51 protein-coding genes and 1 pseudogene (1 of these 52 running past the window's edge) are annotated in these 57,122 nt (G+C 70.7%); 31 read left to right on the top strand and 21 right to left on the bottom strand.

Annotation, left to right across the window (positions count from 1 at the left end; translation table 11 throughout):
• Positions 1-1,134 (bottom strand): septation protein SepH (gene sepH / locus HZZ10_RS10735; protein WP_056132209.1); only part of this gene is annotated, 1,134 nt, incomplete at its 3' end.
• Between the two features lie 112 nt (positions 1,135-1,246).
• On the opposite strand from sepH, the gene HZZ10_RS10740 reads away from it, so the two are divergent.
• Positions 1,247-2,104: an inositol monophosphatase family protein gene (locus HZZ10_RS10740; RefSeq protein ID WP_056132212.1), complete on the top strand. Its 858-nt coding sequence runs from the start codon at positions 1,247-1,249 to the stop codon at positions 2,102-2,104.
• Between the two features lie 288 nt (positions 2,105-2,392).
• Entirely contained in the window at positions 2,393-2,692 is a 300-nt protein-coding gene (locus tag HZZ10_RS10745) for a DUF4193 domain-containing protein (RefSeq protein WP_056132214.1), read from the top strand.
• 51 nt (positions 2,693-2,743) lie between these two features.
• On the opposite strand, the gene HZZ10_RS10750 is transcribed toward HZZ10_RS10745, so the two are convergent.
• The gene (locus HZZ10_RS10750; protein WP_179913503.1) at positions 2,744-3,334 is read right to left on the bottom strand and encodes a DUF3093 domain-containing protein; all 591 of its coding nucleotides are present in this window, start codon (positions 3,332-3,334) and stop codon (positions 2,744-2,746) included.
• Between the two features lie 88 nt (positions 3,335-3,422).
• Between HZZ10_RS10750 and dut the strand changes: the two genes are divergently transcribed.
• The 4 genes and pseudogenes from dut to HZZ10_RS10770 form a co-directional block, all read left to right on the top strand.
• Entirely contained in the window at positions 3,423-3,896 is a 474-nt protein-coding gene (gene dut / locus HZZ10_RS10755) for a dUTP diphosphatase (protein WP_179913504.1), read from the top strand.
• Between the two features lie 131 nt (positions 3,897-4,027).
• Positions 4,028-4,777, top strand: coding sequence for a DUF3710 domain-containing protein (locus HZZ10_RS10760; RefSeq protein ID WP_056132220.1), 750 nt, complete (start codon positions 4,028-4,030; stop codon positions 4,775-4,777).
• Positions 4,777-5,145, top strand: a complete 369-nt coding sequence (locus tag HZZ10_RS10765; RefSeq protein WP_056132224.1) for an OB-fold nucleic acid binding domain-containing protein — start codon at positions 4,777-4,779, stop codon at positions 5,143-5,145. The genes HZZ10_RS10760 and HZZ10_RS10765 overlap by 1 nt, the downstream gene beginning before the upstream one ends.
• A gap of 181 nt (positions 5,146-5,326) precedes the next feature.
• A pseudogene (locus HZZ10_RS10770) lies at positions 5,327-5,896 on the top strand (DUF3159 domain-containing protein); the annotation flags it as partial.
• On the opposite strand, the gene HZZ10_RS10775 reads toward HZZ10_RS10770, so the two are convergent.
• Positions 5,853-6,602: a potassium channel family protein gene (locus tag HZZ10_RS10775; RefSeq protein WP_056132228.1), complete on the bottom strand. Its 750-nt coding sequence runs from the start codon at positions 6,600-6,602 to the stop codon at positions 5,853-5,855. The pseudogene HZZ10_RS10770 and the gene HZZ10_RS10775 sit on opposite strands and share 44 nt — an antisense overlap.
• Complete coding sequence (locus HZZ10_RS10780) at positions 6,602-7,252, bottom strand: potassium channel family protein (protein ID WP_056134036.1); 651 nt, start codon at positions 7,250-7,252, stop codon at positions 6,602-6,604. The genes HZZ10_RS10775 and HZZ10_RS10780 overlap by 1 nt, the downstream gene beginning before the upstream one ends.
• A 206-nt stretch (positions 7,253-7,458) precedes the next feature.
• Here HZZ10_RS10780 and HZZ10_RS10785 point away from each other — a divergent pair, with 206 nt between their 5' ends.
• Entirely contained in the window at positions 7,459-9,468 is a 2,010-nt protein-coding gene (locus tag HZZ10_RS10785; protein ID WP_179913505.1) for an APC family permease, read from the top strand.
• 47 nt (positions 9,469-9,515) lie between these two features.
• Positions 9,516-10,829: a class I SAM-dependent RNA methyltransferase gene (locus tag HZZ10_RS10790; protein ID WP_082543959.1), complete on the top strand. Its 1,314-nt coding sequence runs from the start codon at positions 9,516-9,518 to the stop codon at positions 10,827-10,829.
• 228 nt (positions 10,830-11,057) lie between these two features.
• On the opposite strand, the gene HZZ10_RS10795 is transcribed toward HZZ10_RS10790, so the two are convergent.
• Complete coding sequence (locus HZZ10_RS10795; RefSeq protein WP_179913506.1) at positions 11,058-11,324, bottom strand: helix-turn-helix domain-containing protein; 267 nt, start codon at positions 11,322-11,324, stop codon at positions 11,058-11,060.
• 279 nt (positions 11,325-11,603) lie between these two features.
• Here HZZ10_RS10795 and HZZ10_RS10800 point away from each other — a divergent pair, with 279 nt between their 5' ends.
• From HZZ10_RS10800 to HZZ10_RS10820, 5 genes are all read left to right on the top strand, one after another.
• Positions 11,604-12,158 (top strand): helix-turn-helix domain-containing protein, encoded by a 555-nt coding sequence (locus HZZ10_RS10800; RefSeq protein ID WP_179913507.1) that lies wholly within the window; start codon positions 11,604-11,606, stop codon positions 12,156-12,158.
• A gap of 84 nt (positions 12,159-12,242) precedes the next feature.
• Positions 12,243-12,650 (top strand): ImmA/IrrE family metallo-endopeptidase, encoded by a 408-nt coding sequence (locus HZZ10_RS10805; protein ID WP_179913508.1) that lies wholly within the window; start codon positions 12,243-12,245, stop codon positions 12,648-12,650.
• An 87-nt stretch (positions 12,651-12,737) separates the two neighbouring features.
• Entirely contained in the window at positions 12,738-15,152 is a 2,415-nt protein-coding gene (locus HZZ10_RS10810) for an HAD-IC family P-type ATPase (RefSeq protein WP_179913509.1), read from the top strand.
• 267 nt (positions 15,153-15,419) lie between these two features.
• Positions 15,420-18,242 (top strand): aconitate hydratase, encoded by a 2,823-nt coding sequence (locus HZZ10_RS10815; protein WP_308507554.1) that lies wholly within the window; start codon positions 15,420-15,422, stop codon positions 18,240-18,242.
• 196 nt (positions 18,243-18,438) lie between these two features.
• Positions 18,439-18,858, top strand: coding sequence for a DUF1801 domain-containing protein (locus HZZ10_RS10820; RefSeq protein ID WP_179913511.1), 420 nt, complete (start codon positions 18,439-18,441; stop codon positions 18,856-18,858).
• Between the two features lie 102 nt (positions 18,859-18,960).
• Here HZZ10_RS10820 and HZZ10_RS10825 read toward each other — a convergent pair whose 3' ends face one another.
• Together HZZ10_RS10825 and HZZ10_RS10830 are read right to left on the bottom strand one after the other, a co-directional pair.
• Positions 18,961-19,935, bottom strand: a complete 975-nt coding sequence (locus tag HZZ10_RS10825; protein WP_179913512.1) for an aminoglycoside phosphotransferase family protein — start codon at positions 19,933-19,935, stop codon at positions 18,961-18,963.
• Positions 19,928-20,701, bottom strand: coding sequence for a type 1 glutamine amidotransferase (locus HZZ10_RS10830; protein WP_179913513.1), 774 nt, complete (start codon positions 20,699-20,701; stop codon positions 19,928-19,930). Before HZZ10_RS10830 ends, HZZ10_RS10825 begins: the two co-directional genes overlap by 8 nt.
• 147 nt (positions 20,702-20,848) lie before the next feature.
• On the opposite strand from HZZ10_RS10830, the gene HZZ10_RS10835 reads away from it, so the two are divergent.
• The 4 genes from HZZ10_RS10835 to gad all read left to right on the top strand — a co-directional run bounded on the left by HZZ10_RS10835 (position 20,849) and on the right by gad (position 26,312).
• The gene (locus tag HZZ10_RS10835; RefSeq protein ID WP_179913514.1) at positions 20,849-22,078 is read left to right on the top strand and encodes an alpha/beta hydrolase; all 1,230 of its coding nucleotides are present in this window, start codon (positions 20,849-20,851) and stop codon (positions 22,076-22,078) included.
• Between the two features lie 123 nt (positions 22,079-22,201).
• On the top strand, positions 22,202-23,890 hold the full coding sequence (locus tag HZZ10_RS10840; RefSeq protein WP_179913515.1) for a bifunctional lysylphosphatidylglycerol flippase/synthetase MprF: 1,689 nt from the start codon (positions 22,202-22,204) through the stop codon (positions 23,888-23,890).
• Entirely contained in the window at positions 23,887-24,729 is an 843-nt protein-coding gene (locus HZZ10_RS10845) for a hypothetical protein (RefSeq protein WP_179913516.1), read from the top strand. Before HZZ10_RS10840 ends, HZZ10_RS10845 begins: the two co-directional genes overlap by 4 nt.
• A 179-nt stretch (positions 24,730-24,908) precedes the next feature.
• Entirely contained in the window at positions 24,909-26,312 is a 1,404-nt protein-coding gene (gad, locus tag HZZ10_RS10850) for a glutamate decarboxylase (RefSeq protein WP_179913517.1), read from the top strand.
• A gap of 103 nt (positions 26,313-26,415) precedes the next feature.
• Here the strand turns inward: gad and HZZ10_RS10855 are convergent, their stop codons facing one another.
• Together HZZ10_RS10855 and guaB1 are read right to left on the bottom strand one after the other, a co-directional pair.
• Positions 26,416-27,126: an NUDIX hydrolase gene (locus HZZ10_RS10855; RefSeq protein ID WP_179913518.1), complete on the bottom strand. Its 711-nt coding sequence runs from the start codon at positions 27,124-27,126 to the stop codon at positions 26,416-26,418.
• Positions 27,123-28,577: a GMP reductase gene (guaB1, locus tag HZZ10_RS10860; protein ID WP_179913519.1), complete on the bottom strand. Its 1,455-nt coding sequence runs from the start codon at positions 28,575-28,577 to the stop codon at positions 27,123-27,125. The genes HZZ10_RS10855 and guaB1 overlap by 4 nt, the downstream gene beginning before the upstream one ends.
• 196 nt (positions 28,578-28,773) lie before the next feature.
• On the opposite strand from guaB1, the gene dxs reads away from it, so the two are divergent.
• The 8 genes from dxs to HZZ10_RS10900 all read left to right on the top strand — a co-directional run bounded on the left by dxs (position 28,774) and on the right by HZZ10_RS10900 (position 38,097).
• Positions 28,774-30,666 carry a 1-deoxy-D-xylulose-5-phosphate synthase gene (gene dxs, locus HZZ10_RS10865; RefSeq protein ID WP_179913520.1) on the top strand — a complete coding sequence of 631 codons (1,893 nt, stop codon included), beginning with the start codon at positions 28,774-28,776 and terminating at the stop codon, positions 30,664-30,666.
• 243 nt (positions 30,667-30,909) lie between these two features.
• A complete protein-coding gene (locus HZZ10_RS10870; RefSeq protein ID WP_056132270.1) occupies positions 30,910-31,761 on the top strand; it encodes a DUF4397 domain-containing protein in 852 nt (283 codons plus the stop codon).
• A 14-nt stretch (positions 31,762-31,775) separates the two neighbouring features.
• Positions 31,776-32,516, top strand: a complete 741-nt coding sequence (locus HZZ10_RS10875; RefSeq protein ID WP_179913521.1) for a class F sortase — start codon at positions 31,776-31,778, stop codon at positions 32,514-32,516.
• 107 nt (positions 32,517-32,623) lie between these two features.
• Positions 32,624-33,193 (top strand): RNA polymerase sigma factor, encoded by a 570-nt coding sequence (locus HZZ10_RS10880; protein ID WP_179913522.1) that lies wholly within the window; start codon positions 32,624-32,626, stop codon positions 33,191-33,193.
• The gene (locus tag HZZ10_RS10885) at positions 33,174-33,962 is read left to right on the top strand and encodes an anti-sigma factor (protein WP_056132278.1); all 789 of its coding nucleotides are present in this window, start codon (positions 33,174-33,176) and stop codon (positions 33,960-33,962) included. The genes HZZ10_RS10880 and HZZ10_RS10885 overlap by 20 nt, the downstream gene beginning before the upstream one ends.
• A gap of 202 nt (positions 33,963-34,164) precedes the next feature.
• Positions 34,165-36,444 carry a formate C-acetyltransferase gene (gene pflB, locus HZZ10_RS10890; protein ID WP_179913523.1) on the top strand — a complete coding sequence of 760 codons (2,280 nt, stop codon included), beginning with the start codon at positions 34,165-34,167 and terminating at the stop codon, positions 36,442-36,444.
• A 188-nt stretch (positions 36,445-36,632) separates the two neighbouring features.
• Positions 36,633-37,508: a pyruvate formate-lyase-activating protein gene (gene pflA, locus HZZ10_RS10895; protein ID WP_218928675.1), complete on the top strand. Its 876-nt coding sequence runs from the start codon at positions 36,633-36,635 to the stop codon at positions 37,506-37,508.
• Between the two features lie 205 nt (positions 37,509-37,713).
• Positions 37,714-38,097, top strand: a complete 384-nt coding sequence (locus HZZ10_RS10900) for a VOC family protein (protein WP_056132283.1) — start codon at positions 37,714-37,716, stop codon at positions 38,095-38,097.
• Positions 38,098-38,266: 169 nt separating this feature from the next.
• On the opposite strand, the gene HZZ10_RS10905 is transcribed toward HZZ10_RS10900, so the two are convergent.
• The 6 genes from HZZ10_RS10905 to HZZ10_RS10930 all read right to left on the bottom strand — a co-directional run bounded on the left by HZZ10_RS10905 (position 38,267) and on the right by HZZ10_RS10930 (position 45,697).
• A complete protein-coding gene (locus HZZ10_RS10905; RefSeq protein WP_179913525.1) occupies positions 38,267-40,456 on the bottom strand; it encodes a 3-hydroxyacyl-CoA dehydrogenase NAD-binding domain-containing protein in 2,190 nt (729 codons plus the stop codon).
• A gap of 9 nt (positions 40,457-40,465) precedes the next feature.
• Positions 40,466-41,710 carry a thiolase family protein gene (locus tag HZZ10_RS10910; protein WP_179913526.1) on the bottom strand — a complete coding sequence of 415 codons (1,245 nt, stop codon included), beginning with the start codon at positions 41,708-41,710 and terminating at the stop codon, positions 40,466-40,468.
• 107 nt (positions 41,711-41,817) lie between these two features.
• Positions 41,818-42,621 carry a carbon-nitrogen hydrolase family protein gene (locus tag HZZ10_RS10915; protein ID WP_179913527.1) on the bottom strand — a complete coding sequence of 268 codons (804 nt, stop codon included), beginning with the start codon at positions 42,619-42,621 and terminating at the stop codon, positions 41,818-41,820.
• 38 nt (positions 42,622-42,659) lie between these two features.
• On the bottom strand, positions 42,660-43,676 hold the full coding sequence (locus HZZ10_RS10920; protein WP_179913528.1) for a lipid II:glycine glycyltransferase FemX: 1,017 nt from the start codon (positions 43,674-43,676) through the stop codon (positions 42,660-42,662).
• 16 nt (positions 43,677-43,692) lie between these two features.
• Positions 43,693-45,018 (bottom strand): HRDC domain-containing protein, encoded by a 1,326-nt coding sequence (locus HZZ10_RS10925; RefSeq protein WP_179913529.1) that lies wholly within the window; start codon positions 45,016-45,018, stop codon positions 43,693-43,695.
• Positions 45,019-45,118: 100 nt separating this feature from the next.
• Positions 45,119-45,697: a DUF3000 domain-containing protein gene (locus tag HZZ10_RS10930; protein WP_179913530.1), complete on the bottom strand. Its 579-nt coding sequence runs from the start codon at positions 45,695-45,697 to the stop codon at positions 45,119-45,121.
• Between the two features lie 255 nt (positions 45,698-45,952).
• Here HZZ10_RS10930 and gnd point away from each other — a divergent pair, with 255 nt between their 5' ends.
• The 4 genes from gnd to HZZ10_RS10950 all read left to right on the top strand — a co-directional run bounded on the left by gnd (position 45,953) and on the right by HZZ10_RS10950 (position 49,515).
• Positions 45,953-47,392 (top strand): NADP-dependent phosphogluconate dehydrogenase, encoded by a 1,440-nt coding sequence (gene gnd, locus HZZ10_RS10935; protein ID WP_179913531.1) that lies wholly within the window; start codon positions 45,953-45,955, stop codon positions 47,390-47,392.
• Positions 47,393-47,396: 4 nt separating this feature from the next.
• Positions 47,397-48,644: a carboxylate--amine ligase gene (locus HZZ10_RS10940; protein ID WP_179913532.1), complete on the top strand. Its 1,248-nt coding sequence runs from the start codon at positions 47,397-47,399 to the stop codon at positions 48,642-48,644.
• Positions 48,645-48,746: 102 nt separating this feature from the next.
• Entirely contained in the window at positions 48,747-49,148 is a 402-nt protein-coding gene (locus HZZ10_RS10945; protein WP_179913533.1) for a hypothetical protein, read from the top strand.
• Between the two features lie 175 nt (positions 49,149-49,323).
• On the top strand, positions 49,324-49,515 hold the full coding sequence (locus tag HZZ10_RS10950) for a hypothetical protein (protein ID WP_179913534.1): 192 nt from the start codon (positions 49,324-49,326) through the stop codon (positions 49,513-49,515).
• 49 nt (positions 49,516-49,564) lie between these two features.
• Here the strand turns inward: HZZ10_RS10950 and HZZ10_RS10955 are convergent, their stop codons facing one another.
• Genes HZZ10_RS10955 through HZZ10_RS10970 form a run of 4 tightly spaced genes read right to left on the bottom strand, consistent with a single transcriptional unit; the run spans position 49,565 to position 54,730 of the window.
• Positions 49,565-51,244, bottom strand: a complete 1,680-nt coding sequence (locus HZZ10_RS10955; protein ID WP_179913535.1) for an ABC transporter ATP-binding protein — start codon at positions 51,242-51,244, stop codon at positions 49,565-49,567.
• A complete protein-coding gene (locus tag HZZ10_RS10960) occupies positions 51,241-52,221 on the bottom strand; it encodes an ABC transporter permease (RefSeq protein WP_218928668.1) in 981 nt (326 codons plus the stop codon). The genes HZZ10_RS10955 and HZZ10_RS10960 overlap by 4 nt, the downstream gene beginning before the upstream one ends.
• Positions 52,218-53,183 carry an ABC transporter permease gene (locus tag HZZ10_RS10965; RefSeq protein ID WP_179913536.1) on the bottom strand — a complete coding sequence of 322 codons (966 nt, stop codon included), beginning with the start codon at positions 53,181-53,183 and terminating at the stop codon, positions 52,218-52,220. Before HZZ10_RS10965 ends, HZZ10_RS10960 begins: the two co-directional genes overlap by 4 nt.
• Positions 53,184-53,197: 14 nt before the next feature.
• A complete protein-coding gene (locus HZZ10_RS10970) occupies positions 53,198-54,730 on the bottom strand; it encodes an ABC transporter substrate-binding protein (RefSeq protein ID WP_179913537.1) in 1,533 nt (510 codons plus the stop codon).
• Between the two features lie 131 nt (positions 54,731-54,861).
• On the opposite strand from HZZ10_RS10970, the gene HZZ10_RS10975 reads away from it, so the two are divergent.
• Positions 54,862-55,515, top strand: coding sequence for a DUF1028 domain-containing protein (locus HZZ10_RS10975; protein ID WP_179913538.1), 654 nt, complete (start codon positions 54,862-54,864; stop codon positions 55,513-55,515).
• 120 nt (positions 55,516-55,635) lie between these two features.
• On the opposite strand, the gene HZZ10_RS10980 is transcribed toward HZZ10_RS10975, so the two are convergent.
• Complete coding sequence (locus HZZ10_RS10980) at positions 55,636-56,250, bottom strand: helix-turn-helix domain-containing protein (RefSeq protein WP_056132320.1); 615 nt, start codon at positions 56,248-56,250, stop codon at positions 55,636-55,638.
• A gap of 49 nt (positions 56,251-56,299) precedes the next feature.
• On the opposite strand from HZZ10_RS10980, the gene HZZ10_RS10985 reads away from it, so the two are divergent.
• Positions 56,300-56,551 (top strand): hypothetical protein, encoded by a 252-nt coding sequence (locus tag HZZ10_RS10985; RefSeq protein WP_056132323.1) that lies wholly within the window; start codon positions 56,300-56,302, stop codon positions 56,549-56,551.
• Between the two features lie 87 nt (positions 56,552-56,638).
• Here the strand turns inward: HZZ10_RS10985 and HZZ10_RS10990 are convergent, their stop codons facing one another.
• Positions 56,639-57,122, bottom strand: partial view of a hypothetical protein gene (locus HZZ10_RS10990; RefSeq protein ID WP_056132326.1) — the 3' portion only. It continues 383 nt past the right edge of the window; the window shows 484 of its 867 coding nt (coding positions 384-867); its start codon lies beyond the right edge, outside the window — the gene reads right to left on this strand; its stop codon occupies positions 56,639-56,641.

Raw genomic sequence — 57,122 nt, forward strand, 5'->3', positions numbered from 1 at the left:
GTCCTGCTTGCCGCCGAACACGATCTCGTCCCAGCTGGGCACCTTCGAGCGACCACGGCGGGTCGGGCGGGCCGGGGTCTTCTCGGCGGCAGGCTCGGCCTCGGGTGCCTCGGCGGGTGTCTCGGTCTCGGCTGCCTCGTCGGCGGTGCTCTCAGCGTCGTCGACAGGCATCGACAGCGGGGGGAGCGCGTAGACGCGGGCCTCCAGCAGGCCTGTCCCCGGCTCGGCGGGGTGCGCTCCGGGCACGTCGCCGACCGGCAGGTCGTCGTCGTGGTCGGCGAAGGCCGTCGCCGGGCCGAAGCCCTCGAACAGCGCCTCGTCCTCACCGAGCTCGAGCTGCTGACGGACACCACGGCGGCCCTGGAGGTCGTCGAGGATCGCGGCGGTCTGGTCCAGCTCGCTCGGCGTCTCCGGAGCCTGGGGCTCGGAGGGGCGCAGCAGCCTCGGGTCCAGGTCGACGGCGTCGAGGACCGGACGGACCGAGCCGTCGGACTCGAGGTCGTACACGGACGAGCGCACCGACGCGAGGTGGCGGCGCGGGATCGGCTCGTCGGCGATCTCGGTCTCCGAGAGCCAGCGGGCCTCGTCCTCGAGGGCGTGCAAGGAGCGTGCGGGCGGGTCGAAGGTCCAGCGGGCGAGGCGATCCTGACCGCCGACGCTGAAGGCGACCGACACGATCCAGCCGTGGCCGTCGGGACGCGAGGCGTCCCACTCGAGCTCCGAGGTCTCGACGCCGCGGGCCGCGAGCCTGTCGGTCACGAGGTCGCCGAGGCTCGGCGAGCTGTTGTCACGGCCCACCCGGGTCGCAGCGGCCTGCTGCGCGATGAACTGGCGCTCGGCGAGCACGGGGCCCTCGTAGCGGCGCACCTGCGCGACGGTGATCCCCGACTCGGCCGCGATCTCCTCGGCGGTCAGCCCAGAACGGACCCGAGCCTGGATCTCGCGCGGGGCGAGGAATCCCTGCTCCTGCGTCTTGAGGTGCTCCAGACGCGAGCGGTCGCGTCGCACCGCCGCGCGCAAGCCGTCGGTGATCGCCAGACGGAACGTCTCGCCCCCGGGGCGCGACAGCACGAGGTGCTCCCCGTCGTCGTGCAGCCCGACGAGTCGCAGCTCACCTGCATCCTGCTCAGCCATTGGTCCTCCTGTGGCACCTGAAGGTGCCAGCGTGCCACCTCTTCACCCCGCACCCGCGCACCCGGGTCGGTGTGCCGCGGCACCAGATTGTCACGTCGGGCAGGATGAGGTCATGACCTCTCCTGCCGCTCCTGCCTCTGCTCCAGTCCCCGACGCCGCGCTCGTCAGCGAGCTGCGCCGTCTCGCCGAGCGGGTCGCTGCCGAGGCGGCCGACCTCGTCCGGACCACCAGCCCGGCCCGCGTCGAGGTCGCCGCGACCAAGTCCTCGCCCGTCGACGTCGTCACGGCGATGGACGCCGCCTCCGAGGCGCTGCTGCGCCGGCTGATCCTCGAGGCCCGCCCCGACGACGCGATCTTGGGAGAGGAAGACGGTCACGTCGCCGGGACGAGCGGGTTGACGTGGGTCGTCGACCCGATCGACGGCACCGTCAATTACCTCTACGGCATCCCGGCCTACGCGGTGTCGGTCGCGGTGGTCGCCGGGTCGGGCGACCCCGAGGAGTGGGAGGCCCTCGCCGGGTGCGTCGTGCGCGTCCCGGACGGTCGCTCGTGGTCCGCGGGGAGGGGCGAGGGCGCGACGGTCGACGGCGAGCCGATCCACGTCAACGAGCCGACAGACCTCTCGCTGAGCCTGGTCGGCACGGGCTTCGGGTACGCCTCAGAACGCCGGGCCGCCCAGGCGCAGGTGCTCACGCAGGTCCTGCCCAGGGTGCGCGACATCCGGCGGATCGGGTCTGCCGCCCTCGATCTCTGCATGGTCGCGGAGGGGCAGCTCGACCTCGTGTACGAGCGCGGGCTGAACCCGTGGGACATGGCCGCCGGTGCACTGCTGGTGACCGAGGCGGGCGGGACCGTGTCGGGTCTGCGGGGACGTGGCGCGAGCCCGGACATGACAGTCGCCGGGCCTGGCCCGTCGGTCGACGCGCTGGTCACGCTGCTCACCGGGCTGGACGCCGACAGCGGCGCCTGAGGGTGGACCGAGGGGGGTCTCCGGTGCACTAGGGTGGGCGGCTCCACCCCGCTCCGAGCGTCCGCGCCCGGGTCCGTCGCGTGCCGACGCGGGTGGAGATCTCGACGTGAGGTGCGCTGCGCCCGGAAATGATGGACAATCCCATCGCCACCCGGGAACAACCGGGCGGGCGCGAGCATTACAGCACTAGCAATCCCGGAGCACCAGCACTGAGTTGCGACACACCGAGTGACGTGCGAGTCACCTCGGCGACCACCGATACATCTGCACTGGAGTGTGAGCCCACACATGGCAACTGACTACGACGCCCCCCGCAAGACAGAGGAAGACCTCAGCGAGGACTCGCTCGAAGAGCTCAAGGCGCGTCGTTCCGACAAGAGCTCAGGCGTTGTCGACGAGGACGAGACGGAAGCGGCCGAAGGCTTCGAGCTTCCCGGTGCCGACCTCTCGGGCGAAGAGCTCTCCGTCCGGGTGCTCCCGCGCCAGGCTGACGAGTTCACCTGCGCGAGCTGCTTCCTCGTCCACCACCGCAGCCAGCTGGCCAGCGAGAAGAACGGCCAGCAGATCTGCTCGGAGTGCGCTGCCTGACACCGTCGGACTCGCACTCATGCTCGACAGGGCGGCTGCGTCTGGTCCAGGTCACCCCTGGGCCGTGACGGCAGCCGCCAGGTCGTCTGGCCTCCGGGTCGAGACGACCCAGAACGGCGTCGGGTCGGCAGGGTCGACCACGTCCGCCCGGATCGCACCACCGGTCCACGTCCGCAGGCACGCGAAGGCGCGTGCGTCCCACCCGGTCCCCATCTGCTCCCGGACCCCCTCGCGGTCGAGCGTCACGACGTCGGCCAGCAGGCTCGTCGGGATCTCGGTACCGCCAGCGCGCAGGACCCCGTCGCGGACCTCGACGACAGGGGCTGTCCACCACGCGACCGTGCAGCCGACGACCAGAGTCACGACAGCTGTGACCACGGCGGCGACAGGCCCGGCGACGGTCAGCGCGACACCGAGGACCAGCGCGAAGGACACGATGCCGAACCACCCGGCGAGGCTGGGCAGGAGACGCTCGGAGTGCAGCACGCCCGAGGCCGGCCTGGAGCCCCCCGTCGGGCCCGACGAGGCTGCGTGCGCAGGCGCTGCGGCAGGTGCCGGCAGGCCACCTGCGGGGCTCGCGGGGGAGCGCGGGCTGCTCTCGGGGCGGTCGGCGTGGGGCTCGTGCGACGGTGCTGAGGTCATGCCTCCATCATCGCAGGCGTGCTGTGCCCGCAGTCCTCGTCCACAGGGTCGTCGTGCGCGCCTCCGCGAGCCGTTAGAGTCACCTACCGTGACTACGCAGAAACCCGAGGTCCTCATCACCCTGCTCGACGACGGGATCCCGATGCCGTCCTACGCGCACCCCGGCGACGCCGGCGCCGACCTGGTGACCCGGGTCGACGTGACGCTGGCTCCCTTCGAGAGGTCGACGGTGCCCACGGGAGTCTCGATCGCGCTGCCCGACGGCTACGCGGCCTTCGTGCACCCGAGGTCGGGGCTCGCCGCGCGGCACGGCCTGACGATCGTCAACGCGCCCGGCACCGTCGACGCGGGCTACCGCGGCGAGATCGCGGTGACGCTCTACAACTCCGACCCGACCGAGACGCTCACGCTGTCCAGGGGCGACAGGATCGCCCAGCTCGTGGTCCAGCAGGTCGCGCGCGCCAGGTTCGTCCAGGCGGAGCGGCTGCCCGGCTCTGCGCGCGGTGCGGGCGGGTTCGGGTCGAGCGGCGGATGGTCAGGTTCACCCTCAGCACAGAAGTAGTTCACGCGCCGCGCTGCGGCATAGTCTTGTCACAAGCAGGTCACGGCGGACCAGGATCGCGCCGACCGAGAGGTCGACGTCCCGCCGTGCCACGTGCGACGCACGTGCACCCATCCGAAGGAGACGAACCAGTGGCTCTGTTCCGACGCGGCACCAAGGGGGCTGACGCGACAGCGCAGGCTCCCGGTGCCGAGACCGAATCCGCTCCGGCACAGGACGGCGCTGCGCCGACCGCCGGCGCCGACTCGACCGGACCAGAGGGGGACGGCACCGCCGACGCCGTCGGCCCCTTCGACGTCTCCGAGGTCCCCGAGCTCGGGGCCCGTGTCGACCTCGGGGCACTCCGCGTGCCTGGTGTGGCCGGCATGGAGCTGCGCATGGAGGTCGACCAGAAGACCAACCGGGTGACCGGTGCAGGTCTCGCCCTCGAGGGGTCGGCGCTCCAGGTGCAGGCCTTCGCAGCCCCGCGCACCGACGGCATCTGGGACGAGATCCGTGCAGAGATCGCCGACTCGATCGTCAAGCAGGGCGGGTCTGTCGACGACGTCCCCGGCCCCTTCGGCCGAGAGCTCCTCGCACGCCTGCCCGCCCGCACCCCCGACGGACGGACCGGGCACCGTCCCGCACGCTTCATCGGGCACGACGGCCCGCGCTGGTTCCTCCGTGGTGTCATCAGCGGCAAGGCTGCGGTCGACGTCGAGGAGGCCAAGACGCTCGAGGGGCTGTTCCGGCAGATCGTCGTGGTCCGTGGGGACGACGCACGCCCGCCGCGCGACCTCCTCTCGCTCACGCTGCCCGGCAAGCGCCAGCCCGAGACGCCCGTCGCCCCGCCGACCTTCGACCCGTTGAACCGCGGTCCCGAGATCACCGAGATCCGCTGATGAGCCTGCGCACGGCGCTGCACTCTGTGCTCGCCTCCCAGGAAGAGATCGCGGCTGTCGAAGAGCGGACCGACTCGTCCGCGCAGGTCGGCTGCATCGCCGCCGCGACGGCGGGCAACCGCGTCCAGGTCGAGCTCTCCGGAGTCATCCGCTCGGTCGTCCTGCGCCCGCGCGACGGTGTCCCTGCGCTCGAGGCCGAGCTGTACGACGGGTCGGCCTCGATCGACCTCGTGTGGCTGGGACGCCGCCGCATCGCGGGGATCGAACCCGGTCGGCGTGCGCGCGTGTCTGGGCTGGTCTGCCAGATGGGTGACCGGGCGACCATCTACAACCCGCGCTACGAGCTCCGGGCCCGACCCGGTGAGTGACGGCGCGGGCCGCGCAGGAGACCCGGGCCAGGTCCCGCCGCCGGTCACCTCCCAGGCTGGGGCCGGGGACAGCTCTGGAGCCCCTGGCGCGGCGACCGCAGGAGCCGGTGTCCGCGCCCTCGCCTCAGACGACTTCTCGATGGTCGACTCGGTCGGCGGCATCCGCGGGGTCGTCGAGGCGATGGCCCCAGGGCTCGTCTTCGTGGTGCTCTACGTCGCGACCCGCGAGCTCATGCCGCCGCTCGTCGCGTCGCTGGCCGTCGCCGTGGCGGCCGTCGTCGCGCGGCTGGTCCAGCGCACGCCGGTGACCCAGGCCTTCGGAGGTCTCTTCGGTGTCGCGATCGGCGTGTTCTGGGCCTGGAGGTCCGGCGACGCCACCCAGTACTTCGCCTACGGCCTGTGGACCAACGGCGCGTACCTGGCCGTCATGCTGGTCTCGGTCGCCGTGTCGTGGCCGATCGTCGGTGTGGTCGTCGAGGCGCTCCGTGGTGGGTTCGGTGCGACGTCTCAACCGTCTCGTCAGCCTGGCCCGGTGACGGAGCAGGCTGATCAGACGCACGACGAGCCTGTCGAGGCCACCGCCCCCGCACCCGTCTTCTCGACGGCGTGGCGCAGGGACCCTGCGCTCCTGCGCCGGTACACCCTCGCGACGTGGCTCTGGATCGGCATGTTCGCGCTGCGTCTCGCGGTCCAGATCCCGCTGTACTTCAGCTCGTCGGTGGGATGGCTGGGGACTGCTCGGCTGGTGATGGGCGTCCCGCTGTGGGCGCTGGTCCTGTGGGGGACGTGGTTGCTGGTCCGCCGACCAGCAGCGCCTGCAGCTCGGTGAGCGTCGACTCTTGACCCGTGACGATCAGCAGCTCGTCGCCAGCCTCGAGGGTGTCGTCGGCCGTCGGCGCGATCGGGAGCGTGCCCCGCACGATCGCGGCGAGCACGGTGTCCTTGGGCCACGTGATGTCGCCGAGGCGCTGACCGGCCAGGACTGAGTCCGCCGGCAGGGTGATCTCGAGGATGTCCGCGCCGGACTGGTGGAAGGTGAAGATCTTCACGAGGTCGCCGACCGACACGGCCTCCTCGACCATCGCGGTCATGATCCGCGGGGTCGAGACGGCGACGTCCACGCCCCACGACTCGTCGAACATCCACTCGTTCTTGGGGTTGTTCACGCGAGCGACCGTGCGCGGCACGCCGAACTCGGTCTTGGCGAGCAACGAGATGACCAGGTTGGCCTTGTCGTCGCCTGTCGCCGCGACGATGACGTCGCACTCGTCCACCTTGGCCTCGGTGAGCGTCGGCAGCTCGCAGGCGTCGGCGAGCAGCCACTCGGCCTCGGGCACCTGGGCGACACGCATCGACGTCGGCTGGTGGTCGATGATCGTCACGTCGTGGTCGTTGGCGATGAGCTCTCGGGCGATCGACCGACCGACAGATCCTGCTCCGGCGATGACGACGCGCATCAGACCTCTACCTTCGGGGCGTGGGTGAGGATGCGCTCCATCGTGGTCGACGCATCGGTGTGGACCAGGACGTGCAAGATGTCGTTCTCCTGCAGCACGGTCTCGGGCTGGACGATCACGCCGTCGCCGTAGCGCGTGACGAAGGCCGACTTCGCGCCGCTGGCCTCGTCGATCGCGCGGATCGAGCGGCCGTACCAGCCGGGGTGCACGTCGACCTGGGCGAGGCGGATCTGACCGGAGGGGTCTCGGTACTCGTCGGTGGCTCCCATGGGGAGCATCCGGCGGAGCATCTGGTCGGCGGTCCAGCGGACCGTCGCGACCGTCGAGATCCCCAGGCGCTGGTAGATCTCGGCCCTGTGGGGGTCGTAGATCCGGGCGACGACGTTCTCGATCCCGTAGGTCTCACGGACCACGCGGGCCGCGAGGATGTTCGAGTTGTCGCCGTCCGAGACGGCCGCAAATCCGTAGGTGTCGTCGATCCCCGCCTGGTGGAGGGTGTCGCGGTCGAACCCGAGACCTGTCACCTTCTTCCCGCCGAAGTCGGGGCTCAACCGACGGAACGCGTCAGCGTTCTGGTCGATGACCGCGACGGAGTGACCGTTGTTCTCGAGCGACTGGGCCAGAGTGGCGCCGACGCGCCCACATCCCATGATGACGAAGTGCACAAGCCGGAACGCTACTCCAGGTTCACGCCCGTGGGTACCTGCGACGGGCCCGCGACGGCCGTGCGACGGGCCAGCAGCCCGCCTCTGTGACCGGCTGCGGAGCCGCGGGCGACTCCCTGACGGGACTGCTGACCAGACCGTGACCGCAGATCCGTCCCCAGACCGCCAAAACGGGCCTAGCATTGCTCAACGTGTCGGACATTGCTGATGCCGCCAAGCGGCTCCTCCTCGGACGTCCAGTCCGCAGCGAACACCTGGGGCATACCCTCCTGCCGAAGCGCATCGCGCTGCCGGTCTTCGCCTCGGACGCGCTCTCGTCCGTCGCCTACGCCCCCGACGAGATCCTGCTGACCCTCGCGGTCGCCGGGTTCACCGCCACGACGATCTCCCCGTGGGTCGGCCTCGCCGTCGTCCTCGTGCTGATCACCGTCGTCGCCTCGTACAGGCAGAACGTGCACGCCTACCCCTCGGGCGGCGGTGACTACGAGGTCGCGACCGAGAACCTCGGCCCGAGCGCCGGTGTCGGCGTCGCGAGCGCGCTCATGGTCGACTACGTCCTCACCGTCGCTGTGTCGATCTCCTCCGGCGCGCAGTACGCGGCGAGCGCGATCCCAGCGCTGCGGGACCACGAAGCCACCTTCGCGATCGTGCTCGTCGCGCTGCTGACGCTCGTGAACCTGCGAGGGGTCAAGGAGTCCGGGCGGTTCTTCGCGATCCCCGTCTACCTCTTCATGTTCGCGATCGGGGTCACCGCCGTCGTCGGGTTCTTGCGGCACCTGACCGGCAACCTGCCGATGGCAGAGAGCGCGACCTTCGAGCTCGTCGCCCAGCCTGGCTTCGACGAGGGGCTGACAGGTCTGGCCGGAGCCTTCCTCATCGCGCGGGCCTTCGCCTCGGGCTGCGCAGCCCTGACGGGTGTCGAGGCCATCAGCAACGGTGTGCCGGCCTTCCAGAAGCCCAAGTCCAAGAACGCCGCGACCACCCTCGCGCTCCTCGGTGGCATCTCGGCCCTGATGATCCTCGTCATCCTCTTCCTCGCCCGTCTCACCGGCGTGCACTACGCCGAGAACCCCCACGAGCAGCTGACCTCCGGCGGGCAGGCCCTCCCGGTCGACTACGTGCAGCACCCGGTGATCGGCCAGCTCGCCGAGGCCGTGTTCCAGGGCGTCCCCTTCGCCTTCTACATCGTCTCGGCGGTGACGGGGCTGATCCTCGTGCTCGCCGCGAACACGGCCTTCAACGGCTTCCCGGTGCTCGGCTCCATCCTCGCCAAGGACGGCTACCTCCCGCGCCAGCTCCACACCCGCGGTGACAGGCTCGCCTTCTCCAACGGCATCCTCACCCTGGCGGCCGGTGCGATCATCCTCATCTGGGCCTTCGACGCCGAGGTCACCCGCCTGATCCAGCTGTACATCGTGGGGGTGTTCGTCTCCTTCACGCTGTCTCAGCTGGGCATGGTCCGGCACTGGACCGACAAGCTGCGGACCGAAACAGACCCCAAGGTGCGGTCGCAGATGACACGCTCGAGGATCGTCAACTCGATCGGCTTCGCGATGACCGGGACCGTGCTGGTCATCGTGCTGCTCACCAAGTTCACGCACGGCGCGTGGATCGCGCTGCTCGCGATGGCAGCGGTGTTCGTGCTCATGAAGTCGATCCGCAAGCACTACGACTCGGTGTCCGAGGAGATCGAGCTCGGCGAGGACCCGTCGTCCTCTCGGGCGCTGCCGAGCCGGGTGCACGCGATCGTGCTCGTGTCCAAGCTGCACAAGCCGACGATGCGGGCGATCGCCTATGCCCGCGCGTCGCGGCCCAACACGCTCGAGGCGCTCACCGTGGGCGTCGACGCCGAGGACGTCGAGCGCCTCACAGCCCAGTGGGAGAGCCTGGACATCCCCGTCCCGCTGCGGGTCCTCGACTCCCCGTTCCGTGAGATCACCCGGCCGATCCTCGGGTACGTCCGGTCGGTGCGTCGCGAGAGCCCCCGTGACCTCGTCGTGGTGTACATCCCCGAGTACGTGGTCGGGCACTGGTGGGAGCAGCTGCTCCACAACCAGAGCGCGCTGCGGCTCAAGGGGCGTCTGCTCTTCACCCCCGGTGTGGTCGTGGCCTCGGTCCCGTGGCAGCTCTCGTCGAGCCAGGGGCAGACGGGCCTGGAGGGCACCGGGTACGCCGCGAAGAAGCGCAGGGTCGGCTACTAGGTCGACGTCTGGTGGGACCCGGGCCAGACGCCTGGGATACTTGTCGGGTGCCTACCACCCCTGAGTCATCCGAAGCCCTGAACGACGCCGCCGACACCCCTGAGACCGCTCCGCTGGTCGAGCTCGAGATCGGCCGCATCGCCCACGGTGGGCACTGCGTCGCGCGGTACGACGGTCGGGTCGTCTTCGTGCGGCACACGCTGCCCGGTGAGACCGTCCGCGCGCGCCTGACCGACTCGGGGGAGACCTCGAAGTTCTGGCGCGCGGACGCCGTCGAGATCCTCGTCGCCTCCCCGGACCGGGTCCGGTCGGCCTGGCCGCAGGCCGGGGCCGACGGCGTCGGCGGCGGAGAGCTCGCGCACGTCTCCCTCGAGGCGCAGCGCCGCTGGAAGGCCGGGGTCGTCGAAGAGCAGCTGCAGCGCCTCGCGAAGATCGAGCGCACAGTGGTCGTCGAGCCCGCCCCGGGCGACGACGAGCGCGGCGGCCTCGGATGGCGTACCCGCATCGACCTCGTCGCCGACGCGGACGGCCGCGCCGGCATGCGCCAGTTCCGGTCGCACGACGTGCTCCCGCTGAGCACCATGCCCCTGGCCACCCCGGAGGTCCTTGCTGCCGCCGATGCCGAGAAGATCTTCGCGAAGCGCTGGACCCCCGGCGCCGAGATCGAGGTCGTGGCCCCGGCCGACGGCTCAGACCCGATCGTGCTGCTCGACGGGCAGGTCCTGCGCAACGGCCACCTCGACACCCGTCCGAACGTGCGCCGCTCGGTCACCGAGACGGTGACCGTCGACGGCGAGGCCTTCACGTACAAGGTCGCCGCCGACGGGTTCTGGCAGGTCCACCGCGAGGCCCCCTCGCTCCTCGCGCAGGTGGTGCTCGACGCTGCCCGCGGGGGAGCGGACGGCGACCTCACCGACGCCACGGTCGTCGACCTCTACTCAGGGGCCGGGCTGTTCACGGTCCCGCTCGCCAAGGCCGTCGGGCCTGTCGGACGCGTCGTGGCTGTCGAGGGTGACGAGCGCGCCGTGAAGGACGCGCGCCGCAACGCTCACGCCTACGAGCAGGTCGAGCTGCACGTCGGCCAGGTCGACACGGTGCTGCGGACCGCCGGGCACGGCGCGATCGCCGGGGCCGACGTCGTCGTCCTCGACCCGCCGCGCACAGGTGCGGGAGCCAAGACCGTCGCGCAGATCGTGGCGCTCTCGCCGAGCCGCATCGTGTACGTCGCGTGCGACCCAGCGGCGCTCGCCCGTGACATCGCGTACCTCGCGAAGGACGGCTACGAGCTCGAGAGCGTCCGCGCCTTCGACCTCTTCCCGATGACGCACCACGTGGAGTGCGTGGCAGTCCTGACGCGCTGATCCCGCAGCCCGTCGAGCGCGCCGGGTCGACGAGCGCCCGATCGCTCAGCGCGCCGGGCTGACGATCGCCAGGCTGCTGGGTGCGCAGAGTCATCGGCGCTCTCCCTGAGCAGCGCCGTGAAGCCACCTGAGGCACCGGTCGACCGCATGGTGCGGACGCCCGGTGCCTCAGATGGTGGTGCACCGCCGGGAGGGCAGGGGTTCCTCGCCGGCGGCAGCTTGGTGGTGTCACACAGGTGGACGTGTTCCTACGGGGCGGACATGGGTCACGTTCCGCTCCACGACACGCTCGGACACCGTGAAGAGCGTGCCGCTGCGGACACGGACGGCCTCCTCGATGCGTTCGGCGACATCGGGGCGGCAGCTGCGCTTCTCTCCTGTCAGCAGCATGTGGATGAACTGACGCGAGCACCCCGCGCGGCGCCCCAGACGAGCCTGGTTGATGCCGGCGAGCATCATGTAGGCCTTGAGGAGCCTCGGGTCTCGCAGCCTCATCGCCGTCCTCTCTCCGCGGTCTGTGTTGTTTCTATGCTTGCGTCTGTTTTGACCCGAGTCAACCCTTTGGCGACTGTCCATTCCGTTCGGGTTGACGGGGCCTTGCGCCCGATGAGCGCCACGCGGGTGATTGTCCCTTCCCGCACGGTCCATCCTGGTTGACATATCTTTGTGCCGCAGGCGCGGCACCCGCTCGCCCTGATCTCCCGCGACACGCGACGGCTCTCCTCGGATCTCCGGGACCGGCCGGTGTGCGTCGCCGACGAAGGGCAAGGATCGATGCACGCACTCCAGAGACTCCTGCGGGACGGTCTAGAACGCAGAGGGTGGAACCAGTCGGACCTGGCGCGTGAGTCGGGTCTGTCCAAGCAGGTCGTGTCGAAGCTCTTGCGCGAGGGCAGGGCCCCGATCGCGCGGCTCTTGAGGGACACGACCGTCGAAGGGCTCGCCAGGGCCCTCCAGGTCCACGTCGGGGTCGTCCGGGCGGCGATCGCCGAGGAGATGGGTCTGCCCGGCGGCGAGGTCCAGGTGGTCTACGACGCCCGTGGGGTGGCCGACGACGAGCTCATCCGTGAGCTGACGCGCAGGCTCAGGGCTGCTTCGGCAGCACGGTCCGAGGACGGCGGTCCGCGGCTCTCGCTCGTCCTCGCAGACCCTGTCGGCACGGGCATCGAGCCCGAGGGCTCGGACGCCCTGACCTCGACGTCCGAGACCGGGACGTGGGCGGCGAGGGCAGGTGAGCCGGACCAGTCACCGAGTCTGGTCGACGGCAGCGCGGACCAGCCGCCTGGCGACGGCGTGCAGGACGACCCGGAGAGCCCGGTCCTCGTGTGACGGAGCATCGTGCCGGAGACCCCTGGGGGACCCGGGGCTGTGGACGACGGTCCTGGAGCCGCAGGCCCACGTAGCGTCGCACCTGTGTTCAACCCGTGGCGGCGCCTGCGTGAGCTCGACCATGTCGAGCTCCGGTGGGTCGTCGTGCCCGGGGTCCTCGGTGCGACGGACGGGGTCCGGTCGATCCAGCTCCACCCGCACCAGTCCCAGGCCCAACGGCGCTCGACCCTCGCGCACGAGCTCGCCCACCTCGAGCTGCGTCACGGTCCAGGCTGCACGGAGCGCGAGGAGAGAGAGGCCGGTGCCCTGGCCGCGCGGTGGCTCGTCTCTCTCGACGACCTCGTGGAGGCAGCACGCTGGGCGAGGTCGTGGGGGGAGCTCGCCGACGAGCTGTGGGTGGACGTCGAGACCGTGCGGATCCGGCTCGCCACCCTCGTGGACTCCGAGCGCGAAGAGCTCCTGCGGGCCCGCGGTGAGGAAGAGCTGCCGTGAGCAGGTCACGGGCTGGGCGGCTCCAGGTCGACGGTCAGGGGGCCCAGGTATGGTGATGCCCCACACCTTCACGCAGGGAGAACGCCAGTGCACGGACTGACGTCCGAAGAGGTCGCCGACCGGAGGTCGCAGGGCCTCGTCAACACGGTCGACACGACCACCTCTCGCTCCTTCGTCGACATCCTCCGCGAGAACGTCTTCACGCTCTTCAACGGCATCCTCCTGGTCGCGCTCGTGCTCGTGCTGCTCACAGGGCGGTGGGCGGACGCGCTGTTCGGCTTCGTCATCGTCATCAACGCCGCGATCGGCATCGTCACGGAGTACCGCGCCAAGCGGACCCTGGACAACCTGGCGATCCTCGACGCGCCCTTCGCGCGGGTGCTCCGCGACGGCGCCGAGCAGCAGGTGCGTCTCGAGGAGATCGTCCAGGACGACGTGGTGCACCTCGGCACCGGGGACCAGGTGCCGGCCGACGGCACCGTGCTGAGCTCGGCCGGCCTCGAGGTCGACGAGTCGATGCTCACGGGCGAGTCTCGGTCGGTCCACAAGGCCGTCGACGACGAGGTGCTCTCAGGGTCCTCGGTTGTGGCGGGGAGCGCGGCCTTCCGTGTGACGCGCGTGGGGATCGACGGATATGCCAACAAGATCACGGCAGTGGCCAAGCAGTACTCGACAGTCCAGTCCGACCTGCGCGACGGGGTCAACAAGGTCTTGCGGGTGGTGTCGTTCGCGATCGTCCCGATCGCCCTGCTCCTCGCGTGGAGCCAGCTCCGTGCGACGGGCGGCTGGGACACCGCCTTCGAGGACGGGCACTGGAAGGACGCGGTCGTCGCGGCCGTCGCCGGTGTGGTCGGCATGATCCCTGAGGGGCTCGTGCTCCTCACCTCTCTCAACTTCGCGCTCGCCGCGATGATCCTCGCGCGGCAGAAGGTCCTCGTGCAGGAGCTCGCCGCCGTCGAGATCCTCGCTCGTGTCGACGTGCTCTGCCTGGACAAGACCGGCACGATCACCGACGGCACAGTCTCGCTCACCAGCCTCGAGACGCTCGCCGAGCTGCCCGGGGCCCTCGAGGCGCTCGCCGCGATCGCGACAGACCGCGAGGGCAACGCCACGTCGAAAGCGATCGCCGCCGGGGTCGCCGCCGTCGTCCCCGCCCAGGTCCTGGCTGCCGTGCCCTTCTCCTCGGCCCGCAAGTGGAGCGCGCTCGAGACCGCCGACGGCGTCTGGGTCATGGGCGCTCCTGAGCTCCTGCTCGGACGACGCGACGACGACGGCGCGGCGCGCGCCCGGACCGTCGTGGCCCGGGAGGCCGGGACGGGCGCGCGCGTGGTCCTGCTCGCCCGGACCGACGAGCCGCTCCCGGCTCCTGACGGCGACCTGCCCGGCGACCTGCAACCTGCTGTCGTCGCCGTGCTGGGGGAGCGGGTGCGACCTGACGCCGCGCAGACCCTCGCCTACTTCCGCGCGCAGGGTGTGCGGACCACGATCATCTCTGGTGACAACCCCGAGACCGTGGCCGCGATCGCGACCCGGGTCGGCCTGCGCGGCGAGGGCGTGGTGGTCGACGGCTTCGACGCCCGGGACCTCCCCGTCGACGACCCGGCGGCGCTCGCTCAGGTCGCCCGCGACTACGACGTCTTCGGCCGGGTGTCGCCCGAGCAGAAGCGGGACCTGGTCCACGCCCTCCAGTCCGACGGGCACGTCGTCGCGATGACAGGCGACGGCGTCAACGACGCCCTCGCGCTCAAGGACGCCGACCTCGGCATCGCGATGGGCAACGGTGCCGGGGCGAGCAAGGCCGTCGCCCGCATCGTGCTCGTCGACGGTGCGTTCTCGACCCTGCCCGGCGTCCTCGGCCAGGGGCGCCGGATCATGGCGAACATGGAGCGCGTCGCGACGCTGTTCCTCTCCAAGACGACGTACGCCGCGCTCCTCGCCGTGGTCGTCGTGCTGCTCTCCTGGGACTACCCCTTCTTGCCGCGCCACATGACGATCATCGGCGCGCTGACCATCGGCATCCCGGCCTTCCTGCTGTCCCTGCCGCCGAACAACCAGCGCTTCGTCGCCGGCTTCCTCAGGCGGTGCCTGTCCTTCGCCATGCCTGTGGGGATCGTCGTCGGCTCGCTCGTCCTGGGCATCTACGCCTTCGTCTGGGAGGCCGACTCCCTGGTCCAGGGGCGCACGGCCGTGTTCATCGTCCTCGTCTCGGTCGGCCTGTGGGTCGTGGGTGTGCTCGCGCGCCCCTGGCAGGCGTGGAAGGTCGCGATGATCGTCCTGCTGGCGGGTGCCGCCGTCGGGGTGCTCCTCGTCGAGCCCGTGCGCGAGCTCGTCAGCCTCGAGTACCCGAGCCGCGAGTCCGCGCCGTGGATCGCGGCGACAGCGGTCCTCGGGTGCCTCGCCGTCGAGGCGATCCACAGGTGGTTCACGCCGTGGCTCGTCGGTCGCGCCAGGACGCCTGAGACTCGGGTCGTCGAGACCGCTACGCCTGCGCGCTCGGCCTAGACGAGGCGGCTCCGGCGGTCGCCCGCGGAGGGAGGCCGTCGCCGCGGCTGACGAGGCCGCGCACCGGAGAGACTCGCGCCCGTATATATCTTGACGTCAAGATACATGCGGTATGCTGGTCCCGGATTCGACGACAGCGCCTCGAGCGGCTCGTCGAGCACTGCCCGGCTACGCTGGGCGAAGCCCCCAAGTACCAGGTGCACCAACCGGGCGGACGTCTCGCCGACTCCCTCGCGCACCTGTCTCGCCGAAGATGAAGGAGCCTACGTGAGCAGCGTGGACACGTTCGGGTCGAAGGGAACTCTCGAGGTCGATGGCACCTCGTACGAGATCTTCCGGCTCTCCGCAGTTGAAGGGACGGACAAGCTTCCGTTCAGCCTCAAGGTTCTCGCCGAGAACCTCCTCCGCACCGAAGACGGCGCGAACATCACCGCTGACCACGTCAACGCCCTGGCCTCCTGGGACCCCGACGCGCAGCCGGACACCGAGATCCAGTTCACCCCTGCGCGCGTGATCATGCAGGACTTCACAGGCGTGCCCTGCGTCGTCGACCTCGCCACCATGCGCGAGGCCGTCGCCGACCTCGGCGGCGACCCGGAGCGTGTGAACCCGCTCGCCCCCGCCGAACTCGTCATCGACCACTCGGTCCAGATCGACGTCGCCGGTCGCGCCGACGCCTTCGAGCGCAACGTCGAGCTCGAGTACGAGCGCAACCGTGAGCGCTACCAGTTCCTGCGCTGGGGCCAGACGGCCTTCGACGACTTCAAGGTCGTCCCTCCGGGCACCGGGATCGTCCACCAGGTCAACATCGAGTACCTGGCCCGCACCATCATGACCCGAGAGGTCGACGGGGTCCTGCGCGCCTACCCCGACACCTGCGTCGGCACCGACTCGCACACGACGATGGTCAACGGTCTCGGCGTGCTCGGCTGGGGCGTCGGTGGCATCGAGGCCGAGGCCGCCATGCTCGGTCAGCCCGTCTCGATGCTCATCCCGCGCGTCGTGGGCTTCAAACTCACGGGCGAGATCCCCGCGGCCGTCACCGCGACCGACGTCGTCCTGACGATCACGCAGCAGCTGCGCGAGCACGGTGTCGTCGGCAAGTTCGTCGAGTTCTACGGAGAAGGTGTCGCGGCCGTGCCGCTCGCCAACCGTGCGACCATCGGCAACATGAGCCCCGAGTTCGGCTCGACCGCGGCGATCTTCCCGATCGACGGCGTCACGCTCGACTACCTGCGCCTCACCGGCCGCTCCGCAGAGCAGCTCGCTCTCGTCGAGGCGTACGCCAAGGAGCAGGGCATGTGGCTCGACCCCTCGGCCGAGTCCTACGTCGAGCCGAAGTTCTCCGAGTACCTCGAGCTCGACCTCTCCACGGTCGTCCCGAGCATCGCCGGGCCCAAGCGTCCGCAGGACCGGATCGAGCTCACCGACGCGAAGAGCTCTTTCGCGACGTCGATCCTCGACTACGTCGACGCCGCCGCTGCAGCCCCGTTCACGGGCCTCGACGAGTCGGTCGACGAGACCTTCCCGGCCTCTGACCCCATCGCCGCGGGTGAGCACCACGACGCGAGCGACGCGCCCGACCACGTCCCGAACGGTGACTCGTCCAAGCGCCCGCACAAGCGTGTGCCGCTGACGCTCGCCGACGGCACGGAGACCGAGCTGGACCACGGCAAGGTCGTCATCGCCTCGATCACGTCGTGCACCAACACCTCGAACCCCTCGGTAATGCTCGCCGCGGCGCTCCTGGCCAAGAAGGCTGTCGAGAAGGGCCTCGTGGCCCAGCCGTGGGTCAAGACGTCGATGGCCCCCGGGTCCAAGGTCGTCACCGACTACTACGAGAAGGCGGGCCTGTGGCCCTACCTCGAGAAGCTCGGCTTCCACCTCGTCGGCTACGGCTGCGCGACCTGCATCGGCAACTCCGGTCCGCTGCCCGAAGAGGTCTCCGCCGCGGTCAACGAGCACGACCTGTCGGTCGTCTCGGTGCTCTCGGGCAACCGCAACTTCGAGGGTCGCATCAACCCCGACGTGAAGATGAACTACCTCGCGTCGCCGCCGCTGGTCATCGCCTACGCCCTCGCGGGCACGATGGACTTCGACTTCGTCGCCGAGCCCCTCGGCCAGGACCAGGACGGCGCGGACGTGTTCCTCGCCGACATCTGGCCCTCGGCCGACGAGGTGCAGCGGACGATCGACACGTCGATCAACCGCGAGATGTTCACGACCGACTACGCGGACGTCTTCGCCGGTGACGAGCGCTGGCGCGCCCTGCCCACCCCCGAGGGCAACACCTTCGCGTGGGACTCCGAGTCGACGTACGTGCGCAAGCCCCCGTACTTCGACGGCATGTCGATGACCCCCGACCCTGTCACCGACATCTCCGGTGCTCGTGTCCTCGCCAAGCTCGGCGACTCGGTCACGACCGACCACATCAGCCCTGCTGGTGCGATCAAGCCGGGCACCCCGGCCGCGGAGTACCTCGCGGGCAACGGTGTCGAGCGTCGTGACTTCAACTCCTACGGCTCGCGCCGCGGGAACCACGAGGTGATGATCCGCGGGACCTTCGCGAACATCCGCCTGCGCAACCAGCTCCTGGAGAACGTCGAGGGTGGCTACACCTTCAACTTCGTCACGGGCCAGCAGTCGTTCATCTACGACGCCGCGCAGGACTACGCCGCGCAGGGCACCCCGCTCGTCATCCTCGGTGGCAAGGAGTACGGCTCCGGCTCGTCGCGCGACTGGGCTGCCAAGGGCACGGCGCTCCTCGGCGTCAAGGCTGTCATCACCGAGAGCTTCGAGCGGATCCACCGCTCGAACCTCATCGGCATGGGCGTCCTGCCGCTGCAGTTCCCGGCTGGGGAGAACGCCGAGTCCCTCGGGCTCGACGGCACGGAGACCTTCGACATCTCGGGTGTCACGGTCCTCAACGACGGCTCGACCCCGTCGACCGTCAAGGTCGCCGCGACGAAGACCGACGGCACGCTCGTCGAGTTCGACGCCGTGGTGCGCATCGACACCCCGGGCGAGGCGGACTACTACCGCAACGGCGGGATCCTGCAGTACGTGCTCCGGTCGCTCGTCCAGAAGTGACCTGACACCAGCGGTACCAGAGCGGGGCGTCCATCCTTCACCGGGTGGGCGCCCCGCTGTGCGTCCCTGCAGTGCCCGCTCAGGCGCCCTCGTCGTGCTGCGACGGGGCAGTGCTCAGCTCTGGTGCGGCCGAGAGCGGTGGGGGACAGGTCGGCTCGGGCTGTCGCCCGGGCTCCTGGGACGGCACACTGGGGCGATGGCCTCATCTGCGGTGACGGTGGAGAACGACGGCTCGGTGACCGAGTTCCTCGACGGGGTGACGCACCCGGTCCGCAGACGCGACGCGTTCACCGTGCTCGCGCTCATGGAGCGTGTCACCGGTGAGCCCGCGCGGATGTGGGGGACCAGCATCGTGGGCTTCGGGAGCTACCACTTCGTCTACGCCTCCGGCCGCGAGGGCGACTGGTTGGCCCTGGGTTTCTCCCCGCGCAAGGCGGCGACCACGGTCTACCTCATGGACGGCTTCGAGGACCGCGGTGACATGCTCGCCCGCCTCGGGCCGCACACCCTCGGCAGCTCCTGCCTGTACCTCAAGGACCTCACGACGATCGACCTCGACGTCCTCGAAGAGCTGGCTCGCACGTCGTACGCGGCGGTCGTCGGCCGAGAAGGGTAGCCGGAGCGACCTCGGCGACGGAGGCGGTCCGTCTGCCGCGCTGCGCTGCGGTCCCACGTCGTGCCGCGCCGCGCACCAGCGCCGGCCGGCCGCCCCAGGCCGTCAGTCGTCCTGGAGCAGCTCGTCGGCGACCCGCGCACCGAGCGCGGCGAAGGTCGGGTCGTCGTCGCTGTGCGCGAGCAGCGCGGTCCCCATCGCGACGGCCCAGCCGCGCGCGCGGCCCCAGAGTGCCTCTCGGGCGCGGAGGGCCTCAGGCGACCGACCCTGGTGCGGGAGGACGCCGCTGCCCGCCTCGTCCCACACTCTCTCGACGGCCGCCACGAACCGCTCCCGCCCGGCCTTGTCGAAGACGAGCCAGGCCGCGGCGAGGTCGCACGCGGGGTCACCCGAGGTCATGTCCCCGAAGTCGACCACGGCCCGCAGGCTCACCTCACCCGAGGGCTCGTCGGAGACCACGAGGTTGAAGGGGTGCGGGTCGCCGTGCAGCCAGAGCGGCGGCCCGTCCCACGCGGGGGCGTCGAGCCCTGCCTCCCAGACGGCGGTGAGCCCGGCGACGCGGGGGTGGTCGACGCGCGACAGCCGTTCACGCACCGCGTCGTCGCGCTCCTCGAGCGGGCCGCCGCGGACCTCGTTGACCGGTGCGTCCGCCGGGGCGGCCGAGTGCAGCGCGCCGAAGAAGGCAGCCAGCGGCTCCGCGACACCCTGCAGCCGGGCGCGGTCGACCGTGCCGGCGGCCGTGCCGTCGATCCACGGCACGACGCTCCAGTGCCACGGGTAGCCTGCGCCGGGGACGCCCGCGACGACCGGCGCGGGGACCAGCACGTCGAGACGCTCTGCGAGACGAGGGAGCCACCGCTGCTCGTTGACGAGCAGACGTGCCCCGACCGCGCGCCGCGGGACCCGGACCGCCAGTGAGGTCCCCAGTCGGAGCATCACGTTGTCCCACCCCTCGGAGACGACCTCGAGGCTCAGGTCGGCCGTCGGGCCGGCACCGGGCAGGGTGGGGCACTGCTCGTCGAGCAGCCGCCGGACCAGCGTGGTGTCGACGACGACCTCGGCGGCCGGGCGGTCAGCCACCCGCGTGCGTCACGCTGTCGCGACGGGCCTGGACCTCGTCGGCGAAGGCACCGAAGACCACGAGGGCGCGCGGGACGAGGCTCGTCATCCGCACGGCTGCGTCGGCGCGCATCGTGTCGGCGACGCCCGGCGCGAGCTCGGCAGCCATCTCGGGGGTCGCGAGCCACTCGTCGAGGTGCGCCCCGTCGATCTCGAGGTGGAACTGGAGCCCGACGGCACTGCCTGACCTGAAGGCCTGCACGGGGGTGAGGGGTGTCGAGGCGAGGACTGTCGCGCCCGGAGGAGCGGTGACGGCGTCTGCGTGCCAGTGCAGCACCTCCGGGTCGGGCGAGGCGTCGACCGTCAGCGGGTACAGGTACGCGTCCCGCAGGCCCGCGCCGGTGAGCGAGACCGGCGCGACACCGATCTCCTCGCCGTGCGCTGTGAGCAGGTCGCCACCGAGGGCGACGGCGAGCAGCTGCATCCCGAGGCAGATCCCGAGGACCGGGACTCCAGCGGCTGTCGCGTCGGCGAGCAGCCTGCGCTCGGCGGCGAGCCCAGGGTGCGCCGTGTCGTCGAGCGCTCCCATACCCCCTCCCATGACGACCAGGCCGGCGAGCGACCGGGCGTCGGGGAGCTCAGGTGCCGCGTCGTCGAGGACGGTCACCGAGCGCCAGGCGATGCTGCGCTCGTCGAGGGCGCGGCCCACGAGGCCGGGCCCTTCCCACGCGGCGTGCTGGATGACCAGGACGGCGGGCGACGGGTCAGGGACAGGGATGATGCTCATGCGACGGACGGTCGAGGTGTGAGGGGCATGGCACCAGGCTAAGCGGTCCCAGGCGCCTGTCTGCAGCCTCTCGGCTCATGTCCAGGTCTGCGGGGGACGATCTAGGCTCGTCATGAAGAGCCACAGGCTCGTGAGGAGCGTCGTCGGGTGGACGGTCAGGTCGCTGCAGGTGCTGCTGGTCCCGCTGTCGTGGGCCCCCCTATCCCGACCGACGCGATCTCGTCGTGGTGGACCGTCGCGGTGCTGGGCGTCGTCGCTGTGGTCGCGGTCGTGCTCGCGGTCCGCCGTCGCGTCCGGCACAGGCGCACGACCCGTGCGGCTCTGGTCGACGCCGCGCCAGCCGCGCCCACGGACGCACCGCAGGTCCGGCGCCCCCGCACCTGGCACCTCCTCCTGGCGGGGGCCTGCGCGCTCCTGCTCGCCGTCGGTGTCGGTGTCAACACGTGGGTCGGGTACATCCCGACGGTCGACGCTCTCGCGATCCACCTCGGCCTCGGCCCACGGCTCGAGGTGCCTGCGGTCCCGACAGCTCCTGTCCCGGGCGCGACCGTCGCGACGATCTCTGCAGACCCGCCGACGGGGACAGGTGCCTTCGGCGCTGTGAAGATCGCGGCGCCTGCCGACCTCCGTGTCGACCCGAGCGACACCTGGATCTACACGCCCCCGGGCTTCGACCCCTCGGGCAAGACCCTGTACCCGCTCGTGGTGCTCGTCCACGGTTCCCCTGGAGGGTCCGCCGACTGGTTCGGTGCAGGCCTCCCGGCGGTCCTCGACTCTCTCATCACCTCGGGGAAGATCCGACCCATGATCGTCGTCGCCCCGGACATGAACGGCCGTGGCCAGAGCGAGGTCTCCTGCCTCGACTCGACCCGCGGTGGCTCCCAGACCGAGACCTACCTGCGTGACGTCGTGCTCCCGTGGGTCGACCAGCGCTACCCCGTCGCGACCGGGCGGGAGTACCAGGCGATCGGGGGCATGTCCGCAGGGGCGTACTGCGCCCTCGACCAAGGGTTGCGGCACTCTGCGGACTTCGGGACGATCCTCGCGATCATGCCCTACGGCGATCCCGGGGACATGCGAGGTGCCGGCCTCTCGACGGATGCGGAGGTCGCTGCCCACAGCCCGAGCGACTACGTCAGCACGATCGACCTGACCGATCCCACAGCCGTCTTCCTCGACTACGGCGCCACCGACACCGACGCCCAGGTGCCCGCGACGGCTCAGGACCTCGCACGACGGCTCGAGGCACGCGGACAGCCCGTCGAGCTGCGGACCGAACCAGGACTGGGCCACAGCTGGGTCACCGCGATGACAGCCGTGCCCTACGGCCTCGAGCTCTTCGAGCAGCAGATGACGGCAGCCGAGCACGCGCTGTAGGTTGAGCGCCCGGTGGGCCAGGTGCCGACGAGCCGACCAGCGACCAGCCGGGCGGCGGGCACAGATCGGCCCAGCACGGCACGGCACAGACACAGCACGACTCGACCACGGGGACGGACGCAGATGTCAGCGAGCAGCAACGGGATCCTCCTGCCTCGGCGCGGGTCCAGCCCCGTCGAGGCGCACCGGCGGCGGGTCGAGACCCGGGTCCTGGCCTCGCGGGTGGTCGTCGTCCTCGCCGTCCTCGGACTGGTGTCCGCGGTCGCCCACGGCCTGCGGCGCGTCTTCAGCCCCGTCGCCGACCTCGTCCCCGGTCTCACCGAGGCGACAGCCCGCCCGACGCTCCTGCTCGTCTCGATCGCCCTGCTCATCACGGCGCGCGGCCTGCGCAAGGGGCACAGGCTCTCCTGGGTCCTCGCTCTCGGGGTCCTGGCGCTGTCGGCCGTGCTCCACCTGCTCAAGGGCGTCGACGTCTTCGAGACCCTCGTCCTCCTCGCCGCCCTCGTCTGGCTCGCCTCGCGGTGGAGCGCGTTCCCCGTGCTGCCGACCCGTCGGGCCGTGCGCCGGGCCGCGTGGGTCACCGGGCTGTCGACAGCAGGCCTGGCTGGAGCCGTGGCCCTCGTCGCGACCCTCGTGCCCGAGCACTCTGGCCGGGCCCGGGCCGAAGAGCTCGGGAGCATCGTGCACCCCGTCTCCTTCGCGCTCACGCTCGTCTTCGTCGTGACGATGCTCTGGGCGCTCACCTCACCCCGGGACGCCGTGCGCCTGAGCCCTGCAGACCACGTCAAGGAGCGTGAGCACGCCCGGCACGTCGTGGAGCGCCACGGGGGAGGGACCCTCGACTACTTCGCGCTTCGCGACGACAAAGACTGGTTCTTCGTCGCCGACTCTGTCGTCGCCTTCTCCGTCCGGGGCGGCGTGTGCCTCGTCTCGCCCGACCCGATCGGCCCCGCCGACGAGCGTGAGCTGGTGTGGGCCGAGTTCCTCAGCATGGCCTCGTCGAACGGCTGGTCCGTGGCAGTGGTCGCCGCGAGCACCGACTGGCTCCCTGTCTACGAGGCGAGCGGCCTGCACGTCGTGTACTTCGGCGACGAGGCCGTCGTGGACTGCCCGACCTTCACCCTTGCGGGCAGCGCGCACAAGTCGCTGCGCCAGGCTGTCAACAGGGTCGAGCGCGCCGGCTACACCACGACCTTCCACGACCCGGCGACCCTCGACGCCGACCTGCGCACCGCGATCTCCGAGATGGCCGAGGAGTCCCGCCGGGGAGAGGACGAGCGCGGCTTCTCCATGACGCTGTCTCGCCTCTTCGACCCCGCCGACACCGGTCTCTTGCTCTCCGTCACCCGCTCCGCCGAAGGTCGGGTCGACGCCTTCTGCCAGTGGGTGCCGGCAGCCGGCGTCGACGGCTGGTCGCTCGACGTCATGCGCCGGCGCCTCGACACCGACGACATCCCCAACGGTCTCGTCGACACGACCATCGTGCACACAGTCGCCGAGCTCGTCCGGCGCGCCGAGCGTGGGCTCGGCCTCAACTTCGCGGTCATGCGCGAGGTGCTCGAGTCCGACGACAGCGCGTCCAGGCTGGACCAGGTGACCAGGCCCTTGCTGCAGAGGCTCTCGCGCGGCACCCAGATGGAGACCCTCGGCAAGTTCAACGACAAGTTCGAGCCCACCTGGGTGCCCCGCTACGTGGTCCTCGACTCCGCCGAGCTGATCGCGACGCAGGCCGTCGTGCTCGCAGGCGCCGAGGGGGTCACCGAGATCCCCGTCATCGGGCGCTTCCTCGGTACTGTGGGCACCGCGCGATGATCCTGTCCCTCGCGGCCGCCCTGGCCGCCGCGGTCGGCTACGGCGTCAGCACGATCATGCAGGCCGTCGCCACCCGCAGCACCCACGGCCTCGCAGCCGTCACCACGCCCCTCGTGGTCGCCGCCCTCCTCGTCGACGGCCTCGCGTGGCTGCTCTCCCTCGTCGCCCTCGACAGGCTGCCGCTCTTCCTCGTGCAGGCGGTCCTCGCCGGTTCCGTGGTGGTCGTCGTGCTGCTCGCCCGCTGGTTCCTCGGAGCCCGCCTGCGCAGGGTCGACGTCGTGGCTGTGGTCGCCGTCGTCCTCGCGCTCGTCGTCATCGGCGCAGCAGGCGGCGAGCAGCCCGCGACAGCCCCACCCGCAGGCTTCGTGGCCGTGCTCGTCACGGGCAGCGTGCTGCTCGCCCTCGCCACGGTGCTGCTCTACAGGTCGGGGTCCTCCAGGGCGTTCTCCGTCGCCGCGGGGCTGGGGTACTCGGTGGCCGCGCTCGGAGCCCGCACGGCGCACGCAGCCGACGACCTGCTCGGCACGGTCCTGCAGCCCGTCGCCGTGGCAGTCGTGCTCGGTGGCGTGGTCGGTGCCGTCGCCTACCTGCGGGCCCTCGAGCAGGGCCGCGTCGGCGGGACAGCCGCGACAGCGTCGGTGCTCGAGGTGGTCGTGCCCGGCGGCATCGGCGTCGCTGTCCTCGGTGACGTCGTCCGTGACGGCTGGGCTGTGCCGGCGGTCCTCGCGCTCGCGGTCGCCCTCGCCGCGTGCGTCGTGCTCGCGACCAGCCCGGCCAACAGTGCTGCCGAGGGCCAGGACGCGGCTCGTCCGGGAGACGGGGCGCCCGCGAGCGTGTGACGTGGCGGGTCGTGCGGGCGTCGACCGCTTGCTGCAACCTCCGCAGAGGTCGAGACTCGGAGACGACGCACTCTCGGCCAGCAGGCTGGGCGACGACCTCAGTCGTGGCTCGTCCGTCAGTGTCTTCCGGGGGAGCATCGCCTGTGCGCGCTGCCGACACATCCCGAGGAGAGACGACGATGTCCCCTGAAGACCAGCACCACCACCGTGACCACCACAGCGACCACGTGAGCGTCAACCCGCTCTTCGCCCGGCCGGGGGAAGACTCGGTCGCCTCGAAGTACCACCTCGAGGACGACGGCATGCTGCCTGAGACGGCCTACCAGATCGTGCACGACGAGACCATGCTCGACGGCAACGCGCGGCTCAACCTCGCGACCTTCGTGAGCACCTGGATGGACCCGCACGCCGAGAAGCTCTACGCCGAGTCCTTCGACAAGAACATGATCGACAAGGACGAGTACCCGCAGACCGCCGCGATCGAGACCTACGGGTGGCGGATCCTCGCCGACCTGTGGAACGCACCCGATCCGGAGAAGGCCCTCGGGACCTCGACGGTCGGCTCCTCCGAGGCCTGCATGCTGGCCGGCCTCGCCTTCAAGCGGCGGTGGCAGCACGCTCGTCGCGCCGCCGGTCGCCCGACCGACAGGCCGAACCTCGTGATGAGCTCGGCGGTCCAGGTGTGCTGGGAGAAGTTCTGCAACTACTGGGACGTCGAGGCGCGCTACGTGCCCATCACCGAGGAGCACAAGACGCTCGACGGTCACGACCTCGCCTCCTACGTCGACGAGAACACGATCGGCGTCGTGGCGATCCTCGGCGTCACGTACACGGGGATGTACGAGCCCGTCGAGAAGATCTCGGCGGCCCTCGACGCCATCCAGGCCAGCACCGGGCTCGACGTGCCGATCCACGTCGACGGTGCCTCCGGCGCGATGATCGCGCCGTTCCTCCAGCCTGACCTCGTGTGGGACTTCCGGCTGCCGCGCGTCCACTCCGTCAGCACCTCGGGCCACAAGTACGGACTCGTGTACCCAGGCCTCGGCTGGGTCGTCTGGCGCTCGGCCGAGTACCTGCCCGAGGACCTCGTGTTCAAGGTCAGCTATCTCGGCGGCGAGATGCCGACCTTCGCGCTCAACTTCTCTCGGCCCGGCGCGCAGGTGCTGCTGCAGTTCTACCTGTTCCTGCGGCTCGGCCGCAGCGGCTACACGGCAGTCCAGCAGGCCGCCCAGGACGTCGCGCTGTACCTCTCCTCGGGGATCGCCAAGATCCCGGCCTTCGAGCTGTGGAACGACGGCTCCGACATCCCTGTCTTCGCCTGGCGGCTGCGCGAGGGGCACACGGAGAACTGGACGCTCTACGACCTCTCGGACCGGCCGCGCGCGCGAGGATGGCTCGTCCCGGCGTATCCGATGCCCGACTCGCTGAGCAACCTCACGGTCCAGCGGATCGTCGTGCGCAACGGCATGAGCATGGATCTCGCCGCCTCGCTCCTCGAGGTCGTCGAGGAGGAGACAGCCGCCCTCGACAGGCTGCCCGGGCCGCTGCCGCACGTCGTGGAGAAGTCTGCCTTCCACCACTAGGCGAGAGACCGCACGGGGAGCAGGGCGACGTCACGCTCGCAGGGCTGGGCGCGGAGGGAGACGCCGCCGGCGCCCGTCTCCCGGCGGTGGGACCGGGGCCGCGTCAGACGGGGACGTCGAGCACGTGCTGCTCCCACGGGCGGGTCCACCCGAGGCCGTCGAGCACCCTGTCGAGCACGATGCCCGTGAAGCCCCACACCAGGCGCCCGTCGACGAGGAAGGCCGGGCTGTCGAGGGAGCGGCCGCCGCGGCTCACCCGGGCGAGGCGACGGTTCGCGGGGTCGAGGAGGTCGTCGACCGAGACGCGGAACACTGCCGCTGACTCGCGCACGTCGACCACCCCGACGGCCGACGGACGCGCCCACCAGGCCAGCACCGGAGTCACGACGTGGTTGCTCACGGGGAGCGGCAGACCGCCGAGCGTGCCGACGACGTCGACGCCGGAGCGGTCGAGGCCCGTCTCCTCGACGGCCTCGCGGAGGGCAGCGTCCACAGGGCCGTCGTCCTCGGGGTCGAGGCGACCGCCCGGGAAGGCGATCTGCCCAGGGTGGTGGTTGAGCGAGGCCGCACGCTCCACGAGGAGCACGTCGAGGGCGCGGTCCGCACCACCGGTCTGCCGCTCGCCGAGCAGGACGAGCACAGCCGCCGGCCGGCTCACGGCCAGCGGCGTCCTGCTGGTCGGACGGTCGGGGAGCGTCGCGCGCTCACCGGGCACCGGGCCTGTGCGCCAGCCCCAGTCGACCCCGGCCCGGACGAGCGTGCCGAGCGCGGTCCGGACCGGGTGCGCCGGACCGGCCCCGTCGGGCTCCGTCACCAGCCTGCGGGGAGCGGACGGCCCTCTTCGTAGCCGGCCGCGGACTGGATGCCGACCACGGCGCGCTCTGCGAACTCGGCGAGGCTCGTGGCGCCGGCGTAGGTGCACGACGACCGCAGGCCTGAGGTGATCTCGTCGATGAGGTCTTCGACCCCGGGACGCTTCGGGTCGATGTACATGCGCGAGGACGAGATGCCCTCCTCGAACAGGGACTTGCGGGCCCTGTCGAAGGGCGAGCCACCGGCGGTGCGGGCGGCGACGGCTCGCGCCGAGGCCATGCCGAAGCTCTCCTTGTACAGGCGGCCGCTGCCGTCGTCGTGCAGGTCGCCGGGGCTCTCGTGGGTACCGGCGAACCAGGAACCGATCATCACCTGCGAGGCACCGGCGGCCAGGGCCAGCGCGACGTCGCGCGGGTGGCGGACCCCGCCGTCGGCCCAGACGTGCTTGCCGAGCTCGGTGGCCTTGGTGGCGCACTCGAGGACCGCGGAGAACTGCGGGCGACCGACACCCGTCATCATGCGGGTGGTGCACATCGCGCCCGGGCCCACACCGACCTTGATGATGTCGGCGCCAGCCTCGATGAGGTCTTCGACGCCCTGGGCGGTCACGATGTTCCCCGCCACCACGGGGACCTTCGGGGAGACGGACCGCACGGCCTTGAGGGCGGAGATCATCTTGGACTGGTGCCCGTGCGCGGTGTCGACGACCAGGACGTCGACACCGGCTGCGAGCAGCTCTTCGGTCTTCGAGGCGACGTCCCCGTTGATGCCGACGGCTGCCGCGACGCGCAGCCGGCCCGAGCCGTCGAGCGCAGGGTCGTAGATGCTCGAGCGGAGCGCACCCACCCGGGTGAGGACGCCGACCAGGCGCCCGTCGCGGACCACCGGGGCGAGCTTGCGGCGCGACTCGTGCAGCTGGTCGAAGGCGCGGCGCAGACCGTCGGCGCCCGCGGCCTCGAGGACGCCGGCGTCGATCGACGTCGGGTTCGCGGACATGACCTGGTGGACCTGCGTGAAGCGGTCGACGCCCGTGCAGTCGGAGGCGGTGATGACACCGACGGGGCGGTCGCCGTCGACGACGACCGCGGCGCCGTGCGCGCGCTTGCCGATGAGGGTGAGCGCTGTGTGGACGGTGTCGGTGGGGGAGACCACGACGGGTGTCTCGACGACGGGATCCTTCGCCTTGACGCTCGCGACCACGTCGGCGACGACGTCGGTCGGGATGTCCTGGGGGATCACGGTGATGCCACCGCGGCGGGCCGTCGTCTCGGCCATGCGTCGCCCGGCGACGGCAGTCATGTTGGCGACGACCAGCGGGATGGTCGTGCCGGTCCCGTCGGTGCTCGAGAGGTCGACGTCGAAGCGGGAGGTGACCTCGGACCGGCCGGGGACGAGGAACACGTCTCCGTAGGTGAGGTCGGTCGTGGGTGTCTGTCCGTCCAAGAAGCGCATGGGTCCAGTGTACGAAGGTGCGGGGACGTGACGGGACTGTGTGAGCATGGCGACACTCTGCGACCTTCCGGGCATCTCGCCCGCGCCCAGGCGGTGCTCGCGCGCGCACGCTTATAGAGTGGTTCACCGTGCATCCGCACGACGACGGCGTGTGCGGGCCCTGCGGGCGCAGCGCACGCAGCAAGGAGGAATGGCCATGGCAGTCCTGGAGACCATCACGTCGCCGGCAGACCTCCGTCGGCTGAGCCCGGCGCAGCTCGAACAGCTCTCCGCCGAGATCCGGACGTTCCTGGTCCAGTCGGTCTCGCGCACAGGCGGGCACCTCGGACCGAACCTCGGCGTCGTCGAGCTCACAGTCGCGATGCACCGCGTCTTCGCCTCGCCCAAGGACTCCTTCGTCTTCGACACGGGCCACCAGTCCTACGTGCACAAGCTGCTGACAGGCCGCCAGAACTTCGGCGACCTGCGCCGCCGCGAGGGCCTCTCGGGCTACCCGAGCCGGGCCGAGTCCGTGCACGACATCGTCGAGAACTCCCACGCCTCGACAGCGCTCAGCTGGGCCGACGGCATCGCCAAGGCCAACGTGGTCCGTGGTCTCGACGACCGCCACGTCGTCGCCGTGATGGGCGACGGCGCCCTGACCGGCGGGATGGCCTGGGAGGCCCTCAACAACATCGCCGACGGTCACGACCGCCGTCTCGTCCTCGTCGTCAACGACAACGGCCGCTCCTACGCGCCGACCATCGGCGGCATGGCGCACCACCTCGATACGCTGCGCACCACCCAGGGCTACGAGAGCATGCTCTCGTGGGGTCGACGCACGCTGCGCCGCTCGGGCCCTCCCGGTCGCGTCGCCTACGACGCGCTGCACGGCCTGAAGAAGGGCATCAAGGACGTCGTCGCACCCCAGGGCATGTTCGAGGACCTGGGCATCAAGTACGTCGGGCCGGTCGACGGGCACGACGTCGAGGCGGTCGAGCGCGCCCTGACGAGCGCGAAGTCCTTCGGCGCCCCGGTGCTCGTGCACGTCATCACCGAGAAGGGCCGCGGCTACAGCCCGGCCGAGCAGGACGTGGCCGACCGCTTCCACGCCGTCGGCCAGATCCACCCGGAGACCGGACTACCTGTCGCGCCCTCGCGCTTCGGGTGGACGAAGGTCTTCGCCGACGAGATCGTCTCGATCGGCCGCGCCCGGCCCGACGTGGTCGCGATCACCGCGGCGATGCTCGCCCCGGTCGGGCTGGCACCCTTCGAGAAGGCCTTCCCCCACCGCACCTTCGACGTGGGCATCGCCGAGCAGCACGCCGCCACGAGCGCCGCCGGGATGGCCTTCGCGGGCCTGCACCCCGTCGTCGCGCTCTACGCGACCTTCCTCAACCGGGCCTTCGACCAGGTCCTCATGGACGTGGCGCTGCACAAGGCGGGCGTGACCTTCGTCCTCGACCGTGCGGGGATCACCGGCGACGACGGTGCGAGCCACAACGGCATGTGGGACATGGCGATGCTGCGCATCGTGCCGGGCGTCCACCTCGCCGCCCCGCGCGACGAGGCGACGCTGCGCGCGGCCCTGCGCGCAGCAGTCGACGTCGACGACGCCCCGAGCGTCGTGCGCTACCCCAAGGGCTCTGTCGGCGACCCGATCCCGGCCCTCGACACGACCGACGGGGTCGACGTCATCGGGCGCGAGACCCAGCCCGCGTCGGCCGACGGAGTCGCCGCCCGCAAGGTGCTCGTCGTGGGGATCGGCTCGATGGCCACGACAGCCCTCGAGGTGAGCTCGATCTTGTCCGCCCACGGGCTGGACACGACAGTCGCCTCGCCGACCTGGGTCCTCCCGATGCCGTCGATGCTCGTCAAGATGACGGGGGAGCACGATCTCGTCGTGACGATCGAGGACGGTCTCGCCGAGGGCGGGATCGGTGCGCTGCTCGGCGAGCGGGCCGCGCAGGCGGGGGTGCGCACACCCGTGCACACCGTGGGTCTGCCGTCCGCCTTCCTCGACCACGCGACCCGCGACCAGATCGTCACGGCGAACAGGCTCACCGCTCCCGACATCGCCCGGGACGTGCTGGACCTGCTGGCCCGCTGACTGCCCTCCCGGCCGTCGTGACGGCCGGGAGCTGCCGGTCAGGCCGTGCGCCAGGGCACCCGCGACGCTGCCGACAGCTGCGTCGACGGTGAGGGCACGGTCTGTCGTGCCCGGAGCCTGCGGAGAACTTTCTTGCCCCGAAGTGCATCCGCGGGCGCCCGCGCGGGAGAACTACAGGTGTCAGAAGGAACACCGGAGCTCCCCACGCCACCCCGCTGGGGACGTTCGACATCTGGAGTACTCATGCGAGCTCGAGACCGCGTCATCACCTCAGTGGCTGTCGCCGCACTGACCGCCGGAGGAGCTGGACTCCTCGTGGCCCCCGCACAGGCCCAGACCGAGGGTGCAGACGCCTCCCTGTCTGTGCTGCACGGTGTCCCTGGGCTCACCGTCGACGTCTGGGTCAACGGCGAGCGGACCCTGGACGACTTCGAGCCCGGCACCCTCGCCGGCCCCCTCGACCTCCCCGCCGGCACCTACAGCGTCGCCATCACGGCGGCCGACGCTGTCGACGCGAGCGCACCGGCCATCGGCCCCGTCGACCTCCCGCTCGCCGCCGGGACGAGCTACACGGCTGTCGCCCACCTCGACGCTGCGGGAACCCCGACCGCCACGCTCTTCACCAACGACACCTCGACCACGGCGGCCGGAGAGGGACGCCTCACCGTGCGCCACGTCGCCGCCGCGCCGGCTGTCGACGTCCTCGCAGGGGGCACAGCCGTGATCAGCGGGCTCGAGAACCCCGCAGAGCAGGTCCTCGACCTCCCGGCCTCGACGCTGTCGGTCGCCGTGGCAGCAGCCGGTACGACGGAGCCGGTCCTCGGCCCTGTCGACGTGACCGTCGCCGAAGGGGTCAACACCATCGCGTACGCCTACGGCAGCCTGGCGGACGGCACCCTCGCGCTCGCGACGCAGACCGTCGACGGCCTGCACTCGGCGCCGTCGGCCATCCAGGCCGGGGAGGTCGGGCTGGCGGCGACAGGATTCACCTCTGACGGCCCGTCGCCCTGGGTCGTGGTGAGCGCAGGACTGGTTCTCGTGGCCGCCGCCTCGGTGGTCCTCCTCACGGTCCGGCGCAGCCGGGCGCGCGTCTGAGCACCCGTCTCGCGATGCGTCTGACGCCCACGGGCGCCCACCCGGCGAGCAGCAGCAGGCTGCTGCTCGCCGGGTCGCTCGCGCTCCTGATCGTGATCTCCTCCGGCTGCGCCCGGCAGGTCGAGCCGCCCCCAGCCATGGCCGGGACGCAGGTCGTCGAGCCCTCGACGCCGGGCACGCCCACGACGCCCCCGGTGCCAGACGGGCCCCAGCCGTCACCACCCTCGTCGCCGCGGGTGCCTGCTCCGGCACCGGACCCCGCTGACATCCCGGTCCGCCCCGCTGCAGACGCGCTCGCAGGCGAGCTCCCGAGACCAGTCAGGGTCGTCGTCGACGCGCTCGACATCGACATGGAGGTCGAGGCTCTCGGGGTCGCCCCCGACGGCACCATGGAGCTCCCGGAGACCGGGCTGCGGGCAGCCTGGTACAGGTACGGTTCCGCGCCGTCCAGCGCCGCCGGGGTGACGCTCCTGGCCGCTCATGCCGACACCCGGTCGACAGGTCTCGGTCCCTTCGCGAGGCTCGTGGACGCCGAGGTCGGCAGTGCTGTGGTCGTCACCGACGAGAGCGGCGAGGACGTCACCTACACGGTCACGGAGAAGGCCCAGGTGGCCAAGTCGGAGATCGCGCTCGACGACCTCTTCAGCAGGGAGGGGCCACGGCGTCTCGTGCTCGTCACCTGTGGTGGCGTCTTCGACCGCAGCACAGGACACTATGTGGACAACGTCGTCGTCACCGCTGTGCCGGCGTCGTGAGCGGGTCGTCCGGGCCGCTCACCTCGGTGGACGGTGGACCGCAAGGGCCCCGAGATCAGCGAGAGCACCGAGAGTTCCGAGCGGATGGCGACCAGGGAGGGCTCAGGGTGGGTGACACGGTCGACCTGCACGCCGACGACCTCGCTGCTCGTTTCGCGGGCGGTGACGAGAGCGCTCTCGCCGACGCCTACGGTCGGTGGTCGTCCCTCGTGTACTCGGTCGCACTCCGTTCCCTGGGGAGCGCCGCCGACGCCGAGGACGTGACGCAGCAGGTCTTCGTCGCCGCCTGGCGGGGGAGGGACGGCTACGACCCCGGGCGCGCACGGCTGTCGACCTGGGTGATGGGCATCGCCCGGTTCAAGATCGCCGACGCGCACGCCGCTGCGGCGCGCCATCGTACTGTCGTCGAGGCGACAGCCACCGCGATCCCCGAGGAGGTGACGACCGACCGCATGGCAGAGCAGACCACGCTGCGGCTCCTGGTCGCCGACGAGCTCGACAAGCTGGGGGAGCCTGCGGGGACGATCCTGCGGCTAGCCTTCTTCCGCGACCTCACGCACGTCCAGATCGCCGACGAGATGAGGCTGCCCCTGGGCACCGTCAAGAGTCACGTCCGACGCAGCCTGACGCGGTTGCGCACACGGTTGGAGGTGGACGGTGCAGCATCTCGACCCTGAGACCCTGGCGCTGCTCGCGCTCGGGGAGCACCCCGGCGACGTGTCGACAGACGCAGACCGGGCGCACCTGGACGCCTGCGCAGCCTGCAGCACCGAGCTCTCGGCGCTCTCGGAGGTGTCGCAGGTGGCCACCACGGTCACTGCCGCCGACGTCCTCGTGGCGCCGGGCGCTGCGGTGTGGCAGCGGATCCACGCCGAGCTCGGGCTCCGCGACGTCGGTCCTGAGAACCCGGTCCGCGAGCCTCTCGCGCCGCCCGTCGACGACGGGGACCGACGCCTGAGCGTCGTCCGGGACACCGCCCCGCCCACGAGCGCGCCCAGGCAGCGCAGGCTCCTGCCCTGGGTGTCGGCTGCCGCTGCTGCGGCGCTGGTCGTCGGAGTGGCTGGAGGAGTGTTCTGGGAGCGCCAGGAGTCGACCGGAGCCGAGGTCACGTTGGCCTCGGCGTCGCTCGACGCGCTGCCGGCCTGGCCCGACGCCTCCGGGCAGGCCAGGCTCGAAGAGTCGGCGGACGGGCTGCGGCAGGTGGTCGTCGACGTCGACGCAGCCGCGACCCCCGGTGGGTACCGCGAGGTCTGGTTGCTCGCCGACGACCTGAGCGGTCTGGTGAGTCTCGGTGTGCTCGAGGGGAACCAGGGCCGCTTCGACGTCCCCGCCGGCCTCGACGTCTCGCGCTTCTCGCTCGTGGACGTGTCTCAAGAGCCTCTCGACGGGGACCCCGGGCACTCCGGGGACTCGATCGTCCGCGGCGCTCTGGGAGCAGCGTCGTGAGAGCCTGGGTCCGGGGGTGAGGGGAAGCCCTGCGCAAGTGACCTTGGCCCTGTCTACCTCTGATCTGGACGCGCCCGGCTCGGTGTGACGCACGCCTCCCTCGGCCGATGGACCGAGGGCCTAAGGTCCCAAGTCGTCCTATGAATATCTCCATAGTCTGAGAGCACGATCAGAACGGTCGAGCAGGACGAAGGAGACGACGATGACTACAACCGCAGACGGCTCGGCCACGACGGCCGGTGCTACCGCTCCCGCAGCGTGGCGGACGTTCGAGACCGGGCCGTGGACGGAGTCCGTCGACGTCCGCGACTTCATGCAGCGCAACTACACCCCCTACGAGGGCGACGCCTCGTTCCTCGCGGGGCCCACAGCCAAGACGCTGGCCGTGTGGGACACCCTCGAGAAGGAGTACCTGTCGGTCGAGCGCGCCAAGCGCGTCTTCGACGTCGACACCCACATCCCCGCGGACGTGGACGCCTTCCCGGCCGGTTACATCAGCGCTGACGACGACGTCGTCGTCGGGCTGCAGACCGACGTCCCGCTCAAGCGCGCGATGATGCCGTACGGCGGCTGGCGCATGGTCGAGACCGCCATCAAGGAGGCCGGCCTCGAGCCCGACCCGCAGGTGAAGGAGATCTTCACCAAGTACCGCAAGACCCACAACGAGGGTGTCTTCGACATCTACACCCCGCGCATCCGTGCAGCCCGCTCGTCCCACATCATCACCGGCCTTCCCGACTCCTACGGCCGCGGCCGCATCATCGGCGACTACCGCCGTGTCGCGCTCTACGGCGTCGACTTCCTCATCTCCGAGAAGATGAAGGACAAGGACCTCGTCGCAGACCAGGGCTTCACCGAGAGCTGGGCGCGCTACCGCGAAGAGCACTCCGAGCAGATCAAGGCGCTCAAGAAGCTCAAGAACCTCGGCGAGCAGTACGGCTTCGACCTCGGTCGCCCGGCGGCCACGGCCAAGGAAGCCGTCCAGTGGACGTACTTCGGCTACCTCGCTGCCGTGAAGTCTCAGGACGGTGCGGCCATGAGCATCGGTCGCCTCTCCGCCTTCCTCGACACCTACGTCGAGCGTGACTTCGCCGAGGGCACCCTCACGGAGTCCGAGGCCCAGGAGCTCATCGACGCCCTGGTCATCAAGCTGCGCATCACGCGCTTCCTGCGGACCATCGACTACGACCAGATCTTCTCGGGCGACCCGTACTGGGCCACCTGGTCCGACGCCGGCTTCGGCGACGACGGCCGCACGCAGGTCACCAAGACCTCGTTCCGCCTGCTCCAGACGCTCCGCAACCTCGGCCCGGCTCCCGAGCCGAACATCACGATCTTCTGGCACGAAGACCTGCCCCAGGGCTACAAGGACTTCTGCGCCGCGATCTCGATCGAGACCTCGGCCATCCAGTACGAGTCCGACGCGCAGATCCGCCAGCACTGGGGTGACGACGCCGCGATCGCCTGCTGCGTGTCCCCGATGCGGGTCGGCAAGCAGATGCAGTTCTTCGGGGCCCGCGTCAACGCTGCCAAGAGCCTGCTCTACGCGGTCAACGGTGGGCGCGACGAGATGAGCGGCAAGCAGATCGTCTCAGGCTTCGAGGGCATCACCTCCGACGAGCCGCTCAGCTACGACGAGGTGTGGGCGAAGTACGACGCCATGCTCGACTGGGTCGTCCAGACCTACGTCGAGGCGCTCAACATCATCCACTACAGCCACGACAAGTACGCCTACGAGTCGATCGAGATGGCGCTCCACGACTCCGAGATCGTGCGCACGATGGGCTGCGGCATCGCCGGCCTGTCGATCGTCACCGACAGCCTGTCGGCCATCAAGTACGCGACGGTCACCCCGGTCCGCGACGAGACCGGTCTTGTCGTCGACTACATCACCGAGGGCGACTTCCCCGTCTACGGCAACGACGACGACAAGGCCGACGAGATCGCCCAGCTGGTCGTCAAGACAGTCATGGACAAGATCCGGGCGCTGCCGCTCTACCGCGACGCCGTCCCGACCCAGTCCGTCCTGACGATCACGTCCAACGTGGTCTACGGCAAGGCGACCGGCAGCTTCCCCTCCGGTCACCGCAAGGGCGAGCCCTTCTCCCCGGGTGCCAACCCCGAGAACGGCATGGACACGCACGGTATGGTCGCCTCCATGCTCTCGGTGGGCAAGCTCGACTACAACGACGCGCTCGACGGCATCTCGCTGACGAACACGATCACCCCCTCCGGCCTCGGCCGGAACAAGGAGGAGCAGGTCGGCAACCTCGTCGGCATCCTGGACGCCGGGATGACCGAGGGCCTCTTCCACGCGAACATCAACGTCCTCAACAGGGAGACCCTCGAGGACGCGATCGAGAACCCGGAGAACTACCCCAACCTCACGGTCCGGGTCTCCGGCTACGCGGTGAACTTCGTCAAGCTGACGCGCGAGCAGCAGATGGACGTCTTGGCCCGCACGTTCCACCAGTCGGCGTGAGCCGCCACCTCCGCCCGCGGAGGTGACCCGACGGCGGCGGCTGCTCGAGACGAGCGGCCGCCGCCGGAAACACCAGGCTCCGCGCCAGCGGCGCGGACCACCGGACAGCCGTCCACCCTTCGAAGGGACGCACCATGAGCACCCAGACCACCGGCGAGGCAGTCGGGAGCGCGCAGCAGGTTTCAGGGATGCGGGGCGTCCAGGCACCGGGACCCGCAGAGTCGACCTTCGACAAAGACTTCGAGGCCCCGGAGCGCCGGACCGTCGGCGCAGGAACCGAAGGTCTGGCGATCTCGGGTGCGAGCCACGGCGACAGGCTCACCCAGATGCGAGAAGGGACTCTCGGGTCGATCCACTCCTGGGAGCTCGTGACGGCGGTCGACGGGCCCGGTACCCGGATGACGGTCTTCTTCGCAGGGTGCCCTCTGCGCTGCCTCTACTGCCACAACCCCGACACCTTCAAGATGAAGGACGGGGAGTCTGTCACCTCCGACGAGCTGCTGCGACGGATCCGGCGTTACAGGGCCCTGTTCCGCGCGACAGGCGGAGGGCTGACGATCTCCGGTGGCGAGGTGCTCATGCAGCCGGCATTCGCCGCGACGATCCTCAAGGGCGCCAAGGCTGAAGGCATCCACACCACGATCGACACCTCCGGGTACCTCGGTGCGTCGTGCACCGACGAGATGCTCGAGAACATCGACCTCGTCCTGCTCGACGTGAAGTCGGGTGACGAGGCGACCTACAAGAAGGTCACCGGGCGTGAGCTCCAGCCGACCCTCGACTTCGGTCGGCGGCTGGCCGCCAAGGACATCGAGATCTGGCTGAGGTTCGTCCTCGTCCCTGGGCTCACCGACGATGTCGAGAACGTCGAGAAGGTCGCCCAGTACGCTGCCACGCTGTCGTCCGTCTCCCGCGTGGAGGTGCTCCCCTTCCACCAGATGGGGCTGGACAAGTGGAAGACGCTCGGGCTGAAGTACGAGCTCGCCGACGCCGAACCGCCGAGCAAAGAGCTGCTCGAGCGGGTGCGCGACCAGTTCCGCAGCAAAGGTCTGACCGTCTACTGACCCGCGGTCGCCGTCAGCAGGTCCTGCTGACCCGACCCGTCCTGCTGGACCGACCCGTCTCGCCGACCCGACCCGACCCGACCTGCTGGCCGAGCCGGGAACGAGCACGCGGTACCGCTCAGAGGATGCTGCGGTGCCTGGTCAGGCAGAGCTGGGGGCGTCGCGCCCGAGGTGCCCGTGAGCTCGGGCGGTGCCAGAGTGGAGCATGGCAATCACACAGATCCAGCTCTTCTCGGTCCCCGTCTCCGACCAGGACCGTTCGCGCGACTTCTACCGTGACGTCCTCGGTTTCCAGGTCCTCGGCGACCGCCAGCTGACCCCCGAGATGCGGTGGCTCCAGCTGGCTCCGCCCCGCGGAGACACGAGCATCACCCTCGTCACGTGGTTCCCGACGATGCAGCCGGGGGACCTCAAGGGCATCGTCGTCGAGACCGACGACCTCGACGGCGACGTCACCAGGCTCACCGAGGCTGGTGTGACCTTCACCAGCGGGATCGACGAGCAGCCGTGGGGACGCTTCGCCACCTTCGACGACCCTGACGGCAACGGCATCGTCCTGCAGCACACGACGAACCGCGTGCTCATCTGAGCGAGCCCACCACCTCACGAGCCCGCCACATCATGAGCCCGCTTCCTCCCGGGCTCCCGGGCTCACGGGCACTCGAGTCACGAGCCACGAGCCCTGACTCCTGAGCTCACCGACGTGCAGAGGGACCCCGGCACCCGCCGGGGTCCCTCTGCACGTCAGTCGTCTGCGGTCAGGCAGGCACGTTCGCGACACCGTCCGGGAGCAGGCGTCGCCTGAGGACAGCCTCAGAAGCCCCCGAGCGGTCGAGGTACGGCGTGATCCCACCTGCGCTGAAGGGCCAGCCAGCCCCGAGGATCATGCAGAGGTCGATCTGCGACGGCTCGGAGACGACACCCTCGTCGAGCATCAGACCGACCTCGCGGGCGAGGGAACGCAGCACGGCGTCGAGGACCCCGGCCTCGTCGAGGGGATCGGCAGCGCGCGCCGGGTCGCGCACGCTGTCGAAGACCGCCTGGAGCGCCGGGTCGACCGAGGCGGGCACACCGCGGGCGGGGGACGGCAGGACGACTGGGATCGACTCGGAGACGATCTTCTCCAGTCCCGGTGACGCCGGGAACCTGTCACCCAGCTCCTCACGCAGCGACGTGAGGACGTGCAGACCGACCGCCGGCCCGACGAGGTCGAAGAGCGCAAAAGGCCCCATCGGCAGCCCGAGCGGGCGCAGCGCCCTGTCGGCCACCTCGACCGGTGTCCCCGACTCGACTGCGCCGACGATCTCGCCGAGCAGCAGGACGAGCAACCTGTTGACGACAAAACCTGGCCTGTCCCGCACGAGGACCGCGGTCTTGCGGAGCGTCTTCGCGACGGCGAAGGCAGTCGCGACGGCCTCGTCGGAGGACTTCTCCGCGCGGACGACCTCGACCAGGGGCATCTGGGCGACAGGGTTGAAGAAGTGCAGCCCGACGACCCGCTCGGGGTGCTGGAGGTCGGCGGCCATCTTCGTCACCGAGAGGGCCGAGGTGTTCGTCACGAGGATCGCCTCGGCGGAGATCACGCCCTCGAGCTCGGCGAAGACCCGCTTCTTGAGGTCGAGCACCTCGGTGATCGCCTCGACGACAAGATCACAGCCGGCGAGCTCGCCGAGGTCTGTCGTGCCCCTGACGCCCGCCGAGATCGCGGCGGCCTTGTCGGCAGGCATGCGCCCGGTCGACACCAGCTTCTCGACGGTGCTGCGCACGTGGTCCAGCCCGTGCTGCACCCGTGCGTCGTCGAGGTCGCGCATCACGACGGGGACACCGAGCCGCTGGGCGAAGAGCAGCGCGAGCTGGGCGGCCATGAGTCCCGCACCGACGATGCCGACCCGGGTCACGGGCCGGGCGAGGTCCTTCGACGGTGCACCGACGGGCTTCTTGCCGGCGTTGACGGTCTGGAAGGCGTAGACCGACGCCCGCATCTCGTCGCTCATGATGAGGTCGGCGAGGGCGTCGTCCTCCGCGGCGAAGGCGGACACCGGGTCGGCGTCGCGCGCGGTAGCCAGGAGGTCGAGCGCCCTGTACGGGGCTGGACGGGAGCCGTGCAGCACGGCGTCCAGCCGTTCGCGGGCGGCGTCGACCGTCGCCTGCCACTGCGCGGCCGGGGCGAGCGGCGGTCGCTCGACGGTGACCTCGCCACGCAGCACGGCGTCGGCCCACACGAGAGACTGCTCGAGGAAGTCCGCGGCGTCGAAGAGCGCGTCGGCGAGCCCGGTCTCGTAGGCCTGCGCACCTGTGAAGGGCTTGTTCGCTGCGGGGCGGGTGAGGATGACGTCGATCGCCTTCTCGATCCCGACGAGGCGCGGGACCCTGTAGCAGCCGCCCCAGCCGGGGACGAGGCCGAGCGAGGTCTCGGGCAGCGCGACGGCCGCGACGTCGGTCGCGACGGTGCGGTAGGTGCAGGCGAGCGCGAGCTCGAGGCCGCCGCCGAGGGCGACACCGTTGATGAAGGCGAAGGTCGGCACTGCCATGCGGTCGAGCAGGTCGTAGGCGGCGTGACCGGCCACCCCGAGGGCGTGCGCCGCATCGCGGTCGGACACGGAGCTCACGGCGGTCAGGTCGGCGCCGGCCGCGAGGACGAAGGGCTTCCCGGTCACCGCAGCCGCGACGATCTCGCCGCGGGCAGCCCGTCCGGAGACCGCAGAGAGAGTGTCGTGCAGCTCGGCGACGCCGAGCGGCCCGAGGGTCGAGGGCTTCGTGTGGTCGAGACCGTTGTCGAGGGTCACGAGGGCGAGGGTCCCGCCGCTCGGGAGCGTCACGTCGCGCACGAGAGAGTGCGTGACCCTCTCTGCGCGGGCCGCGGTGCCCGTCGTGGGCTGCGCGTCCGTGCCGGGGGTCGCGCTCGCAGAGTCGGCGCCGGGGGACTGGGTCGAGGTCGTTCCGGTCATGGTGTCTCCTCAGCTCTCGTGCGACGTGGTGGTGTGGCCTGAGTAGTCGGCGTGCTGCGGGTTCTCCCACACGACGGTGCCGCCCATGCCGAGACCGACGCACATGGTCGTGATCCCGTACCGCACGTCGGGGCGGGCGGCGAACTGCCGGGCGAGCTGCGTCATGAGCCGGACCCCGGACGCCGCGAGCGGGTGACCGACGGCGATGGCCCCGCCGTAGGGGTTGACCCGAGGGTCGTCGTCGGCGATGCCGAAGTGGTCGAGCAGGCTGAGCACCTGCACGGCGAAGGCCTCGTTCACCTCGATGATGCCGATGTCGTCCATGGTCAGACCGGCCGTCTGCAGCGCGCGCTCGGTCGACGGGACAGGGCCGATGCCCATGATCTCGGGGGCGACGCCGGCGTAGGCGAAGGACACCAGGCGCATCCGGACGGGGAGCCCGAGCTCGGCGGCGGTGTCGCCCGCGGCGACGAGGCACATGGCGGCGCCGTCGGTGAGCGGTGAGGCGTTGCCCGCCGTGACCTTACCGCCGGGGCGGAAGGGGGTCTTGAGGTGCGCGAGGTCGGCGAGCGTGGTCCCGGGCCGGGCGAGCTCGTCGGCAGTCGCCAGACCCCAGCCGAGCTCGGGGGAGCGGACGGCGACGGGGACCAGGTCGGGGGCGATGTGACCGTCGGCGACAGCCGCCGCGTAGCGCTCCTGGCTCGCGACGGCGTACCTGTCGGCCCGTTCCTTGGTGAGGCCGGGGAACCTGTCGTGGAGGTTCTCGGCTGTCGCGCCCATGACGAGCGCCGTCGGATCGACGAGGCGCTCGGAGACGAACCTCGGGTTGGGGTCGGCGTCGAAGCCCATCGGGTGGTGACCCATGTGCTCGACCCCGCCGGCGATCGCGACGTCCTGCTGGCCGAAGCCGATCGCCGAGGCCGTGGCTGTCACGGCTGTCATCGCACCCGCGCACATGCGGTCCACGGCGAAGCCCGGGACGGACCTCGGCAGACCAGCCAGCACGGCGACGGACCTGCCGAGCGTCAGGCCCTGGTCGCCGGTCTGGGTCGTCGCGGCGATCGCGACCTCGTCGATCCGCTCGGGTGGCAGCCCAGGATGGCGGCGGACGAGCTCGCGGACCGACTTCACGGCGAGGTCGTCGGCTCGGGTGTGGGCGTAGAGGCCGTCGGGACGGGCTTTGCCGAAGGGGGTGCGCACCCCGTCGACGAAGACGACGTCACGGGCTGTGGGGCGACGAGCAGAGGTCGTCATCGGGAGACTCCTGACTGGTGGACGACGGTGTCCAGGGCCGGCGACGTGCCGGCGCGGTACATGCTACCGGCAGTCTCAGTCAGATGCAGGAGGTCGGCCGAGCGGGGTCAGAAGACGGGGACCGCAGGTGTCACCGCGGCCTCGACGGCCGAGGTCGGCACGACGAGGAGTGCCGCGTCGAGCGTGGCGAGCGTGAGACCCGTGCTCGTGCCGGCTGCGGCGATGCGCTCGCCGTCAGGAGCCCACGCACCGCTCGAGCCGCAGGCGAACCCCGCTCCGGTCGCGCCGACATGGTTGGCGATCGCGGAGAACATCCGGTTGTCCATGGCCCGGGCCGCTCCGTGCACGTCGACCCGGCGTTCTTCACCCTCGGTGTAGAGGGTCGAGCAGGCGTAGAGGTCGGCCCCGAGCCCGCGGGCGTGCGCCGCGTGGCTCGGGTGCGCGACGTCGAGGCAGACCGCGAGGGCTACCGCCCAGCCGTCGACGTCGACGGTCTCGGTCGCAGGGGAGCCAGGGGAGAAGAGGTCGTGCTCCTGACCGTGCAGGTGCTGCTTGCCCTGCGTGACCACAGGGCCGTCCGCGGGGCAGGCGAGCGCAGCCAGCTGGCGGGTCCCGTCGACCAGCACGAGGGCCGCCGTGAGCACGATGGTCACCCCCGTGTCGGCGACGGTTGCGCGCAGCGGCGCGAGCCGCGGGTCGTCGACAGTCAGCCAGAGGTCGTCGTCGCCGAGCAGGTCCAGCTCGTAGCCTGTGAGCGTGAGCTCGGGCAGCACGAGGAGGCGTGCGCCGAGCTCGCGGGCCGCCGCGGTCGCTGCGACGACCGACGAGACGTTCGCCTCGATGTCGCCGGGGGCCGACTCTGCCTGGAGGAGGGCGACGGTCAGGTCTGGGAGCACGCGGTCCGTGGGCACGGAGGCAGCCTATGGTGCTGCGGTCGGTCCGCGCGAGGTCAGCGCGAGACTGAGCGCAAGACCTTCTTGGCTGTCGGCAGCGCACGGTTCCAGGTCGAGTACCAGAAGGAGAACGGCACGTCGATGCTGCCCACGAGCGTGTCGGTGTGCTGGGCGAAGCTCCGCTTGAAGTCGGAGATGCCGTCGTTGAGCAGACCGTTCATGTCGTAGCGGCTCAGGCCGCCGCGCTTGGCCTCCATCATCGACTCCCACTTGACGGGGGCGTTGGCCCGCAGCTTGCGGCCGCGGTCGTTGATCCCCCCGTAGAGCTCGAAGGAGGTGGTCGCCGAGCTGATGCACCAGACGAAGGCCACAGGCGACCCGTCGTCGTCGAAGGCGGCCACCACGACGGAGTGCTCACCGAGGAGCCTGTGGATGTCGAGGTAGTACTCGTCGGTGTGCAGGGCGAACCCGGCTCGTTCGGCGGTCTCGTGGTAGACACCGAGGACGGCCTTGACGGTCTCCTCGTCGGTCACGCGCCGCACGTCCAGCCCGGACCGCCCGGCCTTGCGGATGTCGTAGCGCGTCGACTTCGACATGACGGCCTGGAGCTCGTCCTCGCTCTGCGTGAGGTCGACGATCAGCGTCTCGGGGTAGAGGATCGGGTTCTCTGCGACACGTCCGCCGGTGATGTCGAGGGCGGCGTCGTCGGCGTCCCAGTCGGGCTCGAAGGTGATCCCGACGCCTCGGACCGTGGTGCGGCAGTGGTCGGCGACGGCGTCGCAGACCCGCGCGCGGTCGGCCTCGTGCACCACCACGGGTCCGCGGGCGACATAGCTGAGGGCGCGGAACACGCTCGGCAGGGGGCGCACGAGCACCTGGGCGAGCCCGACGGTGCGTGGCTCTCCGACCTCGCCGGCAGAGCCGTCCTGCTCGACGACCCGCAGACGTAGGGCGCGCCAGCCGTGCGCGGCCTTGAGCTCACCCCAGCCCCAGAGCTGGAGGGGGTGGCCGCCGAGGGCGAGGACCTCCTCGTCCCAGGTGGGCTGGTCGGTGACGACGTCGATGCTGAGCATTCCTGAGACCCTACCGTCAGGCAGAGGCTGCGGGGGCCTGCGGCGGGGCGACCTTCGCCTCGGTGAGCGCTGTCGCGAGCGGTCCCGCGAGCAGGTCGGTCTGCCAGGCGCGGGCACCGCGTCCGCGCAAGAACTCTGTCACCGTCTCAGGGGTGATGGGCTCCGGGGGTGTCCAGCAGAGACGTCGCAGCGCGTCCGGCTGCAGCAGGTTCTCGACCGGGATGTGGTGCTCCTCACCCATCCGGGTGACGAGGTCGCGAGCCGCGTCGAGGCGTGCGGCGGCGAGGGGGTCACGGTCGACCCAGGCGCGCGGGGACGGCGGGGCGTCCGAGCGTGGACCGTGGAGGGTCGGGAGCTCGGACTGGGGGAGAGCCAGTGCCCTGTCGATCGCCGACTGCCAGAGCACGGCGCGACGCTGGGTGCCCTTGCCCGAGAACGCCGGCAGGGCGGTCAGCGCAGGGACGGTGCGCGGCATGGCCTGGGCCGCGGCGACGATCGCGCGGTCGGGCAGCACCCGGCCCGGAGCGACGTCACGCTTGCGGGCGTTCTCGTCCCGGGTGGTCCAGAGCTCACGCACGACGGCGAGCTGGCGGGCCTGACGCAGCGTGTGGCTCCCGGAGACGCGGCGCCACGGGTCGACGCGTGGCGCCGCAGGAGCGGCGAGGCGCACGGCCTCGAACTCCTGGCGCGCCCACTCGGTCTTGCCGGCTGCCTCGAGACGCTCGGCCATGCGGTCGCGGAGCTCGACGAGCACCTCTACGTCGAGGGCCGCGTACAGCAACCAGGCCTCGGGGAGCGGGCGGGTCGACCAGTCGACGGCCGAGTGCTCCTTGGCGAGCCCCAGCCCGAGGACCTCGGCCACGACGGCCGCCAGGCCGACCCGCTCCATGCCGAGGATGCGGGCGGCGAGCTCGGTGTCGAAGATCGCCGACGGGACGAGCTTCTGCTCGGCGAGGCCCGGCAGGTCCTGCGAGGCAGCGTGCAGCACCCACTCGACCCCGTCGAGGGCCTCGCTCAGCGACGAGAGGTCGGGCAGCGCGACAGGGTCGATCAGGATCGTCCCGGCGCCCTCGCGGCGCATCTGGACCAGATACGTCGCCTGCCCGTACCTGTAGCCCGACGCGCGCTCGGCGTCGACGGCCACAGGACCGGTGCCGGCCGCGAAGGCGGTGACGGCGCGCGCGAGCCCGGAGGGGCTGTCGAGGACGCGGGGCACGCCGTCGGCCGGTGCTGTCAGCGGGGTCACCTCAGGGGTGGTCTGGGCAGAGCCCTGCGGGTCGTCTGTCGGCGCTGCTCCTGTCGTCGGGGAGCCCGGCTCTCCGACGGGTGCTGTCGAGGTCATGAGACAACGGTATTGCGTCGTGGGACCGGCACGGGTCTGCCCGGCCGGTGGGTCGACGGCTCCGTAGCCGTCTGGCACGTGCTGTCCGGGGTGGTCGACGTCATCGGTGCTCGTCGAGCGAGGTGATGCCCTCGGGCAGGTGCGGCTGACCGGCGACGGCGCCGAGGAGGTCGGACCAGGCGTGCAGGTGCGCGGTGAGGTCCGGGGAGGTGGGGGTCCACGAGGCGCGGATCTCCAGCTCGATCGTGTCGGGCTGCTCGTCGAGGGCCCCGAAGCTCTGGTTGATCGAGCGGGTGACCGTCCCGCCGATCGCGACGACCTCGCCCACCCTGTCGGCGAGAGACTCGAGCAACCAGCTCCAGGCGACGTCGCCGAGCAGCCCGTCGGTGCTCAGGTCGGGCTCGATCTCGGCGCGGACGAGAGTCACGACGCGGAAGTCGCCCTGCCAGTCGTCTCGGCCCTCGGGGTCGTGCAGGACGATGAACCTGCCGTCGGCGAGCTCCTCGTCGGGGCGCGCCACGTGCGCGAGCGTCCCGGCCAGGGCCGCGGCGAAGGGGGCCACGCGCACGGGGGCGGGAACCTCTTCGAGCTCGAGACCTGGCCTCAGGCGAGGACGTCGTAGCGACTGCAGGGCGCGCACGAAGGCCTGCGGGACCTGGGCGCCTGCGGTGGTGATCACACTGGCACTGTAGGGCTGGCGTGCGACAAAGCCGCCGTGCCACGCCCGCGCCCCGGAGCGTGTCTAGATCGTTACGTCCGCGCAGGTCCGCGGGTGTACCCGGCTCGGCGACGACCGCTGGGCGGCGTGCAGGAGCCGAGAGCGTGACGTACGCATCGTGATACTCAGCGAGCGCCGTCGGCACCCGAGGCTAGGGTGGGAAGGAAGCATGTCGTGACAGGTGAAAGCCCGTCGGAGGCCAAGGAGAGAGCTCGGATGTCAGCACGCGCACAGATCGGCGTCACAGGACTCGCAGTCATGGGTCGCAACCTCGCGAGGAACTTCGCCCGGCACGGGTACACCGTCGCCGTGCACAACCGCTCCTACGCCAAGACCGAGTCGCTCATCGCGGACCACGGGACCGACGGTGACTTCATCCCGTCGGAGTCTATGAAGGACTTCGTCGCGTCGCTCGCCCAGCCGCGCAAGGTCGTCATCATGGTCAAGGCCGGCGGCCCGACCGACGCTGTCATCCAGGAGCTCATCCCGCTGCTCGACGAGGGCGACATCGTCATCGACGCCGGCAACGCGCACTTCCCCGACACCCGTCGCCGCGAGGCAGAGCTCAAGGAGCACGGCCTGCACTTCGTCGGCACCGGCGTGTCCGGCGGCGAAGAGGGCGCGCTCAACGGCCCGAGCATCATGCCCGGTGGCTCCAAGGAGTCCTACGAGTGGCTCGGCCCGATCCTCGAGGACATCTCCGCGAAGGTCGACGGCGTCCCCTGCTGCACCTACGTCGGCTCCGACGGCGCCGGGCACTTCGTCAAGATGGTGCACAACGGCATCGAGTACGCCGACATGCAGCTCATCGCCGAGGCCTACGACCTGCTGAAGCAGGGTCTGGGCGCCTCCGCCAAGGAGATCGGCGAGATCTTCGCCGAGTGGAACAAGGGCGACCTCGAGTCCTTCCTCATCGAGATCACCGCCGACGTGCTGCAGCACGTCGACGCGGAGACCGGCAGCGCCTTCGTCGACATCATCCTCGACCGCGCCGAGCAGAAGGGCACGGGCCGCTGGACGGTCCAGAACGCCCTCGACCTCGGTGTCCCGATCACCGGCATCGCGGAGGCGACCTTCGCCCGCGCGCTCTCCGGGTCCGTGCCGCAGCGCACCGCCGCGAACGGTGTCCTCGAGGCGCACGCCGGGACGTGGGAGGTCACCGACCGCGAGGCCTTCATCGAAGACGTGCGCCTCGCGCTGTACGCTTCCAAGGTCGTCGCGTACTCGCAGGGCTTCGACCAGATCGCCGCCGCCTCCGAGGAGTTCGGCTGGGACATCGACCGTGGTGCGATGGCTCGGATCTGGCGTGGTGGCTGCATCATCCGGGCCCGCTTCCTCAACCGCATCACCGAGGCCTACGAGCGCGACGCGAACCTGCCGCTGCTGCTCGCCGACGAGTACTTCGTCTCCGCTGTCGGCCACGGTGTCAGCGCCTGGCGCCGCATCGTCGCGCAGGCTGCGCTCAACGGCGTGCCGACCCCGGCCTTCGCCTCGTCGCTGTCGTACTACGACGGTGTCCGTGCGGACCGCCTCCCGGCCAACCTCATCCAGGCTCAGCGCGACTTCTTCGGTGCGCACACGTACCAGCGGACCGACAAGGCTGGCGTGTTCCACACGGAGTGGTCGCTCGACCGCAGCGAGTCGACCGAGTCCTGAGAAGATGGTCGACTTCCTCCCCGTAGCCGTCGGCGGTGACATCGGCGTCTACGCGCTGCTGCGCGCCTTCCACGAGCAGTACGGCTCGCGCTCGCTCGTCCTCTCGAGCGTCGCGACCCGTGCCATGACGGACTCGACGTTCATCACGAACGTCGTCACGCCCGGCATCGACGAGCCCGAGACTCTCGTCGCGGCGCTCGAGAAGGTCGCAGCGGAGCACCCTGGTGCCCGGCTGCTGCTGCTGACGAACGCGGACTGGTACGTGCGCGCCATCATCGAGCACCGCGAACGGCTCGAGAAGCACTACCTCATCCCGTTCTGCACGCTCGACGTCCTCGACGTGGTCTCCTCCAAGGAGGCCTTCGCCGAGGTGTGCGCTGAGCTCGACATCCCGACACCGCGGACCGTCGCGGTCGACGTCGCCGACCTCACGGCACGGGGAGGACGGTCGCTCGTCGCAGGCCTCGAGGTCGACCTGGAGTTCCCGGTCGTCGCGAAGCCGTCGTCGAGCGCCGAGTACCACTACATCTCGTTCCCGGGCAAGAAGAAGATCCACCACGTCGAGACCCGGGCAGAGCTCGACGAGCTGCTCGGGCACCTCGTCGACGCCGGGTACACCGGGACCTTCCTCGTGCAGGAGTTCATCCCCGGTGACGAGACGCAGATGCGCTCGCTCACCGCGTACCGGGACTCGAACGGTGAGATCACGCTGCTCGCCACCGGGCGGGTGCTGCTCGAAGAGCACACGCCCGGCACGCTCGGCATCCCTGCCGCGATCCTCACCGAGCCGTACGAGGACGCCATGGAGGCTGCGAGCAGGTTCCTGGACCGTGTCGGGTACCTCGGGTTCGCGAACTTCGACTACAAGTGGGACTCGCGCACCGGGCGCCACGTGTACTTCGAGATGAACCCGCGGATCGGCCGCAACAACTACTACGTCACCGCCGCCGGGGCCAACCCGGCACGGGTGCTCGTCGAAGATCAGGTGCACGGCAACCGCATCGAACCCGTGCGCGCCACGGGCGAGGTGCTGTACACCGTGGTGCCGGTCAGGCTGCTCATGCGGTACATCCTCGAGCCCGGGCTCAAGGCCCGTCTCAAGGGTGTGGTCAAGCGCAAGGGCGTCGTGCACCCGCTGCGGTACCGCGGCGACGGTGGGCTCAAGAGGCGGCTGGTCATCGAGCTGATGACCGCGAACTTCTGGCGGAAGTACAAGGAGTACTACCCGGAGGCTACTGAGACCGGGTACTGACCTAGGTCCAAGCACGACAGCGTCCCAGGAGAGCGTCCCGCAGCAGCGGGGCGCTCTCCTTCGTCTGGGTGGGCGTTCCCGAAGGGGCACTAGTCTCGGGTCGTGACCTTCAACGCTGACCCCGCGAGATGGGCTCCCGCTCGCCGGACGCCGCACCCGGACGACGTGATCGTGACGACCTTCGAGGCGGTGCTGCGCGTCCTCGTCGGAGCGACTGCCGCGATCGTCGCGGTGCCCCTGACGCTGTACGTCCTGCTCAGCCTCACGCTCGATCTCCAGAGCTGCGAAGACGTCCCGGACCAGCTGGCTTGCGGGTCGTACTCCCAAGAACTCGTCACGGGTCTGTGCATCGTCGCGGGCGGTCTGCTCGCGGTCGGTGGCCTCGGTCTGGCTGTCCTGTGCAAGCGGCTCGACGCGGGACGGTGGTGGGGTGGCTTCATCGCCCTGGTGGTCGTGTACGGCGGACTGGTCTACGCGGCGTACCTTCTCGTCTCGCGGTCGTGAGACGACCCCGGAGGCACCTGCTTGGAGGGCAGCCTCGACCGCCGACGCGGTCCTGCAAGAGGCGGTATCTGCGGTGGTTCACGTCAGCGGAGCCACGGTCACGGGCTGGGCGGACGTTCCCCGAGGATCTAGGGTCGGACGAGACGAGTGAAGACCGAACGACGAGAGGGACGACATGAGCGGGACACCTGCAGACGACATGGCAGAGGCCGTGGCAGCCGGACGGAACGAGCCGGTCAAGCTCGCCGTCGACACCCGGAAGACCGAGGACGAGCAGGTCGACGACCTCGTGGCCGAGCTGACTGCTCTCGGGATGAACCCGGACCGCGAGGCGCTCCGCACGGTGGTCCGCAAGCGCTCGTCGTAGAGCGCCGGGCCGCCAGGGCGAGCAGCACGGCCCTGGCATGTCGGGCCTGCTACCGCACCGGCCGCTCCGGTGGGACCGCCGCGAGCAGCGCCCGGGTGTACTCCTCGGCAGGCTCGGTGAAGAGCCTCCCCGCTGGCGCCTGCTCGACAGCCTTCCCGTGCTGCATCACGAGCACGTCGTGGCTCATCTCCTGGACGATCGCGAGGTCGTGGGCGATGAACACGTAGGTCAGCCTGAGCTCGACCTGGAGCCGTCGGAGCAGCTCGAGGACCCGCGCCTGGATCGACACGTCGAGCGACGCCGTCGCCTCGTCCAAGATGATCACGTCGGGTTCGAGGGCGAGCGCCCGGGCGATCGAGATGCGCTGCCGCTGACCGCCGGAGAGCTCGTGGGGGTAGCGGGTCGCGAAGTCGGCGGGCAGGTCGACGAGGTCGAGCAGCTCCGCGATCCGCCCGGCCCTCGTCCCGGTGGACGGCAGGCCGTGGACGCGCAGCGGTTCGTCGATCGAGTCGCCGACGCGCATGCGCGGGTCGAGGGATGAGAACGGGTCCTGGAACACCATGGCGAGCCGGCGCCGTAGGCTGCGGTCGGCGCGGAGCAGGTCGGCTCCACCGAGCGTCGCGGTCCCGGACTCTGGGGCGACCAGCCCGGTGAGGGCGTTGGCGATGGTCGACTTGCCCGACCCGGACTCTCCGACGATCCCGAGGGTCCGTCCGCGCTGCACGTCGAAGGACACCCCATCGACCGCGTGCACCACCGTCTTGCCCACGGGCGTCTGCACGGGGAACTTCACGTCGAGGTCCCGCACGGAGAGCAGCACCTCGCCCTCGGGTGCCGGGGGAGCGACCTTGCCGAGGCGCGGCCGTGCTTCGAGCAGCTTCTGCGTGTACGGGTGCTGCGGTGAGTCGAGCAGGTCGAGGACCGGGCGGTGCTCGACGGCCTCGCCGTCGCGCAGCACGAGGACGTCGTCCGCGACCTGACCGACGACCCCGAGGTCGTGGCTGATCCACACGACGGCGGTGCCGCTGTCGTGCTGGAGCTGCTGGACCAGGCTGATGATCTGCGCCTGGGTGGTGACGTCGAGCGCTGTGGTCGGCTCGTCGGCGACGAGCAGCACGGGGTCGCAGGCCAGGGCGATCGCGATCATCACGCGCTGACGCTGCCCGCCGGACAGCTGATGCGGGTAGGAGTCGAGGCGGCGCTCGGGGTCGGGCAGGCCGACGGCCTCGAGCAGCTCGAGGGCGCGCACGCGTGCCTGGCGACGGGACAGCTTGCGGTGCGTCTCGAGCGTCTCGGTGATCTGCCGCTCGAGGGTGAGCAACGGGTGCAGCGAGGTGCTGGGGTCCTGGAACACGAAGCCGATCGCGTCGCCGTGCACGCGGCGCAGCGCCTTGGGGGAGGCGCCGACGAGCTGGATCCCGGAGACGGAACCCTTGGCGGTGCCGCGACCGGAGGTTCGCGGCCCTACGCTGCCACCAGCACCAGCACCAGCACCAGCACCAGCACCAGCACCAGCACCGACCCGCAGCAGACTGCTGCCGGTGACCCGCGCACCCGGGGCGTCGAGCAGCCCGGTCGCGGCGAGCACCGAGAGCGACTTGCCGGAACCCGACTCGCCGACGATCCCGAGGGTTCCGCCGGGCTCCACGTCGAAGCTCAGGCCGTGGACGATCTCGCGTCGGCCGATCGACACTGTCAGGTCCGTGACGGACAGGACGGGGGTGCTCATCGCATCCTCCTCTGCTCGGCGAGCGTGCGCTGCTTGGGGTCGAGGACGTCGCGCAGGCCGTCGCCGAGGAGGTTGCAGGCCAGCACGGTGACGAAGATCGCGGCGCCGGGGAAGATGCTCATCCACCAGGCCTGGCTGATGAAGCCCTGAGCGTTGAAGAGCATGCCGCCCCAGCTCGGGTCGGGTGGTTGGATGCCGAGCCCGAGGAAGGACAGCGCGGCCTCGGAGAGGATCGCGAAGGCCAGGGACAGTGACGTCTGCACGACGATCGGCCCGGTGATGTTGGGCAGCACGTGCCGGACGAGGATCGTGCGGGCCGGGGTTCCCATGGTCTGGGAGACCTGGACGTAGGGCTCGACGCGCACCGACAGCGTCGAGGCCCGGGCGACGCGGGCGAAGATCGGGGTGTAGACGATGCCGATCGCGAGCATGGTCGTCAGCTCGCCGGGCTCGAGGATCGCGACGATGGCGAGCGCGAGCAGCAGCACGGGGAAGGCGAACATCACGTCGACGACGCGCATGAGCACGGTGTCGAGGATCCCGCCCGTGTACCCGGAGACGATGCCGACGGGCACCCCGACCACGAAGGCGAAGGCGACCGAGACGAGCGCGATCCGCAGGCTCGTCCCGCCGGCGATGAGCACGCGCGAGAAGATGTCGCGGCCGAGGTCGTCGGTGCCGAACCAGTGCGTGCCGCTGGGGCCCTGCAGGGCGTCGACGACGTTGACGTCGTTGATGCCGTAGGGCGCGACCCACGGTGCGAGCACCGAGACGAGGACGATCACGGCGAGCGCGATGCCGCTGATCAGCGTCACCGGGTTGCCGGCGAGCAGCCGCCAGGCGGCCACACGACCGGAGTCGTCTGCCGGGCCGGCGGAGGCGGGACTCTTCTCGGGCGGGATGCTGGCCGCCGCCGGAGGCACCGGTGTCGTGCCGTGTGCGCTGGGGGCGCTCTCGTGTCCTGTGGTGTCACTCATGCGAGACGGATCCTCGGGTCGACGACGGCGTAGAGCACGTCCACGATCAGGTTGACGATCAGGAACATGACGGCGATGAGCAGGACCGAGCCCTGGATCATCGGGTAGTCGCGGGCAGAGACCGAGTCGAAGACGAGCCGGCCGAGCCCGGGCCAGGCGAAGACGACCTCGACGACGATCACGCCGCCGAGGATCGTCGCGAGCTGGATGCCGGCGATGGTGAGCACGGGGACGAGCGCACCGCGGACGATGTGCCGTCCGGTGACGACGGAGGGGGCGAGGCCCTTGGAGCGTGCGGTCCGCACGTAGCCGGCCGAGGCCACGTCGAGCACGGCCGAGCGGATGTACCGGGTCATGATCGCCCCGGCGACGAGCCCGACGGTCAGGCCCGGCAGGGCGACGCGTCGCAGCCACTCGAGCGGGTCGTCGGCGAGGGCCGTGTACCCGCTCGGCGGCAGCCAGCCGAGGGTGGTCGAGAACAGCCCGATGAGCAGCAGGCCGAGCCAGAAGTCGGGGATGCTGACCCCGGCCTGGCTGCCCAGGCGGACGATGGCGTCCGAGGCTCGGCCCTCGCGCAGGGCCGACCAGATGCCAGCCGGGACGGCGATGAGCAGCGCGATGACGATGCCCGCAGCTGCGAGGGAGAGCGTCGCGGGGAGCCGCTCGAGGAGCAGCTGGCTGACCGGCTGCCCGTTGCGGAAGCTCACCCCGAGGTCACCGGTCAGCGCTCCGCCGACGTAGGAGAAGAACTGCTCCACGAGCGGCCTGTCGAGGCCCGACGCCGCGTTGAGCGCGTCGTAGGCCTCCTGGGTGTACCGGGTGCCGAGCGCGAGGCGCACAGGGTCGCCGGGCACCAGCTGCACGATCGCGAAGACCACGACCAGCACGCCGAGCAGGACGACCGCGGAGGAGAGTACCCGCCGGCCGAGGAACCGGGCTGTCGAGCCGAGAGACATCCTCATACGGTCCTCACCCCCTACTCGGTGAGCGAGGTGTCGCGGAAGCGGATGGCCGCGTCGGAACGGACCGCATAACCCTCGACCTTGGGGCTCCACGCCTGGATGACCGACGGGTTGTAGAGGTAGATGTAGCTGGCCTCGTCCGCGATGATCGTCGCCGCCTGCGCGTAGAGGTCCTTGCGGGTCGCCTCGTCGGTCTCGGTGCGGCCGGCGTCGAGCAGCTCGTCGACCTGCGGGTTGGAGTACCCCTGCGCGTTGCTGCCACCTGTGCTGTGGTGCTGGGCGTAGTAGAAGTCGTCAGGGTCGATGTTGCCGAGCCAGCCCATCATCAGCAGGTCGAAGTTCCCGGAGTTCTGCTCGTCGAGCCAGGTCGAGAAGTCGGGCTGGCGGATCTGCACGTCGATGCCGAGAGGCTCGAGGTTGGAGGCGATGATCTGCGCGGCCGTGACGGTCTCGGGGTAGTCGCTCGTGGCGAGGAAGTCGAGGGTCCCGCCGGTGAAGCCTGCCTCGTCGAGGAGCTGCTTCGCCTTGTCGAGGTCTGTGCTGTACGTGTCGTACCCGGTGAACCAGACGCTGTCCTCAGGGATCGCGAGCTGGTTCTCCTGCGCGGTGCCGTAGCTCGTCGCCTGGACGATGGCGTCGCGGTCGATCGCGTAGGCGATGGCCTGACGGACCCGGACGTCGTCCCACGGGGCCTTGTTCTCGTTGAGCGCGAGGTACCAGTAGTCGCTCGACGGGCTGGTCTCGAGTGTCAGATCTTCGTTCTCCTGAAGCTCGGCGACCTGCTGGTCGGGCACGACGTCGGTCCAGTCGACCTCACCGCTGCGCAGCGCCGCGAGGGCTGTCGCCGGCTCGGAGATGAAGCTGAAGGTCACGCCGCCCAGGGCCGGTGCGCCGCCCCAGTAGTCGGCGTTTGCCGTGAGGGTGATGCTGTCGCCGCTGACCACGGAGTCGACCTTGAAGGGGCCCGTGCCGATGGGCTTGGTCTGGATGTCGCCCGAGGTGACGTTCTCCTCGCTGACGATCGCCATGCCCTTGAAGCCGCCGAGGTTCGACAGCAGGTTCGGGGTGGGCTGGGCCACGGTGATCGTGACGGTGTCCTCGTCGACGGCGACGACGTCGGTGACGGCCGCGAACTTCCAGGCGTTGGCGAGCTCTTCGTCGACGATGCGGTCGTAGGAGTACACGACGTCCTCGGCTGTGAACGCGCTGCCGTCGTGGAAGGTGACACCGTCGCGCAGCTCGAAGGTCCAGGTGAGCTGGTCGTCGCTGACGGTCCAGCTCTCCGCGAGGGCGGGCTGCATCTCGAGGTTCTCGTCGGGCTCGACGAGGGTGTCGAAGACGTTCTCGAGGACCTGGAAGCTGAAGTAGGAGCTCGTGCGGTGCGGGTCGAGCTGGTCGGGCTCCCCGCCGATCGCTGCGCGCAGGACCGCGCCCTGGGCTGGCGTGCCGGAGCCGCCGCCGAGGTCGACGCTCTCTCCCGAGGAGCAGCTGGTGAGGATCAGTGCGCCCGCCGCGGCTGTCGCCAGGGCTGCAGATCGTGCTCGCATCGCGGTCTCCGTTCGATCATTCTGATGATGATTCGATCAGTATGTGTCACGCTTGTCGGGGGGACAAGCCGCGAAACACGATCGAAACACACCGTCCCGCCGTCCACGGGCCGCTTCTCCAGGGGGATCGATTGACCTTCACACTCATCGCCGTCGACCGTGAGCACGGGCTGCTCGGGGCTGCGACGGCCAGCCGCTCCTTGGCTGTCGGCAACGCTGTCATCGCCGTCGACCCGGCTGTCGGCGCGGTCGCGAGCCAGGCCTGGACCAACCGCAGGCTGCGCTACCAGATGCTCGAGGCCATGGCCGACGGTGCCTCCGCGCAGGAGGCCGTGGACAGGCTGCCCGGCTGGGACGCCGAACCAGGTCTGCGGCAGGTCGCTGCCCTCGACCTGCAGGGTGGGATCGCGGCCGCCACTGGTGAGAAGACCAGTGGTTGGGCTGGTCACGGCGTCGCCGGGGATCACGCTGTGCTCGGCAACCTGCTCGTCGGGCGGAAGGTCCTCGACGCGATGAGCCGCGCCTTCGCGGCCGGGCTGGGCATCGACGGGATCGACCCGAGGTCGTCGCTCGGCTTCGCCGCACGTCTCCTCGCGGCGCTCGACGCTGGAGACCGTGCCGGGGGCGACTCCCGCGGACGGCAGAGCGCGGCCGTGGTCGCGACCTGCGTGACCGACGAGCGGGAGCACCCCCCGATGCTCGAGGTCGACCTGCGCTCGGACGACCACGAAGAGCCTGTCGGCGAGCTGGTGCGGCTGCTCCGGCTGCAGGTCGAGCGGCGCTGAGCGCGGACGCTCACGCGGCGTGAGAGAGGTCGTACCGGGGTGCGACGGGGGTTGCGGACGTCTCAGCTGTCGGACGGTGACAGCGTGCGAGGGTCGGCTGGTGGGCCGCGTGCGGGACCGTCAGCGCTCCGACGGGGCGACCGCGCCCAGGACCACGGTCTCGCCGTCGTGCCCGTTGGCCCACCAGTGGGGTGTCGAGCACCCGTAGGTCGCGGTGTCGCCGGGCTCGAGGTCGATCTGGCGGTCGCCGTGCGTGATGTGCAGCCGACCGCTGAGCACGGTGACGGTCTCGGTGCCCAGGTGCCGGAACGGCCGCTCGACGTTGGTGAAGGCTGGTGGCAGGGTCGTGCGGATCAGCTGGATCGCCGTCTCACCGCGCGGTGAGAGCAGCTCGCGGACGGCCTGGCCGTCGTCGGGGGTCCCGGGCGCGGGTGGGAGCACGTGCGGACGCCCCGCACGGACCACGACGAGCTCTTCGGCAGGTGGTTCCAGCAGCCGGGTCACGGACACGCCGAGGGCCGAGGCGAGACGCTGGATCGAGTGCAAGGACGGGTTGCCGAGCCCGCGCTCGAGCTGGCTGACGAGCCCGAGGCTCACACCGGCGCGCTGCGCCAGACCCTGGACCGAGAGGTCGAGCTGCTTGCGGGCAGCTTTGACAGTCGCGCCGAGCAGCGCGACGGTGTCACCCTCGTCCGACGCAGCGGTCACCACGGACGTCTCACGCACCTCTGTCATACGAGCAACCCTAGAGGGTCGTGTCGGTGGCTCGTCCTACGGTTCGTGCATGGTCACTCGTGCGCACCTCACCGGACAGGAACTCGACACCACGGCCGACAGCCCGAGCAAGGGCCTCCCGCAGGCGGGCGAGACGGGCCTGGGCGACGAGGCAGGTCGCCTCGCCACGGCCGGTGCGGCCTACGCTGCCGCGCGTGCCGCGCTCGACGCGGCGCTGCCCGCCGGATGGCGGAGCGCTGCTGTCGAGACCCTCCCTGGCGACAGGGTGGCTCAGGCCACGAACCGCTCGACAGCGGCGTGACCCTCGAGCGGGTCGAGACCTTCGAGCCGGTCGAGACCCGCGAGCCGCTCGTCACCCTCGGCGTCCTCGACCTGCTCGAGGATGCTGCTACTCGGTGAGCAGGACCGTGCTCGAACGCCACATCGGGGAGGTCGAGTCTGGCTGCCACACGATGGTCGCCACCTCACCGCTGGTCACTCCCGGGTCTCCGAGGGTGGCGAGCGCGCCCTGCCCCTCGTCCGGGGCGACGGTCACGGGAACTTCGGTGCCCCCGATCACCCCGAAAGCCGACTGCGGAGGCTCGACCAGCACCTCGCCACCGGCGTCGACGACTGTCGCGAAGAGCACCGAGGGAGACGACGACCCGACGTAGGTGGCCGGCTGACGCATGTCGTCAGGCCCGACGGGAGGGTTCTTCCACTCCCAGGCTGTGGGACCTGTGAGGGGGCTGCCCGGGTCGTCGATCACCATGCCGGAGCCCTCGGCCCGTACGACGAAGGCGTCGGCCACGTCCCCCGAGGAGACGGTCACGACCGTGGAGCCGTCGTCGGGGCCAGCCGTGGTGGTGACGGTGCCGTCGAGAGCGGAGGCC

It is taken from the genome of Sanguibacter inulinus, from assembly GCF_013415325.1.
GTDB lineage: Bacteria > Actinomycetota > Actinomycetes > Actinomycetales > Cellulomonadaceae > Sanguibacter > Sanguibacter inulinus.

Bases quoted from the DNA above. Each gene is read 5' to 3' on its own strand.
- HZZ10_RS10740 (WP_056132212.1), top strand. From the start codon at position 1,247: ATGACCTCTCCTGCCGCTCCTGCCTCTGCTCCAGTCCCCGACGCCGCG.
- HZZ10_RS10745 (WP_056132214.1), top strand. From the start codon at position 2,393: ATGGCAACTGACTACGACGCCCCCCGCAAGACAGAGGAAGACCTCAGC.
- HZZ10_RS10750 (WP_179913503.1), bottom strand. From the start codon at position 3,334: ATGACCTCAGCACCGTCGCACGAGCCCCACGCCGACCGCCCCGAGAGC.
- HZZ10_RS10765 (WP_056132224.1), top strand. From the start codon at position 4,777: ATGAGCCTGCGCACGGCGCTGCACTCTGTGCTCGCCTCCCAGGAAGAG.
- HZZ10_RS10775 (WP_056132228.1), bottom strand. From the start codon at position 6,602: ATGCGCGTCGTCATCGCCGGAGCAGGATCTGTCGGTCGGTCGATCGCC.
- HZZ10_RS10780 (WP_056134036.1), bottom strand. From the start codon at position 7,252: ATGGGATGTGGGCGCGTCGGCGCCACTCTGGCCCAGTCGCTCGAGAAC.
- HZZ10_RS10795 (WP_179913506.1), bottom strand. From the start codon at position 11,324: ATGAGGCTGCGAGACCCGAGGCTCCTCAAGGCCTACATGATGCTCGCC.
- HZZ10_RS10800 (WP_179913507.1), top strand. From the start codon at position 11,604: ATGCACGCACTCCAGAGACTCCTGCGGGACGGTCTAGAACGCAGAGGG.
- HZZ10_RS10820 (WP_179913511.1), top strand. From the start codon at position 18,439: ATGGCCTCATCTGCGGTGACGGTGGAGAACGACGGCTCGGTGACCGAG.
- HZZ10_RS10830 (WP_179913513.1), bottom strand. From the start codon at position 20,701: ATGAGCATCATCCCTGTCCCTGACCCGTCGCCCGCCGTCCTGGTCATC.
- HZZ10_RS10840 (WP_179913515.1), top strand. From the start codon at position 22,202: ATGTCAGCGAGCAGCAACGGGATCCTCCTGCCTCGGCGCGGGTCCAGC.
- HZZ10_RS10845 (WP_179913516.1), top strand. From the start codon at position 23,887: ATGATCCTGTCCCTCGCGGCCGCCCTGGCCGCCGCGGTCGGCTACGGC.
- gad (WP_179913517.1), top strand. From the start codon at position 24,909: ATGTCCCCTGAAGACCAGCACCACCACCGTGACCACCACAGCGACCAC.
- guaB1 (WP_179913519.1), bottom strand. From the start codon at position 28,577: ATGCGCTTCTTGGACGGACAGACACCCACGACCGACCTCACCTACGGA.
- dxs (WP_179913520.1), top strand. From the start codon at position 28,774: ATGGCAGTCCTGGAGACCATCACGTCGCCGGCAGACCTCCGTCGGCTG.
- HZZ10_RS10870 (WP_056132270.1), top strand. From the start codon at position 30,910: ATGCGAGCTCGAGACCGCGTCATCACCTCAGTGGCTGTCGCCGCACTG.
- HZZ10_RS10875 (WP_179913521.1), top strand. From the start codon at position 31,776: ATGCGTCTGACGCCCACGGGCGCCCACCCGGCGAGCAGCAGCAGGCTG.
- pflB (WP_179913523.1), top strand. From the start codon at position 34,165: ATGACTACAACCGCAGACGGCTCGGCCACGACGGCCGGTGCTACCGCT.
- pflA (WP_218928675.1), top strand. From the start codon at position 36,633: ATGCGGGGCGTCCAGGCACCGGGACCCGCAGAGTCGACCTTCGACAAA.
- HZZ10_RS10900 (WP_056132283.1), top strand. From the start codon at position 37,714: ATGGCAATCACACAGATCCAGCTCTTCTCGGTCCCCGTCTCCGACCAG.
- HZZ10_RS10905 (WP_179913525.1), bottom strand. From the start codon at position 40,456: ATGACCGGAACGACCTCGACCCAGTCCCCCGGCGCCGACTCTGCGAGC.
- HZZ10_RS10910 (WP_179913526.1), bottom strand. From the start codon at position 41,710: ATGACGACCTCTGCTCGTCGCCCCACAGCCCGTGACGTCGTCTTCGTC.
- HZZ10_RS10920 (WP_179913528.1), bottom strand. From the start codon at position 43,676: ATGCTCAGCATCGACGTCGTCACCGACCAGCCCACCTGGGACGAGGAG.
- HZZ10_RS10925 (WP_179913529.1), bottom strand. From the start codon at position 45,018: ATGACCTCGACAGCACCCGTCGGAGAGCCGGGCTCCCCGACGACAGGA.
- gnd (WP_179913531.1), top strand. From the start codon at position 45,953: ATGTCAGCACGCGCACAGATCGGCGTCACAGGACTCGCAGTCATGGGT.
- HZZ10_RS10940 (WP_179913532.1), top strand. From the start codon at position 47,397: ATGGTCGACTTCCTCCCCGTAGCCGTCGGCGGTGACATCGGCGTCTAC.
- HZZ10_RS10950 (WP_179913534.1), top strand. From the start codon at position 49,324: ATGAGCGGGACACCTGCAGACGACATGGCAGAGGCCGTGGCAGCCGGA.
- HZZ10_RS10955 (WP_179913535.1), bottom strand. From the start codon at position 51,244: ATGAGCACCCCCGTCCTGTCCGTCACGGACCTGACAGTGTCGATCGGC.
- HZZ10_RS10960 (WP_218928668.1), bottom strand. From the start codon at position 52,221: ATGAGTGACACCACAGGACACGAGAGCGCCCCCAGCGCACACGGCACG.
- HZZ10_RS10965 (WP_179913536.1), bottom strand. From the start codon at position 53,183: ATGAGGATGTCTCTCGGCTCGACAGCCCGGTTCCTCGGCCGGCGGGTA.
- HZZ10_RS10970 (WP_179913537.1), bottom strand. From the start codon at position 54,730: ATGCGAGCACGATCTGCAGCCCTGGCGACAGCCGCGGCGGGCGCACTG.
- HZZ10_RS10980 (WP_056132320.1), bottom strand. From the start codon at position 56,250: ATGACAGAGGTGCGTGAGACGTCCGTGGTGACCGCTGCGTCGGACGAG.
- HZZ10_RS10985 (WP_056132323.1), top strand. From the start codon at position 56,300: ATGGTCACTCGTGCGCACCTCACCGGACAGGAACTCGACACCACGGCC.